At 35.7% G+C, this 57671-nt stretch carries 55 protein-coding genes and 1 riboswitch (1 of these 56 only partly in view); of the genes, 40 read left to right on the top strand and 15 right to left on the bottom strand.

Annotated elements, in window-relative coordinates:
- From glyA to ACN0U3_RS05690, 3 genes are all read right to left on the bottom strand, one after another.
- Positions 1–781, bottom strand: the 5' portion of a protein-coding gene (gene glyA / locus ACN0U3_RS05700) for a serine hydroxymethyltransferase (RefSeq protein ID WP_417265476.1). The gene continues 494 nt to the left of window position 1, outside the view; the window shows 781 of its 1275 coding nt (coding positions 1–781); it begins with the start codon at positions 779–781; the stop codon falls past the left edge of the window.
- A 122-nt stretch (positions 782–903) separates the two neighbouring features.
- A complete protein-coding gene (locus ACN0U3_RS05695; protein ID WP_417265475.1) occupies positions 904–1671 on the bottom strand; it encodes a C40 family peptidase in 768 nt (255 codons plus the stop codon).
- Entirely contained in the window at positions 1668–2258 is a 591-nt protein-coding gene (locus ACN0U3_RS05690) for a DinB family protein (RefSeq protein ID WP_299205690.1), read from the bottom strand. Before ACN0U3_RS05690 ends, ACN0U3_RS05695 begins: the two co-directional genes overlap by 4 nt.
- Positions 2259–2570: 312 nt before the next feature.
- Here ACN0U3_RS05690 and ACN0U3_RS05685 point away from each other — a divergent pair, with 312 nt between their 5' ends.
- On the top strand, positions 2571–2828 hold the full coding sequence (locus tag ACN0U3_RS05685) for a hypothetical protein (RefSeq protein ID WP_299205689.1): 258 nt from the start codon (positions 2571–2573) through the stop codon (positions 2826–2828).
- 786 nt (positions 2829–3614) lie between these two features.
- Here the strand turns inward: ACN0U3_RS05685 and ACN0U3_RS05680 are convergent.
- On the bottom strand, positions 3615–4823 hold the full coding sequence (locus tag ACN0U3_RS05680) for a chloride channel protein (RefSeq protein ID WP_417265474.1): 1209 nt from the start codon (positions 4821–4823) through the stop codon (positions 3615–3617).
- 21 nt (positions 4824–4844) lie between these two features.
- Positions 4845–4908: riboswitch (Fluoride riboswitch) on the bottom strand.
- Positions 4909–5144: 236 nt separating this feature from the next.
- On the bottom strand, positions 5145–7136 hold the full coding sequence (uvrB, locus tag ACN0U3_RS05675) for an excinuclease ABC subunit UvrB (RefSeq protein ID WP_417265473.1): 1992 nt from the start codon (positions 7134–7136) through the stop codon (positions 5145–5147).
- Positions 7137–7644: 508 nt separating this feature from the next.
- On the opposite strand from uvrB, the gene ACN0U3_RS05670 reads away from it, so the two are divergent.
- The 27 genes from ACN0U3_RS05670 (at position 7645) to ACN0U3_RS05540 (ending at position 31519) form a co-directional block, all read left to right on the top strand.
- Positions 7645–8637 (top strand): outer membrane protein assembly factor BamD, encoded by a 993-nt coding sequence (locus tag ACN0U3_RS05670; protein WP_299205679.1) that lies wholly within the window; start codon positions 7645–7647, stop codon positions 8635–8637.
- A 15-nt stretch (positions 8638–8652) separates the two neighbouring features.
- A complete protein-coding gene (locus tag ACN0U3_RS05665; RefSeq protein WP_299205677.1) occupies positions 8653–8970 on the top strand; it encodes a DNA-directed RNA polymerase subunit omega in 318 nt (105 codons plus the stop codon).
- Between the two features lie 4 nt (positions 8971–8974).
- Positions 8975–10180 (top strand): bifunctional phosphopantothenoylcysteine decarboxylase/phosphopantothenate--cysteine ligase CoaBC, encoded by a 1206-nt coding sequence (coaBC, locus tag ACN0U3_RS05660; RefSeq protein ID WP_299205727.1) that lies wholly within the window; start codon positions 8975–8977, stop codon positions 10178–10180.
- Entirely contained in the window at positions 10177–11079 is a 903-nt protein-coding gene (locus ACN0U3_RS05655; protein ID WP_299205675.1) for a DUF4835 family protein, read from the top strand. Before coaBC ends, ACN0U3_RS05655 begins: the two co-directional genes overlap by 4 nt.
- Positions 11079–12719, top strand: coding sequence for a DNA repair protein RecN (gene recN / locus ACN0U3_RS05650; RefSeq protein WP_417265472.1), 1641 nt, complete (start codon positions 11079–11081; stop codon positions 12717–12719). Before ACN0U3_RS05655 ends, recN begins: the two co-directional genes overlap by 1 nt.
- Positions 12712–13110 (top strand): DUF423 domain-containing protein, encoded by a 399-nt coding sequence (locus ACN0U3_RS05645; RefSeq protein WP_417265471.1) that lies wholly within the window; start codon positions 12712–12714, stop codon positions 13108–13110. The genes recN and ACN0U3_RS05645 overlap by 8 nt, the downstream gene beginning before the upstream one ends.
- Before the next feature lie 115 nt (positions 13111–13225).
- Positions 13226–14842 (top strand): phosphoenolpyruvate carboxykinase (ATP), encoded by a 1617-nt coding sequence (gene pckA / locus ACN0U3_RS05640; protein ID WP_417265470.1) that lies wholly within the window; start codon positions 13226–13228, stop codon positions 14840–14842.
- Between the two features lie 103 nt (positions 14843–14945).
- Positions 14946–16406, top strand: a complete 1461-nt coding sequence (locus ACN0U3_RS05635) for a VWD domain-containing protein (protein WP_417265469.1) — start codon at positions 14946–14948, stop codon at positions 16404–16406.
- A 94-nt stretch (positions 16407–16500) separates the two neighbouring features.
- Positions 16501–17046, top strand: a complete 546-nt coding sequence (locus ACN0U3_RS05630) for a hypothetical protein (protein WP_417265468.1) — start codon at positions 16501–16503, stop codon at positions 17044–17046.
- A gap of 93 nt (positions 17047–17139) precedes the next feature.
- On the top strand, positions 17140–18048 hold the full coding sequence (locus ACN0U3_RS05625) for a flavodoxin family protein (protein ID WP_417265467.1): 909 nt from the start codon (positions 17140–17142) through the stop codon (positions 18046–18048).
- Positions 18049–18061: 13 nt separating this feature from the next.
- A complete protein-coding gene (locus ACN0U3_RS05620; protein WP_417265466.1) occupies positions 18062–19201 on the top strand; it encodes a beta-ketoacyl-ACP synthase III in 1140 nt (379 codons plus the stop codon).
- Positions 19202–19214: 13 nt separating this feature from the next.
- The gene (locus ACN0U3_RS05615; RefSeq protein WP_417265465.1) at positions 19215–19655 is read left to right on the top strand and encodes a hypothetical protein; all 441 of its coding nucleotides are present in this window, start codon (positions 19215–19217) and stop codon (positions 19653–19655) included.
- Between the two features lie 44 nt (positions 19656–19699).
- On the top strand, positions 19700–20149 hold the full coding sequence (locus ACN0U3_RS05610; protein WP_299205665.1) for an ABC transporter permease: 450 nt from the start codon (positions 19700–19702) through the stop codon (positions 20147–20149).
- Between the two features lie 70 nt (positions 20150–20219).
- Positions 20220–20621 (top strand): hypothetical protein, encoded by a 402-nt coding sequence (locus ACN0U3_RS05605; protein WP_299205664.1) that lies wholly within the window; start codon positions 20220–20222, stop codon positions 20619–20621.
- Positions 20614–21612, top strand: coding sequence for a BtrH N-terminal domain-containing protein (locus ACN0U3_RS05600; protein ID WP_417265464.1), 999 nt, complete (start codon positions 20614–20616; stop codon positions 21610–21612). Before ACN0U3_RS05605 ends, ACN0U3_RS05600 begins: the two co-directional genes overlap by 8 nt.
- 4 nt (positions 21613–21616) lie before the next feature.
- Positions 21617–22369, top strand: a complete 753-nt coding sequence (locus tag ACN0U3_RS05595) for an ABC transporter ATP-binding protein (RefSeq protein WP_417265463.1) — start codon at positions 21617–21619, stop codon at positions 22367–22369.
- A complete protein-coding gene (locus ACN0U3_RS05590) occupies positions 22362–23639 on the top strand; it encodes an ABC transporter permease (protein ID WP_299205661.1) in 1278 nt (425 codons plus the stop codon). The genes ACN0U3_RS05595 and ACN0U3_RS05590 overlap by 8 nt, the downstream gene beginning before the upstream one ends.
- Positions 23614–24060, top strand: coding sequence for an acyl-CoA thioesterase (locus tag ACN0U3_RS05585; protein ID WP_417265462.1), 447 nt, complete (start codon positions 23614–23616; stop codon positions 24058–24060). The genes ACN0U3_RS05590 and ACN0U3_RS05585 overlap by 26 nt, the downstream gene beginning before the upstream one ends.
- Complete coding sequence (locus ACN0U3_RS05580) at positions 24060–25229, top strand: beta-ketoacyl synthase N-terminal-like domain-containing protein (RefSeq protein WP_417265461.1); 1170 nt, start codon at positions 24060–24062, stop codon at positions 25227–25229. Before ACN0U3_RS05585 ends, ACN0U3_RS05580 begins: the two co-directional genes overlap by 1 nt.
- Entirely contained in the window at positions 25219–25824 is a 606-nt protein-coding gene (locus ACN0U3_RS05575) for a 3-oxoacyl-ACP synthase (RefSeq protein WP_417265460.1), read from the top strand. The genes ACN0U3_RS05580 and ACN0U3_RS05575 overlap by 11 nt, the downstream gene beginning before the upstream one ends.
- Positions 25825–25829: 5 nt before the next feature.
- Positions 25830–26087 carry a phosphopantetheine-binding protein gene (locus ACN0U3_RS05570; protein WP_417265459.1) on the top strand — a complete coding sequence of 86 codons (258 nt, stop codon included), beginning with the start codon at positions 25830–25832 and terminating at the stop codon, positions 26085–26087.
- Between the two features lie 5 nt (positions 26088–26092).
- Positions 26093–27286, top strand: a complete 1194-nt coding sequence (locus ACN0U3_RS05565; RefSeq protein ID WP_299205656.1) for a beta-ketoacyl-[acyl-carrier-protein] synthase family protein — start codon at positions 26093–26095, stop codon at positions 27284–27286.
- A gap of 20 nt (positions 27287–27306) precedes the next feature.
- The gene (locus tag ACN0U3_RS05560; RefSeq protein ID WP_417265458.1) at positions 27307–28374 is read left to right on the top strand and encodes a beta-ketoacyl synthase chain length factor; all 1068 of its coding nucleotides are present in this window, start codon (positions 27307–27309) and stop codon (positions 28372–28374) included.
- On the top strand, positions 28367–29131 hold the full coding sequence (locus tag ACN0U3_RS05555; RefSeq protein WP_417265457.1) for a polysaccharide deacetylase family protein: 765 nt from the start codon (positions 28367–28369) through the stop codon (positions 29129–29131). Before ACN0U3_RS05560 ends, ACN0U3_RS05555 begins: the two co-directional genes overlap by 8 nt.
- Entirely contained in the window at positions 29128–29751 is a 624-nt protein-coding gene (locus ACN0U3_RS05550) for a LolA family protein (protein ID WP_299205653.1), read from the top strand. The genes ACN0U3_RS05555 and ACN0U3_RS05550 overlap by 4 nt, the downstream gene beginning before the upstream one ends.
- Positions 29717–30337 carry a hypothetical protein gene (locus ACN0U3_RS05545; RefSeq protein WP_417265456.1) on the top strand — a complete coding sequence of 207 codons (621 nt, stop codon included), beginning with the start codon at positions 29717–29719 and terminating at the stop codon, positions 30335–30337. The genes ACN0U3_RS05550 and ACN0U3_RS05545 overlap by 35 nt, the downstream gene beginning before the upstream one ends.
- A gap of 99 nt (positions 30338–30436) precedes the next feature.
- Positions 30437–31519, top strand: a complete 1083-nt coding sequence (locus ACN0U3_RS05540; RefSeq protein WP_417265455.1) for a class I SAM-dependent methyltransferase — start codon at positions 30437–30439, stop codon at positions 31517–31519.
- A 46-nt stretch (positions 31520–31565) separates the two neighbouring features.
- Here the strand turns inward: ACN0U3_RS05540 and ACN0U3_RS05535 are convergent, their stop codons facing one another.
- Genes ACN0U3_RS05535 through ACN0U3_RS05500 form a run of 8 tightly spaced genes read right to left on the bottom strand, consistent with a single transcriptional unit; the run spans position 31566 to position 42973 of the window.
- Positions 31566–32855, bottom strand: coding sequence for a phenylacetate--CoA ligase family protein (locus ACN0U3_RS05535; RefSeq protein ID WP_417265454.1), 1290 nt, complete (start codon positions 32853–32855; stop codon positions 31566–31568).
- Positions 32852–34522, bottom strand: coding sequence for a C45 family autoproteolytic acyltransferase/hydolase (locus ACN0U3_RS05530; protein WP_417265453.1), 1671 nt, complete (start codon positions 34520–34522; stop codon positions 32852–32854). Before ACN0U3_RS05530 ends, ACN0U3_RS05535 begins: the two co-directional genes overlap by 4 nt.
- Positions 34503–36035, bottom strand: a complete 1533-nt coding sequence (locus ACN0U3_RS05525; protein ID WP_417265452.1) for a phytoene desaturase family protein — start codon at positions 36033–36035, stop codon at positions 34503–34505. Before ACN0U3_RS05525 ends, ACN0U3_RS05530 begins: the two co-directional genes overlap by 20 nt.
- A 1-nt stretch (position 36036) precedes the next feature.
- Positions 36037–39699: an MMPL family transporter gene (locus tag ACN0U3_RS05520; RefSeq protein WP_417265451.1), complete on the bottom strand. Its 3663-nt coding sequence runs from the start codon at positions 39697–39699 to the stop codon at positions 36037–36039.
- The gene (locus tag ACN0U3_RS05515; protein WP_417265450.1) at positions 39696–40862 is read right to left on the bottom strand and encodes a DUF2062 domain-containing protein; all 1167 of its coding nucleotides are present in this window, start codon (positions 40860–40862) and stop codon (positions 39696–39698) included. Before ACN0U3_RS05515 ends, ACN0U3_RS05520 begins: the two co-directional genes overlap by 4 nt.
- A 6-nt stretch (positions 40863–40868) precedes the next feature.
- A complete protein-coding gene (locus tag ACN0U3_RS05510) occupies positions 40869–41351 on the bottom strand; it encodes a hypothetical protein (RefSeq protein WP_299205644.1) in 483 nt (160 codons plus the stop codon).
- A 3-nt stretch (positions 41352–41354) separates the two neighbouring features.
- Positions 41355–41726 carry a 3-hydroxyacyl-ACP dehydratase gene (locus ACN0U3_RS05505; protein ID WP_299205643.1) on the bottom strand — a complete coding sequence of 124 codons (372 nt, stop codon included), beginning with the start codon at positions 41724–41726 and terminating at the stop codon, positions 41355–41357.
- 2 nt (positions 41727–41728) lie between these two features.
- Positions 41729–42973, bottom strand: coding sequence for an NAD(P)/FAD-dependent oxidoreductase (locus ACN0U3_RS05500; protein ID WP_417265493.1), 1245 nt, complete (start codon positions 42971–42973; stop codon positions 41729–41731).
- Positions 42974–43052: 79 nt separating this feature from the next.
- Here ACN0U3_RS05500 and ACN0U3_RS05495 point away from each other — a divergent pair, with 79 nt between their 5' ends.
- From ACN0U3_RS05495 to ACN0U3_RS05465, 7 genes are read left to right on the top strand one after another with little or no spacing between them, the layout of a single operon-like run.
- Entirely contained in the window at positions 43053–44570 is a 1518-nt protein-coding gene (locus ACN0U3_RS05495; protein WP_417265449.1) for an HAL/PAL/TAL family ammonia-lyase, read from the top strand.
- A 4-nt stretch (positions 44571–44574) separates the two neighbouring features.
- The gene (locus tag ACN0U3_RS05490) at positions 44575–45684 is read left to right on the top strand and encodes a WG repeat-containing protein (RefSeq protein ID WP_417265448.1); all 1110 of its coding nucleotides are present in this window, start codon (positions 44575–44577) and stop codon (positions 45682–45684) included.
- Positions 45685–45693: 9 nt separating this feature from the next.
- The gene (fabG, locus tag ACN0U3_RS05485) at positions 45694–46425 is read left to right on the top strand and encodes a 3-oxoacyl-ACP reductase FabG (RefSeq protein ID WP_299205639.1); all 732 of its coding nucleotides are present in this window, start codon (positions 45694–45696) and stop codon (positions 46423–46425) included.
- A 6-nt stretch (positions 46426–46431) separates the two neighbouring features.
- Positions 46432–47658, top strand: coding sequence for a beta-ketoacyl-[acyl-carrier-protein] synthase family protein (locus ACN0U3_RS05480; RefSeq protein WP_417265447.1), 1227 nt, complete (start codon positions 46432–46434; stop codon positions 47656–47658).
- Positions 47659–47660: 2 nt separating this feature from the next.
- The gene (locus tag ACN0U3_RS05475) at positions 47661–47915 is read left to right on the top strand and encodes an acyl carrier protein (protein ID WP_299205637.1); all 255 of its coding nucleotides are present in this window, start codon (positions 47661–47663) and stop codon (positions 47913–47915) included.
- Positions 47916–48791, top strand: a complete 876-nt coding sequence (locus ACN0U3_RS05470) for a lipid A biosynthesis acyltransferase (RefSeq protein ID WP_299205636.1) — start codon at positions 47916–47918, stop codon at positions 48789–48791.
- Between the two features lie 20 nt (positions 48792–48811).
- The gene (locus ACN0U3_RS05465; protein WP_417265446.1) at positions 48812–50464 is read left to right on the top strand and encodes a phytoene desaturase family protein; all 1653 of its coding nucleotides are present in this window, start codon (positions 48812–48814) and stop codon (positions 50462–50464) included.
- A 33-nt stretch (positions 50465–50497) separates the two neighbouring features.
- Here the strand turns inward: ACN0U3_RS05465 and ACN0U3_RS05460 are convergent, their stop codons facing one another.
- Complete coding sequence (locus tag ACN0U3_RS05460; protein WP_417265445.1) at positions 50498–52165, bottom strand: SpoIIE family protein phosphatase; 1668 nt, start codon at positions 52163–52165, stop codon at positions 50498–50500.
- Positions 52166–52492: 327 nt separating this feature from the next.
- Positions 52493–53473, bottom strand: coding sequence for a DUF4421 family protein (locus ACN0U3_RS05455; RefSeq protein WP_417265444.1), 981 nt, complete (start codon positions 53471–53473; stop codon positions 52493–52495).
- Between the two features lie 103 nt (positions 53474–53576).
- Here ACN0U3_RS05455 and ACN0U3_RS05450 point away from each other — a divergent pair, with 103 nt between their 5' ends.
- The 5 genes from ACN0U3_RS05450 to ACN0U3_RS05430 all read left to right on the top strand — a co-directional run bounded on the left by ACN0U3_RS05450 (position 53577) and on the right by ACN0U3_RS05430 (position 57667).
- On the top strand, positions 53577–54350 hold the full coding sequence (locus ACN0U3_RS05450; protein ID WP_299205632.1) for a class I SAM-dependent methyltransferase: 774 nt from the start codon (positions 53577–53579) through the stop codon (positions 54348–54350).
- Positions 54350–55303, top strand: a complete 954-nt coding sequence (locus ACN0U3_RS05445; protein WP_417265443.1) for a cytochrome-c peroxidase — start codon at positions 54350–54352, stop codon at positions 55301–55303. Before ACN0U3_RS05450 ends, ACN0U3_RS05445 begins: the two co-directional genes overlap by 1 nt.
- 78 nt (positions 55304–55381) lie before the next feature.
- Positions 55382–55807 (top strand): hypothetical protein, encoded by a 426-nt coding sequence (locus tag ACN0U3_RS05440; protein WP_417265442.1) that lies wholly within the window; start codon positions 55382–55384, stop codon positions 55805–55807.
- The gene (locus ACN0U3_RS05435) at positions 55804–56733 is read left to right on the top strand and encodes an ABC transporter ATP-binding protein (protein WP_417265441.1); all 930 of its coding nucleotides are present in this window, start codon (positions 55804–55806) and stop codon (positions 56731–56733) included. The genes ACN0U3_RS05440 and ACN0U3_RS05435 overlap by 4 nt, the downstream gene beginning before the upstream one ends.
- On the top strand, positions 56726–57667 hold the full coding sequence (locus ACN0U3_RS05430; RefSeq protein WP_417265440.1) for a YihY/virulence factor BrkB family protein: 942 nt from the start codon (positions 56726–56728) through the stop codon (positions 57665–57667). Before ACN0U3_RS05435 ends, ACN0U3_RS05430 begins: the two co-directional genes overlap by 8 nt.
- The last annotated feature ends 4 nt before the right edge of the window (positions 57668–57671 follow it).

The following is a 57671-nucleotide window of genomic DNA, read 5'->3' as shown; positions in this document are numbered from 1 at the left end:
CAGCATCTAATAATGAAGCCATTGATCTTAAGTTTCCATTCTTCCAACGGATACCGAAAGGATTGTCAAAGTTCTTTCCTAGCATAATCACTCCTCCACGTGGTCCACGTAAAGTTTTGTGAGTTGTTGAGGTAACGATATGACAGTGCTCCATTGGGTTGTTTAATAACTTTGTCGCAATCATCCCTGCTGGATGAGAAATATCAGCCAAAATTAAAGCGCCCACTTGATCGGCTACTTTTCTAATTCTTGCATAATCCCAATCTCTACTGTATGCAGAAGCACCAACAATGATCATTTTTGGTTTTACCTCTTCGGCTTTCTTTTCTAAAGCTTCGTAATCGATACGACCGGTTTCTTTGTCCACACCGTAAAAGTGAGGATTGTAAAGTTTTCCTGAAAAGTTAACAGAAGATCCGTGTGTCAGGTGGCCTCCATGAGATAAATCAAATCCTAAGATTTTGTCGCCAGGTTGTAGACATGCTAACATTACAGCAGCGTTGGCTTGAGAACCTGAATGGGGTTGTACGTTGGCCCATTCTGCGCCGAATAACTTACACAGTCTATCAATGGCTAGCTGTTCAACTTGGTCAACGATTTCGCATCCACCATAATACCTTTTTCCTGGAAGTCCTTCTGCGTATTTATTCGTTAATACTGACCCCATTGCTTCCATTACTTCTTCACTTACAAAGTTTTCAGAAGCAATCAATTCGATTCCATTGATTTGACGTTCTTTTTCAAGTCCAATTAAATCAAATATTTCCTTATCTCGTTTCATTTTATATAATTTTCAACTTTAAAATAATACACTTTTCCTTTATCGTTTGTTTTCACGGAGCGTCAAGATAAAAACTTTATTTGAAATTAACTTTGAAAGCGCTCTAATTAAACTATTTCTCTTTATATATCGTAACGCCTTATGCTGTGGAATTGATGTGAATAATATGCTTTCTCCTCATTGAAAATTCCTTTTTCATTCAAGGTGTCAATGCGAACTCTTCCATGGGCATGAATGATTTTGTGTTCTGGTAAAATAATTCCAACATGGGTTATGTTGCCCGTTTTTTCAGAGGCGAAAAAGGCCAAATCACCTGATTTTTGCTCATCAAAGTGAATAGGTGACCCTTGTAAAACTTGCTGAGAAGCATCACGATTCAAGCGGTATCCGATTTGATGATAAACCGTTTGACTAAATCCTGAGCAATCTATTCCAAAAGGTGTACGTCCTCCCCAAAGGTAAGGTGCATTCAGGTATGATTTCGCCAGTTCAATGATGTCTTTGCTGTATTGCTTTGGTTCTGAGTCAATCCATTTGAATTGATAACCATCAATTGTGAAATTTTTTGATGGCGATAAAATTGGAGAACCTTTAAGTATTGTTTGAATTCCCCAAGGAGTTTCTAGTTTTAATGCTGCTTCTTGCTGGTATTGTGAGGGTGGATGCAATAGGAAAGAACTATTGTCCGATAGTTCAAGCACTTGTTTATGGTCTATCCAACCCACATATTGATCGTGAGCGATTTCAACTTTAATCCATTGATTTTGAATCTCTAAGTATTCTATTTTTTCCCCAAATAAGAGTTGTGTAACGATTTCGGAAGTGTCATCAGGTTTGGCTCTTACAGGAATAACGGATAGACCGCAAATTGCTATGGCACCAGTTTTCATTTCTTTTTTGGGAAATTTGGATGTTCTAAAATGTTTTTGACTTGTTGTATGTGTCGTTCATTGTGGTATATGACAAACATTAAGGCGTCACCAAGTCTTAATCTCACAATCTTGCTGATTGAAATAGGAACTTTTACCTTTTTTAAATTTACATTTTCAGCCTGCTCAAGAATAGTAATCAATTCTTCTTGGTGTTTTATAAAGTTTATTACAGCTGAATGATCGATTAATTCAGGGCTTAATGTTGGATTTAAGTTTCTTGGGGCTCTAAATTTACGTTTAACGTTGTTTAATCGACCCAGTTGCATTGAACGCCATGCACTTCTACCCAAAGGAGAAGGTACAAAATGTTCTTTTACGTTTTTAAACTTGGTATTTTGAATCTTATCCAGAAAAACCTGATGATAATAAGTAGAATAACTATTGAGGTGAGATAAGACTTCTTGAATATTCCATGCGTCTTTACTTGGTCGCCAAGTGATTTGATTTTCTCCTAAATGGGTACATTTTTTAGAGATCAATGAAATATTAGCATGCGTTATATTCCTTAAGTTTAATAATAATTCATCTGATAAAAATCCCTTCATAGTCATATGCTTAAGCAGGTCAAAAATAACACCATTTCCGGTAGTCTCCAATAAAATACTGGATAAATTATGCTTTTAAAATAAGGATAGGTTTTTAGAATAAAACAACTTTGATAATTAATTGTTTTACAGGTGTTTATGCGGTAATATTTATGACTTTAAATATTCATGAATTTCCTTAGAAAAGGAAGGGAGGTAAATTTCGAATGGTTTATGATATAAAATTTAAAGTTTAGGCTTACCTTTACTACGAAAACAAAAGCAAAATTTGTATTGTTAAAATACAAAATATGCACTTTAATTTTATTTAAAATGGCAAACGTAAGAGATTTAAAAAGAAGCATCAACGGGATGATTTATGATGTAGTAGACGAGTGCTACAGTATTCAATTGTATAATGCTTCAAAAACTGAAGAGTCTGACGCTTTTATCGATGACGCAGCAGATTTCCAAGAGGAAATAATGTCAGAAATTAAGAAAGCAAAAGGAAAAAAAGACTTTAAAGCAATCGTTGAAAAAGTTGAGAAAACACAAGAAGAATGGGTTAAGCGTTTAAACAAAATGCAATAATCCATAGCTTATTTTTAGGTACTGAACCATCATTTCTCTTGAGCAGAGGAGTGGTGGTTTTTTTGTAAAATAAAGTTCAATTCATAGGTAATGCTTATACAATTCAAGGATGGATAAAACCCGTAAAATGGTTAAGAAATAGATGTAGAGGCAACGATGCCCCTGGGTGCCCAAGCATTAGTACTGTTGATAACAGCAAGAAAAAAGGAACAGTAAACGGAGCAGCGGTAGTTGGATTGTAAAATATTTGTACTTTTAGATGTTAGAATTTGATTTTCAGACTACCCCGAGATAAACCATAGAGTATCACCTCTTGTAATAACTAGGTAGCACTGGGAGTACTTCTGGACCGCTTGATAAAACAAAATATTTTTATTATAAATGATGAATAAAAAGTTTAATAAGAGGATTTTTATGTTAATAGGAATCTTTTGTACCGCGTTAGTTCCTATACTTAATATAGAATATCCTTTCGCTCTTTTGATTATAGGTGTTTCTGGTGTGTTGACTTCAATATCATTGATATATGAACTCGGTAATGAATGGGTTAATTTTTTACTAATTGTGTTCTTACCTTTATTTGTTGTTGAATGGATTGGAGGAATTGAGTTGAGTTATCAAAATTTACGACTTTTTTTAGTTGTTTTTGTATACCAGAATATTCTTGTTTATTTTGGATTGGCTATAAAATCCTTATCAGATAGTAGACATTAGTTGTTAGACAAAAAGTCTAATGTCTACTATCTATTTTTTCACACTCTATTCAACCTTTGGCGTGAACCAAATTTATTGAAAAATAGAATATTTCTTTAAAAGCATTTGTTGTGAGCTATAAACGCTTGTTTTTCCCGAAACGAGATAAGCTACGTATGTAGACATTCCGAAGAATAATATTCCGTTAAGACCGAACATTTCAAGACCAATTATTATACTTGCGATAGGGGTGTTTGTCGCTGCTCCGAAGACTGCAATGAATCCCATTCCAGCCAATAAATCTAAGGGCAGTGGGATGAATAAAAACAAAAGATTTCCTAAGGTTGCTCCAATAAAAAATAGGGGAGTTGCTTCTCCACCTTTAAATCCTGCTCCCAAGGTTAATGCCGTGAGCAAAAGTTTAATCATAAATGTTTCGCTGTTCAATGGAGTTGAAAATGCGGATTGAATTACAGGCACTCCAAGTCCTAAATATTGGTTGATGTCAAAGACTAAGAACAGTCCTAGAATGATCATTCCTCCAAGCATCGGACGCAGGTATGGAATTTTGACATGTGAGAAGAGTTTGGTGAAATAATGTTTGGACTGAATAAATAGATAGGACGCAATTCCAAATGCTAATCCTGAGATTACTGTGTAGAACAAGAGTTGGAATGATAAGTCTGGAAAACTTGTTAATGCATATTGCGAATGAGAAACACCCCAAGCTAAACATGAGTAGTGAGCAATAAATGAAGCAACAATTGTCCAAAAGGCATTTTTCCAATGAATTGATTTATCCTTGGCCAATTCAAAAGCAAAAACAGCTCCTGCCAATGGTGTTCCAAAAACTCCTGCAAATCCAGCTGCGACGCCCATTCTAAGTAAGCGCTTTCTGTTGTTTTTTGTCCATTTAAAAAACTGCGTCATGGCATCACCAACCGCGCCACCCATTTGAACGGCTGTTCCTTCTCGTCCAGCTGAACCTCCAAATAGATGCGTGATGAGTGTTCCAAAAAACACCAAAGGAATGATTTTCCAATGGATATGCTTTTTGGGTTTGTGCATTTCTTGAATCAACAGATTGTTGCCACCCTCAACATGCTTTGCACCGAAATAATACATTAATCCAATCGCTAATCCAGCCAGCGGTAAAAAGTAAACGAATAGCACATGTGACGTTCTTTGTTGCGTTACAATGTCCAGGCTAACTAAAAACAAGGCAGAAATACTTCCCGCAAGGAAAGCTACTATTATCGTAACCAAAAGCCACTTAAAAAAGAGTGTATATGTCGACTTCATTTAATCTACAGTTAATGTAATTAATTCACAGAAGTCATCAGTCAAAAATTGACGGTTTAGGGCAGACATCATTACCAATGTTTAGGCAAAAGTAGTTGTTTTATTGAGTTTTTTGAAGATTCTTTAAGTTTTTATATTTTCTCAGAAAACATCGAGATAAAACCTTGAGGTATTATGGAAATCCCTCGGCTCCCACAAGACTTAGCGCAGCTTCACATGGCCTTGGATTTTCATACATAAATTACCCTCGGCTGTCGCGAGATTTAGCGCAGCTTCTCGTGGCTTTAGTTCTCCAAACACAGCCCTCAACCTCAAAAGAACCTACCCTTTCTTCACTTCAACCAATTTCTGCAAGCGATACATTTCATCTCTTAACCGTGCGGCTTCCATAAAATCAAGGTCTTTGGCTGCTTTTTTCATTTGACGTTCAGCGTTTTTTAAACTTTTCTCTAACTCCGTAGCGCTCATGTATTGCTCAACTGGATCTGCTGCAATTGTACGGTTGTCTTCTTCTTCTGTTCGGTAATGGAATGCGTTTTCGTTGGTTTTGTTCAATGCTGTTGGAACGATTCCATGCTCCTCGTTGTAGGCGATTTGAATTGCTCTTCTTCTATAGGTTTCGTCAATCGTGCGCTCCATGGATTTGGTTATTTTATCGGCATACATAATCACCATTCCATTCACATTTCGAGCTGCTCGACCAACCGTTTGAACCAGTGAACGCTCATTTCTCAAGAATCCTTCTTTGTCTGCATCCAAAATAGCGACTAGACTCACTTCTGGTAAATCCAAACCTTCACGAAGTAAATTTACGCCTATTAAAACATCAAAGTCTCCCTGTCGTAATTGTTGGAGAATCTCAACACGCTCTAAAGTATCAACTTCACTGTGAATATAGCGACATAAAATCCCCATACGGTCAAGGTACTTTTGTAATTCCTCTGCCATTCGCTTGGTGAGTGTCGTAACTAGTGTTCTTTCTTTTAATTCTATTCGTTTCTGAATCTCTTCGATTAAATCGTCAATCTGGTTTAAACTTGGACGAACATCAATTTCAGGATCCAATAATCCCGTAGGACGAATGACTTGCTCTACAACAACACCATCCGATTTTTCAATCTCAAAGTCAGCTGGAGTTGCACTCACGTATATCGTTTGATTCACAATCGATTCGAATTCTTCAAATTTCAAAGGTCGATTGTCCATCGCAGCTTGTAAACGGAATCCATATTCAACCAAATTGATCTTTCTCGCTCTATCTCCACCGTACATGGCTCTAATTTGTGGTAAAGTCACGTGACTTTCATCCACCACCATTAAGAAATCGTCAGGAAAATAATCCAACAAACAGAAAGGTCGAGAACCAGGGAGACGCTTATCGAAATAGCGAGAGTAATTTTCAATGCCTTGACAATAACCTAATTCTCGAATCATTTCAAGGTCATATTCCGTCCGTTCGAGTAAGCGTTTTGCTTCAACGTGTTTACCTTCTTCTTTAAACTTCTCCACTTGCAGCACCATATCATCTTGAATGGACTCAATGGCTGCTTTTGTGGTTTCTGGAGAACTTACAAAGATATTCGCAGGATAAATATTGATGGAGGTCAACTCACTTAACTTGTCGTTATTCTCAGGGTCAATGGTGTAAATCCCTTCAATTTCATCACCCCAAAATTCAATACGCAGTGCGTAATCAGCATAGGCAAGGTAAATATCAACAGTATCACCGGTCACCCGAAAAGTTCCTCTTTTAAATTCATCTCCAGCACGAGAGTATAAGTTCTCAACCAACTTAAATAAGAATTTATTTCTGAGAATTTCGTCTCCCACACTTACCGGAATAATGCTCTTTTCAAATTCATTTGGATTTCCGATACCATAAATACACGAAACAGAGGATACTACAATCACATCTCTTCGTCCTGAAAGTAGGGCAGAAGTAGCAGAAAGTCGTAGCTTTTCAATTTCATCATTAATTGCTAAATCTTTTTCAATAAATGTGTCTGTTATGGGTAAATAAGCTTCTGGTTGATAATAATCGTAATATGACACGAAATATTCCACCGCATTTTCAGGGAAAAACTGTTTGAATTCATTGTAGAGTTGCGCAGCCAGGGTTTTGTTGTGGGAAAGTACCAAGGTAGGACGATTCACATTTTTGATGACATTGGCCACTGTGAAGGTCTTACCACTTCCAGTTACACCTAATAAGGTTTGATGTTGGGTATCGTTTTCAACTCCAGCTGTTAATTCTTTAATGGCTTGAGGTTGATCACCCATGGGCTCAAAAGGGGAAACGAGTTTAAATTCCATGTTACAAAGTTAACTATTTTGTAGTTCTTAGAGGGATAGTTCAAGCGCTTTAAAATGAGTGTTTTTATTTTGATAGCGTATGAGGTGATTTCTCGGTACTGCGCTTTTCCGAAATGAAATGGTGAAGGATCAGAAGTTCAGAAAAATACAAAAGTGTAAATGACCGTCTTTATTAACCCCGAATAGCGTTAAATCCATGAATTCTTGTGTGTCTCGGTTGGCTTCTAAAAATCTCAACATCTATTGGTCAACTATTTTGATTATCATTAATATATTTCTCATTCGAACATATGGTGCTTTTAGTTTATAGAGCTCCAGTTTTTGAATAGCTAACTTTCTATTGTAAAGTATTTGTCTTGAAATCGATCACTTATAAGGAGAATGTTTTGTGGTTGAATAAGTACCGTAAAAACATTCAAAAATTGGCTTTTTCACAATATTCCTCAATAATTTCGTTAATCTTCTTTAAAAATTGCTTTCAAGCCATAAAAATTATACTTTTGCACGGATGAAAATTATTACACAAATACTATCCATATCCTTTCTGCTGCTAATGATCACTTCATGTAGCGATTTCCAGAAGGTGGTGAAAGGGGATGATTACGAAGAGAAGTTCTTACAGGCCAATCGCTTTTATGACAATGGGAGTTATACAAAAGCCTTGACTTTGTATGAACAGATTTACCAACGTTTTCCGAATACTGATAAAGGACAAGTATCGTATTACAGAATAGCCAAATCTTATTTCGCAGAAAAAGACTATTACATGGCGGGATATTATTTTAATCAGTTTGCAATACGCTATCCAACAAGTGAAAATGCAGAAGAAGCATTGTTCATGACGGCCATCTGTTCTGTGAAAAATAGTCCAAATGCATCTCTAGATCAAGAGGAAACAGAATTGGCATTGAATGATTTACAGATGTTTGTACAGCGTTATCCTCAAAGTGAGTTAATCGATTCCTGTAACAGAACAATGGACAGGTTACGTTATAAGTTGGAAAAGAAAAGATTCGAAGCGGTTCAATTGTATGATAAAATGGAGCAAAATAGAGCGGCTGTAGCTTCGTCGAAGTCTTTTTTAGATGAATATCCACGTTCTGTGTTTTTAGAAGAAGCAGCTTTGATTCAGTTTCAGAATGCTTACAGCTTGGCCATGAAAAGTGTGTTGAGTAAAAAGAAAGAGCGTATCGAAAACGCAATGGAATTATACGCTAAATACAGTTATCTTTTTGAAGACGAAAGTTACGCCAATAGAACAAGAAGGTATAATGATAACCTAGCCAATGAGCTGATTTTTGTTGCGGAACAATATGAATATAACGATATCGCAGAAGCATATGCTTTATCAAACTCATCTTCAGAACAGAAAAAAGTTTATTATCTCGAGGAAACAATCAAAAGATTTGATAACTTTGCCAAAAAGTATCCAAATTCGACTTTGCTTGAGAAAGCAAGGGTTTTTCACAGAAAAGCAGAAAAGGAATTAACCAATAGTTAATAATAATATATAAATATGAGCTTTAAAAATAGTAGAGCAGAGCGCACAACAATTACACGTGATACTGTTGATTTAGAAAAAGGAACAGGAAATATTTACGAATCTATTGTTATTCTTTCAAAAAGAGCGAATCAAATTAATGTTGATTTGAAAGAAGAATTAACACAAAAGTTACAAGAATTTGCATCTACTACAGATAATCTTGAAGAGATTTTTGAAAATAGAGAGCAAATAGAAATTTCACGTTTTTATGAGCGTTTGCCTAAGCCAACTGCTATGGCAATAGATGAATACGAAAGAGACCAAATTTACCTTCGTCAAATCGAAGAGTAGTAGACTGGTGATGTTAAAAGGAAAACGCATTGTTATCGGTATTACTGGTGGAATTGCAGCATATAAAATTGCTTTCCTTATAAGAATTTTGAAAAGTAAAGGGGCAGAAGTTAAATGTATTTTAACTCCTGCCTCTTCTGATTTTATTACGCCGCTGACCGTCTCTACTTTGTCCCAAAATCCAGCCTACATTAACTTTTGGAATAAAGAAAATGGTGCTTGGACAAATCACGTTGAATTAGGAGCTTGGGGAGACTTGATGCTTATCGCTCCATTGACGGCTAATACTTTGGCTAAAATAGCGAATGGGTTTTGTGATAATTTATTGACCGCTACCTATCTTTCTGCAAAGTGTCCTGTTATGGTTGCTCCTGCAATGGATTTGGATATGTACGACCATTTCACAACCCATGAAAATCTAAAAGCAATTGAAAAACATGGAATCAAGGTTATTCCCGCTGAAGATGGCTTCTTAGCTAGTGGATTAATTGGAAAAGGACGTATGGCCGAACCCGAAACAATTGCTGAGGAAATTGAACGCTTTTTTGTCAATGAACTTTCTATGAAAGGACAAAGAGTGTTGATTACTGCCGGACCTACTTATGAAGCCATAGATCCTGTTCGATTTATTGGGAATCATTCGAGTGGAAAAATGGGCTTCGCATTGGCAGAAAATTGCTTGGAAAGAGGAGCAGAAGTTGTCCTAATTACTGGCCCAACCCAATGTGAACTTAATCACCAAAATTTAACGAGAATAGATATACGAACTGCCGAAGAAATGCTAGCAGCAGCGCAAAAGCATTTTCCTGATTGTTCAGGGGGAATATTTGCAGCAGCAGTTTCAGATTATAGACCTAAAGAAATTGCCGATCAAAAGATTAAAAAATCGGATGATGAAATGCATATTGAAATGGTTAAAAATCCTGATGTTTTGCAAACAATTGGGAAGACAAAAGCTGACCACCAATGGCTGGTAGGATTTGCTTTGGAAACCAATGACGCAATAAAACACGGTGCCGGTAAATTGAAAAAGAAAAACCTTGATTTGATTGTAATTAACACACTAGAAGATGAAGGCGCAGGCTTTGGACATGATACAAATAAAATAACACTGTTGGACTTCAACAATAAAACCACTAAATTTGAGTTATCTTCAAAGAAAGTAGTTGCCAACAACATATTAGATTATCTATTGACATTAAAGAAATGAAAAGTATTCTCTTCATCGTTACCCTATTATTTACGACCTACCTTTCCGCTCAAGAGCTGAATTGTCAAGTCAACGTCCAGTCTAATCCTGCATTAGATATTTCAACCACGGAGAAGGAAATCCTAAGTGAATTAGAACAAGCTGTGTTTGAAATCATGAACAATACTTCGTGGACCAAAGATGAATTTGCAGTCGAAGAGAGAATTAATTGTGTGTTTCAAATATCTATTACAGAGGTTTTAGGAAATGGTTCTTTCAAAGCATCGGTTCAGGTGCAGGCAACACGTCCAGTTTACAATACGACTTACAATACAACTTTACTAAATTTCCTTGACGAAGATGTTCAATTTACATTTAGAAGAGGAGCTAAAATTGTGTATTCAGACAATCAATTTACCGATAACTTATCTTCAGTTATGGCATTTTACGCCTACTATATCATTGGTTTAGATGGTGATTCTTTCGCTATGAAAGGAGGTGATCCCTACCTGAAAAAAGCACAAGATATCGTTTTACTAGCGCAAAGCAGTATGATTCCTGGATGGCGTGCTGATGAACGAGGAAGAAGAAATAGATATTGGTTGATTGAAAATACAATGCAAGAACTGTTCAACCCTTTGAGGGAGTGTTTTTATGACTACCATAGAAAAGGGCTTGATAATATGTATAGTGATCAAAACCTCGCGAGAACAGAAATTCAGTCTGCTTTGCAAAAACTATTGGCTGTGAATAGTTCTCGCCCTGGTTCAGTGACTGTTCTTAATTTTTTAAATGCCAAAAGACAAGAGTTGTCTGGAATCTATAAAGATGCAGACCGTAAGCAACAGGTGGATGTTGTAAATATGCTTAAAAGATTAGATCCGACAAATGCATCTAAGTACCAAGAAATCTTACAATAATGCTTAATCGTTTATCTGTTAATAATTTTGCGTTAATCGAAAACGCAGAGCTTGACCTAAACAATGGTTTTACTGTTATTACAGGAGAAACTGGTTCTGGAAAGTCAATTCTTCTTGGAGCCTTAAAATTGATTTTGGGTGAACGTGCAGATTACGCTGTCATCCGTGACCAAGAAAAGAAAACAATTGTTGAAGCGGCTTTCACGATCTCTGGTGATCATTTCGCTCGTTTTTTTAAAACGCACGACCTCGATTTAGAAAATGAGACCATCATTAGAAGAGAAATTAATTCGAAAGGGAAGTCTCGTGCGTTTATTAATGACACTCCAGTTCAGCTTGCTGTATTGAAAGAATTGTCTGAACGTTTAATTCATATTCATTCTCAACACCATACTTTAGAATTAAAAAACAAAAGTTTTCAGCGCTCTATTCTTGACGTTATCGCAGGAAATGAAAAAGCTTTAGCTAACTTAAAATCTTTATATTCAAAAGCTAAAGAATTAACTAGAGAAATAAAATCACTGGAAGAAAATAAATCTCAGTTGGCCCTTGAGCATGAGTTCAATAGTTTTCAATTAGAAGAGTTGAGTAAACTTCAATTGGAGACCTTGGATTATGAAAATATAGAGAAAGAGGTTGAACGTGGAGAGCAGTTTGAAGAAATTAAGGCAGCGTATCAATTAATTGCTCATGTGATTAATGCCGATGATGGTGTATTAAACTCTTTGAATACTGTGTTGAAAACAGCCAGCGTAAAAGATGAACAAATTCAAGAATTGTTGGAAAGAATTCGTTCTGTTCAAATAGAATTGAAGGATATTGGTGCAATTGCAGAAGATGACCTTTCGGACCTAACACTCGAGCCTGAAGAATTGACCCGTCACATCAACCATTTGGATGCATTTAATTCGGCCTTGCGCAAGCATAACCTTTCTTCTCAAGAAGAATTGAAAGATCTTTTTGATCATTTATCAAAAGAAATCAATGATTCAAGTCAGATTGATGAAAAGATTACGGAAAAGAAATTTGAGTTAGAACAACTTGAAAAGAAAGCCAAAGTGATTGCAGGTGAGCTTTCAGACAAAAGAAAGAAATCTGCAAAAACCATCGAAAAACAAGTTGCTGAATTATTGAATCAATTAAAGTTAGAAGGCGCAAAAATTCAATTTGACTTTCAAGCAATGGAACTGAGTGAACATGGAATTGATGATATTACGCTGTATTTTGCTCCCAATAAAGGAATGTCTCCTCAAGTGATTGAAAAATCGGCATCTGGAGGTGAATTATCACGCCTAATGTTGGTTGTACAATTTCTACTTTCTCAAAAACAACAATTACCTACAGTAATATTTGATGAAATCGACACTGGAGTATCTGGTGTAGTGGCTCAAAAAATTGGAGAACATTTGAAAAAAATGGGAGACACTATGCAATTGATGGCCATTACACACTTGCCTCAAGTTGCGAGTAAAGGAACTCATCATATTTTGGTAAAGAAAGAAAATGATAAAGGATTTACAAAAACATATTTAAAACCACTAAATAATGAAGAGCGAATTGAGGAAATCGCCAAATTGATGAGTGGAAGTATTATAAATGATGCCGCATTGTTAAACGCTAAAAACTTAATGAATGAGTGATAAGAAAATTATATTGATTGGTCTAATTTTTATCCTCCTGGGAATTGTTCTCGGAGCGATGGGAGCTCATTATTTAGAAACCATTGGAATTTCTGAAGAGAAAATCAATAGTTTTAGTGTTGGGAATACTTATTTGTTTTACAATGGATTAGGATTATTAGTGATTGCTTCACTTTCAGAGAAGTTTGATTTTGAATTAATTGCCCCTTTTAGGTCAATCGTTTGGGGAACTATTTTGTTTTCAGGATCAATTTTTAGTTTGGTTTTACTTCCTGTCATAGGTATAGACATTAATAAATTTTTAGGTCCAATAACACCAATAGGTGGTGTTGTGATGATTTTTGGGTGGTTAGTATTGTTAATTAAGCACTTGGCTACCTATAAAACATAATATTTCACGCTATAAATAATTAAATGTGAATAATTAAAGCGAGATATTTATCAATTGCGATATATATCGGTTAAATTTGTAAAAGATAAAGCACTAAGCAAAAAAAATAAAAATCATGAATGAATTTGGTAAAAGAGGTTCGAATACCAATTTAAAAGAGGATATAGGTTTAGGTAACCTAGGAAATGTTTTTTGGAACATGAGTCCGGCTGAGTTAGTAGAAGATACAATTTTGATGGGAGAGGGGGTTTTGACCGATTCTGGAGCAATTGCAGTAAATACTGGCGAGTTTACTGGTAGATCACCAGAAGATCGATTTATAGTATGTGACGACAAAACTGAAAACGCAGTTTGGTGGGGAAACATCAACAAAAAGTTTGAACCAGCAAAATTCGATGCACTGTACAATAGAATGAAGGCCTACTTAACCGGAAAGGATATGTATGTGAAAGATTCGTACGCTTGTGCTGACGATGAATACCGAATGAATATTCGTGTGGTAACCGAACTACCTTGGGGGAATATGTTTGCACACAACATGTTCTTGCGTCCAACCGACGAAGAAATCCAAAACTTTACTCCTGAATGGCACATCGTATGTGCGCCTAACTTCATGGCTGACCCTGAAATCGATGGAACAAGACAATCAAACTTTGCAGTGATTAACTTTACTAAAAAGATGATTATTATCGGTGGAACGGGGTATACTGGTGAAATTAAAAAAGGAATTTTTTCTGTATTGAACTTCGTTCTTCCTCATGAGAAAAATGTTCTTTCTATGCACTGTTCTGCAAACGTAGGTGAAGATGGCGATACTGCTGTGTTCTTTGGTTTGTCAGGTACTGGAAAAACAACTTTGTCTTCTGATCCAAACCGTCGTCTGATTGGAGATGATGAGCATGGATGGGCTGACAATGGAAGTGTGTTTAACTTTGAAGGTGGTTGTTATGCAAAGACAATCGATTTGTCTGCTGAAAAAGAACCTCAAATTTATGGTGCAATCAAGTTTGGAGCGCTTCTAGAAAATATCGGATTTAAAGGAGAGTCTTCTACACCAGATTATGAAGACGATCACATAACACAAAATACTCGTGTTTCTTATCCAATAAATCACATTGATAATATTATGGTGCCTTCTAAAGGGACTGCACCGAAAAATATATTTTTCTTAACGTGTGATGCTTTCGGAGTTTTACCTCCAATTTCAAAACTGACTTCTGGTCAGGCAATGTATCACTTCATTTCTGGTTATACCGCAAAGGTTGCAGGAACAGAGGCAGGTGTAACGGAACCACAAACTGTATTTTCAGCTTGTTTCGGAGCGCCTTTCTTGCCATTGCACCCAACCAAGTATGCTGAAATGTTAGGAAGTAAAATTGAAAAAAACAAGGTTAATGTTTGGCTCATTAACACTGGATGGTCTGGCGGTGGTCATGGTGTGGGTGAACGTATCAAATTGAAATATACACGTTCTCTAATTACTGCTGCTTTAACAGGTCAATTAAATGATGTTGATTACATCAAGGATGAAGTATTTGGTTTAAGCATGCCTGTATCTTGTCCAGATGTGCCTACTGAAATCTTAAACCCAAGAAATACATGGGAAGATAAAGCAGCTTACGATAAAAAAGCAAACGAGTTAGCGCAATCATTTGTGAAAAACTTCGAAACTTTTGAAAGTAATGCATCAGAAGAAATTATGAACGCAGGTCCAAAAGTAATGGTGAAGTAAAACTTGCTTATCATATATTTTATAAAACAGCCAGACGAATCATTGTCTGGCTGTTTTGGTATAGAGTTTGCTCTTATTCAATTAAATTACTAAATTCAAGACTATGAAATATTTTACTCTTTTACTCGTACAACTATTGGCCTTTTCTTTATGGGCTAATATTCAGTCTGAACCTGTGCCGTATGAACGTCAAGATTCTGACCATATCAAAGAAATTATGAAAGCTTGGGATAGTAATAAGGGGGAATACCTTTATGAAAGTATAGCCGCTATCGTAATGAAACAACAACAACCTGAAAGACCACAAGGAGTGAATCAAACTAGTTTTGAGTTACTGCAAATGATGGACGAACAGCGCATTGGACGTTTAGACAGAATCGCAGCTGTTGAATTGGAAAACGAAAGAAATACATCACGTGGTGATCAATTTTACTGGGAAGAATGGAGAGCCTATGTTCAATCAACTAAATGTGATATGAGCAATGGAAAATCACACGGAGATCCACATATGCTTACTTATGATGGGGAAAGCTATGACTTTCAAAATGCAGGAGATTATCTATTGACAGCTTCCGAAGATAATTCTTTCTACGTACAGACACAACAATACCGAATCAGTTCTAGTATTGCATTAAACGGTGGTGTAATGATGAATATTAACGGTGACCTTGTTGAATTTCGTTCTGCGGATAAAAAAGAAGGAGAAAGAATGATTCATATTAATGGTGAAGAAATTCAAAATGAACAATCTGACTTGGTTTTGGCTCAAGGTGGAGTTATTAACTATAAAAAGGGAAGACACATTGTTAAATGGCCAACGGGTGAACAAATGATTATTTCACAAAGAAAATTTAAACAAAATACTTTGTTTGATCTTCAGGTGAATGTCCCAAGCTGTAGAGATGATTACTATGGATTATTAGGAAACAACGATAGACAAAAAAATGACTTGGTGGCGTATGACCTTGAAACTGGTGAAGCAATCGACTATCAAAGAACTGCAAATTCTAACGATGATTTGTTTGGGGCCAATAGAAGAGCACCTGAGGTGTTGTCAAGACTTGAAAGCGAGTTGTTTTTTATCACTAGAAGATTTGGTGCTGTTCACCAATTAGATTCTACAACTTCTTTATTCCCAAACAGAATGACTGACATTCCAGATAGTGTTCGTTATCCTACTGAATTACTAACATTGGCACAACTTGAAGATGACCAAGTTGAAGAAGGTTTAAGAAAAGCCCGTGAAGCTGGAGTTGCTGAAGAAGATTTATATGGTGCGGTTTATGACTATGGTCACCTTGGATTAGAACCAATAGCCTACAATGATGAATATAAAGCGCCAAAAAGATCTACAAAGTATAAAGAACCAGCAATCGAAAAGAAAGAGGTGAATGGAAACAATAATAAAACCCAACCTCAAATTAGAATTAGACCGTCGATTTTTATTGGAACAGGTGTGCGAGTAACACCACCAAGACAACATCGACCATCTACATCTCCACGTCCATCTACGCGTAGTGGTTCTGCACCAAGAACAGCGCCTAGCCCAAGAGGTGGAAGGTAGAATATTGTATAGTTTACTTTAAATAAACCCTGAAGACAGTCTAGCTTTCAGGGTTTATTGTTTTCTTTGCTTTATAGAAAGTTGAAAATCTAACATGGATAAACAGGCGCAAATAAAAACTATTAATGGGGAGATTTACCTATGGTTCGATGAACTGTTCCTAGAACGGCGCAAAAAAGGGCTTTCAAAAGAAAAAATTGAACGAAAAGCCATTAAAGATAAAATTCAACAACTTTTTCCTGGTGCACTATTAAAACATGAAGTGAATGGAGCTCCAATCTTATTGAATGCTACTTATTCTAATCTTTCAATTTCTCATTATCGTGGTGGCTATGCATTGTATTTTTCCAATGAAAATTGTGGTGTAGATATTCAATACTTCAAAAACACCTTGCTTAAAGGAAAGGACTACTTTGTTAATGCAGAAGAGGAAGAATTAGATTTAAATAAAACGAATTTGCATTTAATTTGGAGTGCAAAAGAAGCTTTTTTTAAAAAACAAAAAGGCAATATTTCAGATTTGAAAAAGGAGGTGTCAATAAAGGCAATTTTTGTAGATTCAATTCAGCTCGCTTATAAAGGTCAAATTGAAATGGTGTTTTATCGCGCTTTCCAAGATTTTGTATTGGTGTGGACATAAATCTCGAACATTGAAGAAATAAATTTAGAAAAGTCCAAATAAATTTTATTTTTGTGTTCATCATCTAATAAGGTCATTGCATAAAAAACTAAAGTGAACAAAAGAATACTGGTCATATACTACTCCCAAACCGGTCAATTGAAAGAAATTGCACAAAATATGGTCGAACCATTCGAACAGGATGCGAGTTATGAGGTCGATTATTATAATATTCAACCAATACAAGACTACCCTTTTCCATGGGATAATGCCTCGTTTTTTGGTGTTTTTCCAGATTCTTTTCAGCAAATTCCTACTGCAATTAAACCTCCTCCAGAAAAAGTGCTACAAGGAGATTACGACTTGATTATTTTAGCCTACCAAATTTGGTTTTTAACGCCTGCAATTCCTATTAATTCATTTTTGAAAAGCACTTACGCTGATCAAATAATCAAGGGGAAAAAAGTCGTTTCCGTCATTGGTTGTAGAAATATGTGGGCTAAAGCACAGCACAAAATGAAACAATTGATCCAAAATGTTGGTGGAGAGTTGGTGGGTAATGTTGCGTTTGTTGATCGTCACCTCAACCACATCAGTGTCATCACAATTGTCCATTGGATGATGGGCGGGAAAAAAGACCGAAAGTTCGGGATATTCCCTAAGCCTGGTGTAGCACAAAAAGACATTGACCAAGCTTCTGGTTTTGGAGAATTGGTGAAAAATGCGAGTAAAACAAACGATTTTAGTAACTTACAGAATGAAATTGCCGAAGCAGGAGGAGTAGATATTAAACCATTTATCATTTTTATGGATGAAAAAGCCAACAAAATGTTCAGTATATGGTCACGCTTTATTTTGAAAAACGATAAAAATCGTAAATTGAAACTCAAGTTTTTTAAAGCCTATTTGTTGACTGCAATTTGGGTGATTTCACCAATTGTATATTTGATATTTTTATTAACCTATCCGCTAAGATTAAATCAAATCAAACGTAAAAAGGCGTTTTATAGTGGTGTGAATTAGAACAGAGATTTTTATGGGAAATGTATATATAACCAAAGCCGCTAAGTTTTTACCTAACGACCCGGTGGATTCTGATACAATGGGAGATTTTATCGGATTTGTAAATGGCTCTGAAAGGGTCAAAAGGATTGTGCTCAGAAACAATGGAATTGAAACCCGTTATTACGCTTTAGATAAGGAAGGGAACATTACCCATTCTAATGCTGAATTAACCTATAAAGCTGTTGAAGGTTTATTGGATGAAGGTTTTAAAATTGAAGACATCGAGTTGCTGTCCGTTGGGACCTCTTCTCCTGATCAACTGTTGCCATCTCACGCTGCCATGGTTCATGGACAAATGAAAGGAAGTCAACATGTTGAAATTAACTCCTCTGCTGGAATTTGTACCTCAGGAATGAATGCATTGAAATATGCCTATATGTCTATCTGCTCAGGAATGAAGAAGAATGCCGTTGCAGCAGGTAGTGAAAGAATTTCTCCGTGGATGTTGCAAGACAAGTTTTCCTATGAACTGGATACGGCAAGAAATTTAGAAGAGACACCTGTATTGGCTTTTGAAAAGGAGTTTTTAAGGTGGATGCTCTCAGATGGAGCAGGGGCTTTCTTATTGCAAGACCAACCAAATTCAAAAAACGAAATCAACTTGAGGATTGAATGGATGGATGCAATGTCTTTCGCAAGTGAATTAGAGACTTGTATGTACGCAGGAGCAGAGAAAAACCAAGCAGGCGAGGTCATTTCTTGGACTAATTATTCTTCAAAAGAATGGGCTGAGAAGTCTATGTTTTCAATCAAGCAAGACATTAAATTGTTGGATGAGAATATCATCGCAAAAGGTGTAGAAAGTTTAAGAGAAGTATTGAAAAGAAATAACTTCAAGGCAGAAAAGGTAGATTATTTTTTACCTCATATTTCTTCTTTCTTTTTCAAAGATAAATTGATGGAAGGCCTTCGTGAGGGGGGCGTAAATATAGCAGATGATAAACTTTTTATTAACTTAGATAAAGTTGGAAATGTTGGGGCTGGATCAATTTACCTTATGTTAGAAGATTTATTTAACAATCATAAGTTAAAGCCTGGAGAAACAATACTTTTGTCTGTTCCAGAAAGCGGAAGATTTAATTATGCATATGCATTACTAACGGTAGTGTAAAATAAAATTTAAAATGGAATCATTAATACCTGAAAATCAAATTAGAGAACTGCTGCCGCAGAAATCACCATTTACTATGGTGAGTCATTTGGTAAAATTTGAGGAAGCCGCTATTACCACTGGATTGGCTATAGAAGCGACTAATATCTTTGTGGAAGATGGAAAGTTTAATGAATCTGGAATGGTAGAAAATATAGCGCAGTCGGTTGCACTACATATCAGTTATGGTTATTCTTTAAAAAACATAAAAGCTCCGGTTGGATACATTGGTGCGATTAAAAACATTAAGGTTTTTGGGTTTTCAAAACTCAATGATTTTATCACTACTGAAATTAAGGTGATTACTGAATTTATGGGAGTTACCCTAATAGAAGGTCGTGTGATTTGTGATGGAGAAGTGTTAATGACTGCCCAAATGAAAACCTTTTTGTCTGATCAACCTGCTCAAGCCTAAATTGAATATTTTACACTAATATTGCTAACAATTACTAGAAAGATATGGAGTTACCGATGAGTATTCGAGCCTTCTTACCACATAGGGAACCTATGTTAATGGTAGATGACATCATTAAACTTAAAGGCGATTTTATCGAAACCACATTTGACATAAATGAATCCAATATTTTTATTGAAAATGGTGTATTAAACGAAATCGGAATTATTGAAAATGCCGCACAAACGTCTTCAGGGATTGTATGTGGCCCTCACTTTGAAGCCAATGAATCCAACGAGAATTACCGTGTAATGGGATATATTTCAAAAATTAAACGTGTCGATATTATGAAATTACCGCCTGTAAATTCACAGCTTAATACCAAAGGAGAGCTGATCTCAATGCATCAAGTTGGAGAGATGTACAGTTGTGAAATGAAATGTTTTACTTATTTGAACTCCGAAAGAATTGCAGCGTGTTATTTTAACCTGATTATTCATCCCGATCAGGAATAGAATCCTTTTGGCTCATTATAAATTAATAAAAACACTCTATATTTGCATTTAAACCTCATAGATTTGAGCAATGAAAAAAGATGAAATTCCACAAGATTCCGGTAGGCTAGAGGAAAAAAACATGAAAGAGCTTTGTTATGCTGTTGATGAAAGTGGTAAGTACGCTACTGGATTAAGCACTGGGTGGGAGGCGAAAAATATTGCTTTGGATGTGACCATGGAAAACTTGAATCAACAAATCGAAGAGGCTAAACAAGATGCAATTAAGGGAATCAAAAGTCCGATCTATTACTTTATGCTGCTTAATCGAATGGATTTGAGTGTATTGGCTGGGTATGTAGGAAAACCGAGGTGGATTGTGAAAAGACATTTTAAGCCTAAGGTGTTTAAAAGATTAAAAAATTCAACATTGAATAAGTACGCTGAAATATTTGAGGTGGACGTAAATACCATAAAAAACTTTAATGAATAAAATTGATTTTATCCACCATCAATCTGCGCATTGTGAAAATGGTGTCGCTTCCAATATTTTAAAGTTCAACGGTATTGATATTAATGAACCTATGCTTTTCGGTATTGGCTCTGGCTTGTTTTACATCTGTATTCCTTTTTTGAAAGTAAACCAAGCTCCAGCAATTAGTTATCGTCCGATGCCTGGATTTATTTTTTCAAGGGCCTCAAAACGATTGAATATTAAAATCAAAAGAGAACGTTTTTCTACCATTGATAAGTCTTTTGACGCATTGGATAGAAATATTGATCAAGGAATAGCAACGGGATTACAAGTTGGAGTTTATCACTTGCCTTATTTTCCTGATGAATATCGTTTCCATTTTAATGCACACAACTTGGTGGTTTATGGAAAAGAAGGGAACAATTACTTAATCAGTGATCCGGTGATGGAAACAACATCTGTTTTGACGAGAGAAGAACTGGCCAAAGTCAGATTTGCAAAAGGAGTATTCGCACCGAAAGGACATATGTATTATCCAGTTGAAATTCCAACAGAAATTGACCTCCCCAAAGCAATAATTGGAGGCATTAAAAAAACCACCTCAGAAATGCTGGCTCCTGTTCCTTTTGTCGGTGCCAATGGAATTAAGTTTGTCGCTAAAAAGATTCCTGGGTGGGCTAAAAAAGTAGGTGTGAAGAAAACCAATCACTACTTGGCGCAAATTATAAGAATGCAAGAGGAAATTGGAACTGGTGGTGGTGGTTTTAGATTTATTTATGCTGCCTTTTTACAGCAATCTGGGGAACTGCTAAATAAACCGGAATTCTTAGACTTTTCTCAACAAATGACGGTCATTGGTGACGACTGGAGAGACTTCGCATTGAAAGCATCTAGGATTTGTAAGCACAGAGATAATGACACAAATGCCTACGAAATCCTATCGGAAATGATGCTTAAAATTGCAGCAAAGGAAAAGCAGTTTTTTAAAGACCTAAAAAAATCAATCTAATAGAATGACGAATAGTGTAGAAATAAAAAATTTGTCCTTAAAATATAGTGGTACTGACTTTAAGGCCATAGATAATTTAAACTTAACTATTCAAAAAGGAGAGGTTTTGGGACTACTGGGTCCTAATGGCGCGGGAAAAACATCTCTTATTTCCATTCTCACAGGATTGATTAAACCAAATGAGGGAAAAGTTATTATTGAAGGTTTAGAAACCTCTAAAAATATTGAAGGAATTAGAAAGTTGATTGGCGTAGTTCCTCAAGAATATGCTTTGTATCCTAAATTAACTGCGAAAGAAAATTTGATGTTCTTCGGGAGTATGTATGGTGTGCGAAATCCAGTTTTAAAGCAAAGGGTTGAAGAAGGGATCGAACAAATGGGGTTATCTAAATTTGCCAATAAAAGAATGGATACTTTTTCAGGTGGAATGAAAAGAAGGATTAACCTGCTTGCTGGAGTTTTACATAGACCACAAGTGATTTTTTTAGATGAACCTACGGTAGGAGTAGATGTCCAATCGAAGCGGGTAATTATTGAATACTTGAATCAATTGAATGGTGTAGGAACAACCATTATTTATAGCTCACATCTATTACATGAAGCGCAGACTTTCTGTAGTCGTGTGGCCATTATCGATCATGGCGTAATCCAAATCGAAGGACCGACACAAGAGGTGCTCATCAGCGAAGGAAGGGTGAAGTCTTTAGAAGAAATATTCCTTGAAAATACGGGTAAAAAAGCCAAAGAATATGTATAAAATATTTCATGCTGTACTAAAAGAACTTCGACTTTTACGAAGAGACTTGCTTGGCTTTGCGATCATTTTTTTAATGCCTGTTGTGCTTATTATTACCATTACTTTCATTCAAAATAGTGTGGAAAATAATAGTGCGCGCATACAATTGCCGGTTTTATTGGTCAACCTCGATGAAGGAGATTTATCAAAAAAAGTAATTGAGAATTTAGAGACCAACAACAATATTAAAATCATCTCCGAAATTGATGGAGAAGCCATTACAGAAAACAGCGGACGTGGTTTAATCGCTAAAGGAACACAAAAAGTACTGATTATTATTCCTCCTGAATTTTCTGATTTTATTCAAAATCAAACAGATATCCATGTTAATAGATTGATGAGCACTGTTGTGCCAGACATGGAGGTAGAAGGAGATACTGAAAGTAATACTTTAACTAAAGAAGTTCAAATCCATTTCGATCCTGCGATTAGCAGTTCTATAAAGTCGAATATTAAAGGAGCTATAGAAAGCATGATTTCCGAGTTGGAGTCCAAAGCGATTTATGAAACTTTTGAGCGTGAATTGGATGCTGATTTAAGCTTTTTAACCGAACAAAAACTGGTTGTTTTTAAAGAATATTCTGTATCTGTAAATGAAATTGATATTGCCCCAACAGCAGTTCAACATAATTTACCTGCATGGACATTATTTGCTATTTTCTTTATTGTAATTCCTTTGTCCATTAATATTGTGAAAGAAAAAAATCAAGGAACTTATGTTCGGCTAAAAACCCTTCCCGTTTCTTCATTTCATTTAATGTTGAGTAAAATTATCGTTTATCTTTTGGTCTGTATGATCCAATTCTATTTAATGTTGATGGTTAGTGTCTTCCTTTTTCCAATCATCGGACTACCGGCATTAGATGTTGAAGGGAAGTTAATAGGGTTGACCGTTGTAGCGTTGTTCTCTGGATTAGCAGCAATAGGTTTTGGTGTTTTGATCGGAACTTTTGCTAAGACACATGAGCAAGCAGCTCCTTTTGGAGCAACGTCTGTGGTGATTTTAGCGGCCATTGGAGGCTTGTGGTTTCCTGTTTTTGCAATGCCTGAAACAATGCAGATGATTGCGAAGGTATCTCCCATGAATTGGGCCTTGGAAGGTTTCTATGATGTGTTGTTGAGAAGCGCTGGATTAATTTCATTGGCGCCTAACTTATTGTTATTGTTGACTTTCTTTATAATAAACATTACTATTGCAGTAGCGTATGAAAAAAAGATCAACCAATTATAAAATAATAGAGCATCTAACAACTACTTTTTCTTCAAGAGTTAAGTTTAATGAAGCCGATCCTTTGGGGATTGTTTGGCACGGAAACTATATCGCTTACTTTGAAGAGGGAAGAGAAGCTTTTGGAAGAACACATGGCTTGAGTTATTTGGATATTTACAAAAATAACTTTACTACACCGATTGTGAATGTGGTGTGTGATTACAAATTCCCATTGAAATACGGAGATATTTATACCATAAAAACAGCAATTTTAAATAACCCAACTGCGAAAATCATCCATAAGTATGAAATTTTTAATCAAGAAGAGGTCTTGGTGTGTGAAGGTGAAACTACACAAGCATTTGTTGACCTGAATGGCGAATTGGCATTGTACGCCCCAGCGTTTTATGATGAATGGAAAAAGAAAGTTAATTTTAAATAGTGAATTTACCTCAAAATAATATACCTGTTTATGTAGCCAATGGAAATTGTGTTACGCCTATGGGATTGAATCTTCTGGATAATGTTCAGGGAATTCTGGATGGACGTACAGCAATTGAACAAGTAAAAGATGAACATCTTCAAAAAGAGCCCTTCTACGGTGCTGTGATAAATAAAGATTGGCTTGAAAAAGCCTACTCAAAACTTGAGTATAGTGGAGATTTCTCAACTTTAGAGAAAATGATGCTCCTCGCATTGGATGATATCGTAAAAACTTATTCCGATCATTTAGACGATAAATGCGGAATTATCTTCTCGAGTACAAAAGGGAATATTGAGGCATTAACCCAAGACAATAAGGAAGCCTACTTTTTGCACTATTTGGCCAAAAAAATCAGCAAAGCAATAGGTATTCCTTCAGAACCTATTGTGCTTTCTAATGCCTGTGTTTCTGGTATTATGGCCATTTCAGTCGCGAAAAGACTGATTCAAACGGGGATTTACAATCATATGATTGTTGTTGGTGGAGATCTCTTTTCAAAATTTGTTTTCTCAGGATTCCAATCCTTTCAGGCGATTAGTAGTCAGCCCTGTAAACCCTATGACAAAGCAAGAGATGGAATTACCTTGGGGGAAGCTGCTGCCTCAATTTTTGTAACACAAAATAGGGACCTCATTTCTTCTGAATCTTATTACGAAGTAATAGGTGACAGCTCCATCAACGATGCGAATCACATTTCAGGTCCATCAAGAACAGGAGAGGGTTTATTTCAAAGTATCCGCAATGCAATGCAAGAAGCAAAGGTTAAAAGTCCTGAAATAGATTGTATTTCTTCACACGGAACAGCGACCAACTTTAATGATGAAATGGAAGCACAAGCTTTTAATCGTGTAGCTATAGAAACCATTCCTGTTTTTAGTCTAAAAGCAATTTATGGACATACTCTTGGTGCTGCAGGTTTATTGGAAACAGTGATTTCATTAAATTTTGCAGATAAAAACCTAATTCCTCCTTCTTTGGGTTATAAAGATCATGGTTTGACTTTACCTTTAAACATCAATAATGAAATTCAAAAGAAGGAAATCAATACCGTGTTAAAAACCGCTTCTGGTTTTGGTGGCAGCAATACTGCAGTACTCTTTAAAAAATGCAAGTCCGATGGAAAATAATATTATTCATTACTGCAATATTAAAAACAATGAAGTTTTCCTTGATGGTAAAAAACTTTATTCTGGTCAGGATGGAGATCAATTTTTAGACTTTATCAAAGGAATATATAAAAACTTTGAATTGAATTACCCAAAGTTTTATAAAATGGACCCGCTTTGCAAACTGGCAATCACTGCAAGTAGCATTCTTTTAGATGGAATAGACCAAGATATAGATCCTGATATGGGACTTCTCCTGTCTAATAAATCATCGTGTTATGATGTAGATGTTAAACATCAAGACTCGATTTCACAAGGGGAGGAGAGTTATGCCAGTCCAGCAAACTTTGTCTATACTTTACCAAATATTGCACTTGGGGAAATAAGCATCAAATATAAATTGAGAAGTGAGAATTCTTTTTTTATCTTTGAAGGCTTCAATCCTGAGTTCCTGATTGATTATGCTAACAGTATGACCAAACTACGCAAATCAAGTTCAGTGCTTTGCGGTTGGATTGAAGTGAAAGAAAATGTATACAATGCCTTTATGTTTCTTGTTAAACCAGAAGCAGGCTTGGCATTCACAAAGGAAAATTTATTAAACCTCATAGAATAGAGAAAATGGAAGAATTAAAGACAGAACTCAAAGAAAAAATTATCGAAGCTTTGAACCTTGAAGATATGTCAGCTGAAGATATTAATGATACAGACATGCTTTTTGAAGAAGGCTTAGGTCTTGATTCAATTGATGCTTTGGAATTGATTATTATTTTAGATAAAGATTACGGAATTAAACTCACCGACTCAAAAGACGGTAAGAAGATTTTCCAATCAATTGAAACGATGGCTCAGTACATTACTGAACACAGAACGAAATAAAGGCAATGAAAGAGAAGGTGGCTATAACTGGAATGGGGATCGTTTCTGCAATCGGAATGAACGCAGAGGAAAACTTTTTGTCTTTGAAGGACAATAAGCACGGAATTTCCAAAATAGCACACATCGAAACGACTTTGAAGGATAAAATCTTGGTGGGTGAAATAAAAAAATCAAACCAAGAACTTGAAAGTTTACTCAACCTTCCATCAAAGAATAATTTTTCTCGTTCCTCGATGTTGGGTGCCATAGCAGCAAAAGAAGCTGTTCAGAGCGCTGGAATTTCAACTGATGGAAATACCTCTATAGGATTCATTAATTCAACAACTGTTGGAGGAATGGACATGATAGAAAAGTATTATAGAGATTTTTTGGATCAAGAAGAACTACAACATTATATTGAAGTTCACGATGCTGGTAGTAACACTGATTTAATTGCTGAACATCTCGGTATTCAAGGATTTGTAACCACCATTAGTACGGCTTGTTCTTCTGCTGCTAATGCCATAATGCTTGGAGCCAAAATGATTCAAAGTGGTCGCTTAGATCAAGTAATTGTTGGTGGAATGGACGGACTGTGTAAGTTTACCATCAATGGATTTAACACTTTAATGATCCTTTCGGATACCTATAACCAACCTTTTGATGACCAACGAAAAGGACTAAATTTGGGAGAAGGAGCAGCATACTTGGTGTTGGAGTCTGAAGCGTCATACCAAAAGAGGAACAAAAAACCTTTGGCTTATTTGAAAGGCTATGCGAATGCAAATGATGCATTTCATCAAACGGCTTCTTCTGAACAAGGGGATGGCGCATATTTAGCCATGAAAAGTGCTTTCGAAGTTGCAGGAATGAAACCTGAAGCAATTGACTATGTCAACGTTCACGGTACTGCAACACCCAATAATGACTTGTCTGAAGGAAGAGCAATGATTAAACTCTTTGACCAAAAAGTCCCTGATTTTAGTTCAACAAAACCTTTTACAGGACATACATTAGCTGCTGCAGCATCTGTTGAAGCGGTGTACAGTATTTTTGCGTTGAGAGAAAACTTGATTTTCCCGAGTCTTAATTTTCAGAATAAGATGGAAGAATTTGATTTGACTCCGCAACAGGAATTAAAAGAAAAAGAAATCAGCGCTGTACTCTCCAATTCATTTGGATTTGGTGGTAATTGTTCAAGCCTTATTTTTGTAAAATAAACGATTAACGAATTAGATTCATGGAAAGATGCTATATAAATGGGATGGGATGTATTTCTGTGCAAAATACATTTGAGGGAGACTTTTTAGAACATCCTATTGTATATTCTGATACCAATATAATCTATGCAGTAAAGCCAAATTACAAAGCCTTTATTCCGCCTGCTGCAATTAGAAGAATGAGCTCTGGAGTGAAAAACAGTATCGTTGCTTCGGCATTGGCTATTGAACAAGCACAGGTTAATGAATTGGATGGAATAATTACTGGAACCGGTATGGGCTGTATTCAAGATTCTGAAAAGTTCCTCGAAAAAATGATTGACTTCAATGAGGAGTATTTGACCCCTACTTCTTTTATTCAATCTACTCATAATACGGTAAGTGGGCAGATTGCATTAAAGTTAAAATGTAATGCTTACAACTTTACTTATGTCAATACAGGCGGTTCTTTTCCTTCCGCTTTGTTGGATGGATTAATGCAAATAAAAGATGAAGGAAAAAACAATATTCTTATTGGAGGTATTGATGAAATAGCAGATTATACTTTTAAATTATATCAGACCATTGGACACATTAAAAAGGACAATGAAGAATCATATCACATTCTTGAAAGTCGCTCTGAAGGTTGTGTTGGAGGGGAAGGTTCTACTTTCTTTGTATTAAGCAATGAAAAACAAGACCAAACTTATGCAGAAGTGCTAGATGCACATCTTGTGAATAAATTAAAAAAAGAGCAACTCGAAGGGTTCATTAATAATTTCCTTCAACGCAACAATATGAATATTAGTGATGTTGATGCGGTTGTATTGGGAAATAATGGAGACGTTAATTTTGACACCTATTATGATGAAGCGGAACGATTGTTTAAGTCCAATTCAGATTTACTCTATTACAAACATTTGTTTGGGGAATTCATGACGGCTCCTTCTATTGCTGTTTGGATTGCTTCTAATGTACTCAAAGAAGGCAAAGCCCCAAGTGTTTTATACAAGAACAACGAAAAAGGCTCTGTCTCAATTAAAACAGTACTTATTTACAACCAATACAGAGGGAAAGACCATAGTTTAACGCTCTTGAAAAATGTCTAAACATCAAATAGGATATACTGTTTTTGGTGCTTTTACACTTCTTTATGTTTATGGATATATTGTAAATGGTTGGTCTTTACTTTATTACATTAGTTTTTTTGTTTTATGGTTTCTCTTGGTTGTATATGGTTCTTTTTTTATTCGTTCTAACTATCATCTAAAAGCGATTTCAAAGGTTAAAACGCAAGACAATTTTGTGGCGATTACTTTTGATGATGGTCCAACAGAATACACCGAAAAAGTATTAGATTTACTTAAAAAAGAGCATCATAAGGCAACTTTCTTTTGTGTAGGAAGTAGAATAGAAAACAATCCTGAATTAACACAACGCATTATTTCAGAGCATCATTTGATAGGTAATCATACCTACTCCCATTCAAAACAAATGGGGTTTAAAAGTACAAAAGGTGTTATTGAAGAATTATCGCAAACCGACCAAATAATAAAATCTTTCACAGGTGCTTTTCCTAAGTATTTTCGTCCTCCTTTTGGGGTAACGAATCCCAATATTATGCGTGCAATTCGAAAGACAAAACACAAGGTTATTGGGTGGAATATCAGGTCTTTAGACACTGTAATCGAAGATGAAGAGAAAATATTCTTAAGAATTAAAAGACAATTAAAACCAGGAAGTATTATTTTACTCCATGATACTTCAGATAAATCGATTCGCGTTTTGGAGCGTTTATTGCTTTATCTCAACGAAATTAATTACCGCAGCATTACTGTTGAAGATTTAATTAAATTAGAATCATGATGAAATATATTGTATTGTTTTGTACTTTGTTTACCTTCAGTCTATTGGCTCAAGAAACAAAGTTAACCGCACAAGAGTTAAGTGCATTTAAACAAAGGGTTGAACAGGAGACCAAATCTCTGAAGTCAATTCGTACAGATTTTGAACAAAGTAAGCATATGGCTTTTTTGTCGAATGACATCCAATCGAAAGGAAAAATGTACTTGAGATCAGACGGATCTTTAAAATGGGAATATACTTCTCCCAATGTGTATAGCGTTATTTTTAAAAACAATTCTATTCTTATAAATGACAATGGAAAGAAGAGCACCGTTAGTGGTGAGCAGGACATGTTTAAAAAAATCAATCACTTAATTTCGGGAAGTGTAAGTGGAAAACTTTTTGACGACAAGGAATTTAACATTAGCTATTATAAAAGTGGTAAAAATATTTTGGTTAAATTAATTCCTAACAATAAAACCCTAAAGAAATACATCAGTGAAGTTAACTTGTATTTTCCGCAACAAGACGCCACAGTTTCTAAAGTGAAGTTAATCGAACCTTCTGGAGATTTTACACTGATTACTTTTATAAATAAAGAATTGAATGTTCAAATTGATCCGAGTATTTTTAATCACTAGTGTTTTTATTTTATTTACTACTGCTTGTAAACACTATAAAGTAGAGGGAACGAAAATTGAATCGTCAAAAGAACGAACTGTAGTTCCGTATTTCAACACGGCTGGAAAGGAATACCTCTACAACGCAAAAATCGACGTTTTTAATAATGAACTGAGCGGAATTTTAGTGGTGAAAAAACTAGATGATAAGAGAAAAAGATTAGCCCTTTTATCTGAATTTGGGAACACGCTCTTAGATTTTGAGATGATCAACAATGAGGTTAATGTGATCTACATTATGGAGGATCTTAATAAGAAATTAATTGTGGCTAAACTCAAAAAGTATTTTCAACTTTTAGTTCATTCTAATTATGAAATAAAGCAAACTTATAGTTCTGAAAACGGCAGCAATATAGTATCAAAACTCCAAGGAAAAAGAATTATCTTGAGAAACAACAATAATGCACAACTGATTTCCTTGCAACAAGTTTCTGTTTGGAGAGAAAAAGTTAAAATTGATTTCTATGGAGAAGGGAAGCACGCCGACTCAATACATTTTAAATCATTAGAGCTGCCGGTAAAAATCAAATTGAGAATGCGTAAATAAGTAACTCGATACTTAGAATATATTATTATATTTGAATAAATTGCTACAGCTTGATCATTAACATTATGCATTAAGACGCTAAAAGAAACCTCTACATAAATGAATTTAGTTAAGACAAAACCACCGCTATTCAGCACAGACAATTTAAAAGCTTTAGACGCCCTAAACTTGGCTCATTTTATTTCATTTGCCCCCTACGTTTGGGAAGCTTCAAGTTTGTTGAAAGAAAAACAAATTTTAGATATTATTGAAAATTCAGATGGAGCTACTATTGAAGAAATAGTGTCTTTAGTAGATATTTCTCATTATGGTGTACGAATTCTTTTAGAAGCGGGACTTGGAATTGGTCTGATTTATATGAAAGAGGAGAAGTATTGCCTTACAAAAGCAGGGTATTTCTTTTTGAATGATAAAACCGTAGTGACCAACTTTAACTTTATGAAGGATGTCTGCTATGAAGGAGCTAGTTCTCTTAAAGAAAGTATCGAAAAATCTGAACCCGTAGGATTAAAATGCTTAGGAACTTGGGACCATATTTATGAAGGGCTTCCGTACTTAGAAGAGAAAGCAAAGAAAAGTTGGTTTGATTTTGATCACTATTATTCAGATATCACTTTTGACGACCTACTGCCTATAGTCTTTAAACATCAACCTCAAAAGGTGATGGATATTGGTGCAAACACCGGTAAATGGTCTTTAAAATGCATGGAATACGATAAAGAGGTGGAACTTGGTTTGGTGGATTTAGGAGTTCAATTGAATGTTGCGAAACAAAACATTAAAGAGGCTAATTTTGGAGATAGAGCTACTTACCACGAAATGGACATTCGTGACCCCAAAAATACATTGCCTAAAGGCTACGATATCATTTGGATGAGTCAGTTCTTAGATTGCTTTTCTGATGAACAAATAGTAGACATTCTAAAAAAGTGTCATGCGGCAGCAGGGGAGAACACCATGGTTTTTATCAATGAAACATTTTGGGATTTACAAGATTTCGAAATTTCAGCATTTGCGCTTCAAATGACTTCGCTGTATTTTACAACAATGGCCAATGGATGCAGTCAAATGTATGATAGCAAGGTCTTTTTCAAACTCATTGATCAAGCAGGATTCAAGATTGTAGAACAACACAATATGCAAGGGATTGCACATACTTTATTAGGACTCAAGAAGAAATAATTTTAAACGCTAACCAGAAAGTACAAACTTTAAAACCATTCATTAATCACCCTCTCAAATCAATTACCCACTTTGGCTTTCTACCATTCGATGATAAAACCAATTTGTTTAATTCTTCAGGGCTGATAAATTCCATTTGTGGTACAACCCTAAGCCTTGCTTGAAATTGCTCTTTTAGCTTGTCGACGAATGCTTCAGAGGTGTCCTTACTCGCCATTTTAACAATGACCTCATCTGTACCGATATTCGTTGTTTGCAGCATAATCAGGTGTTCGGAAACTTCGTTAAAACCGTTTAAAACATTGTGAATTGCCGGAGGATAAAGTGTAGTCCCTTTGTATTTAATCATTTGTTGTGCTCTTCCCAAAACTGGCCCCACGCGATAAGTATTTCTTCCGCATTCACAAGGGGAGTAATCTATTTTAACTAAATCCCCTGTTTTAAATCGCACGAGAGGTAATGCCTCAATCCCTAATGTTGTAATGGTTAATTCTCCCACTTCACCCTTTTTTACGGGGTTGTTTTCTGCATCTAAAACCTCTGTGATGATCAACTCCGGATGAGCATGTCCACCACGCTGATATTCACATTCTGTAAAGGCTGTGCTCATTTCTGTTGAAGCATAGGTTGAATACAATTTGATGTTCCACTTGGCATTGATTCTTTTGGCCAGCTCAGATGGACTCAGGTCTTGATTTCTTAAGGGTTCACCTATGCAAATGGCTGCCTTTACACTGGAAGCATTAAGGTCAATGTTGTTCTTTTCTGCATAATCAATCATTTTCAAAAGGAAGGAGGGGACAGCAATTAAATAAGTAGGCTTATTGTTTAAAATAGATTCCCATTGCAAGGCAGGAATACCAGCACCTGTTCTGATAATTGCAGCTCCGAGTTTTCTAATTCCTAAAAAGTAAGCCAAACCTGCCATAAAACGACGGTCCATTGTGGTCATCAATTGAACAATGTCATTTTTTTGAATTCCGGCACAACTGAAAGATTGTGCTTCGTTAAAGGCCAACCGATCTAAATCTTTATCTGTCATCCCAAAGTTTACAGGTGTTCCCGTTGTTCCAGATGTACTTGCGTAATCAATGATGTCAATTGGATCTACACAAAAAAAGTCATTATTGTTTTGTTGTAAATCTCTTTTCGTTGTTACAGGAAGTTGAACCAAATCTTCCAATTTTTGAATCGAGTCAAGAGCAATTCCTGCTTCCTTAAACCGTTTTTTATAAAATGGAGAATGTTGCGCTACATAGCTCAGTTGAGCTCGGAGCTTTTCTTCTTGAATGGCCTTTATCTTTAATGGATCGTATGTTTCAACTTGAGGTGTCATTTTAACTTCTTATTGGTTTTTCGCAACATTTTTTCAATGTACTTTGCATCTGGCAATGTAGTAATTTCTTTTTGTAATGCGAGTTCAAATGATGACTTTGCTTCTTCATACATTTCTGCATTATAGTAAATTTGACCTGCTTTGTAATGAACAATCCATAATTCCGGATTAAGGGCTCTATATTTGGGCAATAAGTTCAAGTCAAAAGCTGCTTGCTCATCTACCATGGCCTTGTCAATGATTCTGTCTAACTTTCTATAGGCTTCATAGTCAGCAAATGCTTGACTGTATTGAAACTCGTCTTCTGGAACAGTTAGTGAATCTATGTATTGTGGAATATATTGCGTGGTTCTGTTATCATCAAAGATCTCGTTTAAATCATACGCTGTGAATGCGCCTAACTGATAGGGATGTGAAGAAATCCATATTTGACCTTTGGCAGGTTTGAAAATAACGGCATGATGTCCAAGAAGTTGGTTCAATGCTTTTTCATTGCCATACCCCAGTTCAATGTCGTTTAATCCTTCTTTGTCCCTTAAAATTTCTGCCATTTCTAGGTAGTCTACCTTTGGAGTTTCGTCCAGAAGTTCAGTCATGCGTTGATAACGATACAGCGAATGACTTTCTTCAATGGCTTTATTGTTTCTTTTGTCTTTTTGATAGGGCTCACTTTGAAAATGATTGGAGCAAACCAAACGAGAATTGTTGACTTCGTACACGCCAAAATTATCAGGAGACATTTCTATAAGCACCGCTTTGTTGTCTTTTGCGCTTCCAACCATTAAGGCTTCAGAAACAAATACTTCACTTTCTGCAGCAATGGCAATGGCTTCATCAATGGTTGATGCGTATTGTAATATTTCACGAGCTAAAATAGAAATTGGTTTTTTAGCAGATAAAGGGATTTTTGATTTTCCTGCGTTCATGGTGATGGTCAACCCTTCTTTATTCATTCCTGAAATTACACCCAACATTCCCGGCCATCCAACCGAAACAAAAGGAATGCCTTCATCAGGATGGATAAACAAAATGACTTTTTCTTCGGCAAATTCATCTCCAGCATAGAAGTCCAGATTTCGTCCGATGATTAACTCTCCATCTGGTGTTTGGTCTCCCCATAATGCCGTTGAAGTACAACCAATCATCGCCAAGTCAACTAAAGCGTGACCTATATCGTGAGCGCCGTGTAAATAAAGACTCCTGATGTATGGAGGGGCGATATAGTTATAAGTTTCCGGAACATATCTTGAAAGTCCATAGATTTCCGCCTTGTACTCTTTTGGGACGTGTTTATATAACTTTCTATTGTACCACTGTAAGAACTTCCTTAATCTTTTTTGTTTTCTTTCCGAAGGAACAAAATCTTTGATTTTATCGAAAAAAACATGCTCTTGTTTGTAGAGTAGAGAGTCCATTAGAGCACCAGCAAGTAAACCTCTTTCTAAAGGGTCTCCTTGAATGTAGAGTTCCCACTGTTGGTATTTATTTTTCGTAAGGTAATTGACTCCAGAAGAAAATAAACTATCGTTATGGCTTTCAACTCTTGGGCGAGCAGCATTGAAGTTTGTTAAATCGGGACGATGACTGACCGACTTTCGCATTCCACACGACCCAAAGACAAATATGAGCGTAGAAAAAACAAGAACTTTAAGGTTTAACCGTTTCATTTACTTTATCTTTGATTTTGTTAATGAGATATTCCTTTCCAAGTATTTCAGAACAAGTTACAAAACCACCAATTGTAACTCCTAGCATTCCGTGCATATTTACACTTTGCCCAGTTAAAAACAAGTTAGGAATCTTAGTCCTTGCAGAAATAAAAGTTTTCATTGGATTTTCTGCATCTTTTTCAAAACCATACATATTCCCTTTCTGACCACCAATATAGTCTCTATATGAAAGTGGAGTAGAGGCATACACCGACAAGATGCTCTCGCGTATATTTGGGAATTTTTTTTCTAATTCCGTTAACAGTAATTCAATGTGTTTTTGTTTAAAGGCTTCGTATTCTGGACCTCTATCATCTTTATGTGCCACAGTGTTTTTGGTATCTGCCCATTGTTCTACTTCGCTAAAATGCATATAGGTCATTACGGACATACTTTCTGCATATTTTTGATTATCGGCATGTACTCCCATTGAGGCCATGTATCCTTCCGGCCATTTTGCAGGATCATAGTTTGTTCCTTGCCAAACCATTTCCTTGTTTTTAAAGTGGTAGTAATTGTGATTCAAATAAGGAAAGCTCTTGGGCTTAAAAGCAATGTAAATGCTAAATGATGAAGGGGTAACTTCTAATCTTTCAATTCTTTTTCTGAAGGACTTTCTAAAACGATCTTCACCAACCATCTTTATCGTTGCATTGAGGTCTATATTAGAAATGAATTGCTTCCCGTAGTAAACTTTATCTTTCTTTGTTTTAACTCCGATAAGTTGGTCTTCATTATAGATGAACTCATTGACTTCTTGGTGTTTAAAAATTTCGCCACCAAATTTTCTAAGTTGTCGTACCAATAACTTCGAGATTTGACTCCCGCCATTAATGCACCTCCAAGAACTTTGGATGTATGAATTTACCGATAAGGCATGAACATAAAGCGGTGTTTTTTCTCCATTTCCACCATAAAGTGAATTCGAGCCTGCCAAAACAAGTTTTAAATCTTCATTGTCTGTTAAACCATCCAAGTAGTCTTTGGCCTTTATAGATAGAACCGATTGATCGTATGGCGCACCTTCCTCAACGTTATACATGGGAAAGGAATCACAAACCCTTCTGATTTTATCACAATATTTTTGAATGGTTGCTCTTTCTTCAGGAAAGAAAACACAAAGCTGATCAACAAAGTTGTCATATCCTTGGGCATGTGGATATTTGTTTGGATCTCCATCAAAGGTAATATAATCATAGGCGTCTTCATCCATTCTCTTCAGTCGAAGACCGTCTATTATTCCTAAGTACTTAAAATATTGATATAGATTTTGACCTTTTTCTAATCCTCCGATATAATGAACTCCTGTATCGAAAATTACTTTATCACGTACGAAAGTTTGAAGGTTACCTCCGTATTGATTGTTTTTTTCTAAAACACAAACTTTAAGTCCTTCTTTTGCTAGAATAATTGAGGAGACTAATCCTCCCATTCCACTGCCAATGATAATTATGTCGTATTGATTTTCCAATTTAAGTGCGCTTTAGGATATAATAGTTTTTTGTATTGTGTTGTAAAATATATCCAAATTTAAGGAAAACTGAATGTTTATCAATTTCAGAAACCACAATTATTTGCTTAAAGTGATTTTGCTGTAATAAATGATTTAAAAAGTCAGTACTTATTTCCGTTGTAAGTAGCAGAACTTCAGTGTTTGTTAAAGAGATTTCTTCAATGTATTGAATTCTTCTTTTTTGCAATAAATAACTTTGTTTTGCAATGTTTCGTAATGCATCATTTTCAATGTATGTTGTAACTCTTCTCTTAGCTTGTTGAAGTGTTAACATTAAATCCCATATTCCTAAATCTTCTCCTATTCTTAATATTCTGACATTTGCAGCAAGCATAGGATTGATTTCATAATAAAGGCGCTTATTCATTTCAAATTCTTCCTTGGCTTGTCGAACTACATCATTGCTTTTGTAAAGAAAATTAAGTTTAATTTTTTGTTTGAAATAGTTTTCATCTTCTAACTCATAACGCAAGGATTGAAACCTGGATTTAAACTTTGCACTTATTGATTTTGTGATATCCCGCAGGCTTGCTTCAGGATCTGTTGTTTCGAATGAAATTCTTTCTCCAATTTCTATAGTATGTTTTCCATCATAAATAATGAAATCTCCTTTCGGTAGGAGGTTTGAATTTCCATGAATGTACAAGGGGACAATATCGATGTTATACTTTTGAGCCAAATGGAAAGCACCTTTGTGGAAACGTCCAATATCACTGGTCAATGAACGGGTTCCTTCAGGGAATATAATGAGTGAATTTCCTTTTTTGATCATTGCTATGAGTTGCTCTTCTCCTTCTTCAAGTCCATTCGATACAGGATAATAACCAGCTAACTGAACTGCTTTTCCGAAAATTGGAGAGTTATAAACCCAATCATTAACAAGGAATATAAATGAAGTGGGTAAGAATCCTATAGACAAGGTGTCTAAAAAAGAGGAGTGATTCGGAATGATGATCGCTGGTCGGTCAAATTTTTCCTTGTGTGGATTGCTGACTTTGTTGATTACACCATAATTGGAATACATTACTGATTTGATGAACAAAGCAATAACTTTTCTATACCAAATTTGCTTTTTTTCCTTTTTCATGGGAAATAGCAACATAAAAACAATACCTAAAAGTGAATAGATAACACCTCCAGCTCCGTAATAAAAGAAAGAGAAAATAGCGGTGATGAACAATCTAAAACTGATGGGAGACTTTCCTTTTTTAGGCCTATTTTCGATAAAGGTTTTGAAGAGTAAAGGGTAGAGGGAGAAGGTAATCAACATCGCTGCAGTGATTCCAATCAATGAAATTAATGATATGGATTTTAAAGCAGGATGTTTTGCAAATATCAATACTCCAATGGAAAGAATAGTGGTCAAGACGGCCAAAAGAATTGAAGTCCTGTACACTTTTAAATGGTGCTCTCCGGTGGTGTACTTTTGCTGAAGTCCGCTGGTCATGAAAATACTAAAATCTATTCCCAACCCTAAAACTAAAGTGGTCACAATGGTGCTGAATATGTTTAGTTCTAAGTCTAATATGTAGATAAATCCTGTGGTAACCAATCCTGTTAAAACAATTGGTACAATACTCAATAGTGCCAATTCGATCCTTCTAAAGAAAAACAAAAGAATAATAAACACAGCAATAAATGAATAATTCATTAAACTTTTAAAATCCTCTTTGATTTGCCCTAAAAACTGTTCGTTGAGGTGTTTACGATCAATGAGAATTAAATTGTTTTGGGCCAAAGCTTCAATGGCTTTTTCACGATTTATACTGTCTGTTTTGACAATTGTTGAGAGGGTTTGAAATCCATCTTTGTTGGCGTAAAATTCATCTAGAAACAAGGTATTCATCGTTTCATAGTCTTCAATACTCAAAATATCGTATTCTTTATTCAATAAAGTTTCTAAGGATTGGAAAGCACTTTCGTTAAATCCGAGTTTTATAGCTGCTTGATTGACCCTTTGGACAATACTGTCTACTCCTTGCTCGGCCCAAAAGGCATTCCACTGGTCTAGTTTTCTATGTTGATTTTCTTTAGAAAGTAGAACGGCACCCACCGAAGTGAAATCTTCTACAATTCCTTCTGTTTGAAGTTGCTTCAATTGGCGTTCAATACTATTGTTTAGATGCAATAGTGACTCTGTGGTGTCTGAATAAACAGATAAATAAATGCTTTTGGCCCCTATACTTCCTAAACTTTCTAATTGTTGTTCAGAAGCTTTCATGGCTTCGGGAACATAGTTTAAATCGGCAATATTGTTATTGAAACGAACTTTCGAAAAGGTAAATGCTCCAAAAACAACTGCGATTACTGTTACAATGATCAGTACTTTATTCTTTTCGAATGAATGTCCTGCAAAACGATCAAGGATAGTTTCTTTGATGTTGGAGTGCGGTTTGTACAAATGGGGGACAATCAATAAAGCAAAGAAAGCAGACGAAATAACACTAATCGAAGCAAATATTCCCAAATCTTGCAATACTTTCGAGTTGACAAATAAGAGGCATAGAAAAGCTACCGCTGTGGTAATACTGCTGGTAAGAATCGGCTTGGTCACACTTTTATAAAGCGCTTTGATATCGGTATGTTCACGATAATGCGTAATGATATGCAAGGAATAATCGACCGTAATTCCCAGTAAAATTGCGCCAATGCTAATTGAGATTGCTGAAATTGAATCATTGATAAAGTAAACAATAGCCAATGCTAATGAAGCACCGCAAATTGCGGGGATAAATAATATGATTGGAATGAAAATCTTTTTGTAAAACAAGATCAGAATCAACATTAAAATGGCAATGGAGAAAACAACCGTGCTTTGAATGTCAGTTTTGATTTGTCGGGCATTGGCCAAAGCAATAAATGGTGAACCGAAATAGGAGAGTTCCGCAACTTCTGAATATTGATTGTTGATGGTATTTTGATAGGCATATAGACGGTCTACAAAGCCTTCATTCATTTTGGTGTCGGTTCCTGGATAAGTTGGAGTGACAAAAAGCAGGAGTGTTGAGCTGTCTGCAGTACTGATAAATCCATTGTTGATAATGAAATCTTTGGAAACCCCTAATTCTTTTAATTTATTAAGTCCGATGAATGAAATCCCTAGTGGATCTTTTAAGATAAATTCTCGGGCCACAATTCCTGTGGGAGAAATTAAAGTGTTGTAATTACTTTGGATTTTATGATCTATACTGTCTTTACTCAGCTTTTTTGCTATTTTTTTGTAGTCATTTGTATCCAAAAAATAGGGAAGATGGTCATAGACCAATGAAAATGTTTCGTCAATTTGGTCTGCGTTTACTTTTCCTTGTACGTCCGTATAAAAAAGCGAATCTTGCGCTAAAGAGTCAAGAAAATGCTGAGCAACATCTGCAATTTGATTAAAGCCTTGGCTGTTTTTGGCCTTGACCATAACTGTGATTTTATCAGAGAAGTTGAGTTGTTGTAAAACTTTAGCGGTAATGTCGTTTTCTTCTCCTTGAGGAAGAATATTCGTGATGTCTTCATCAAAGTTGATACGTGTAGCAAAATAAATACAACTGGATAGGGCCACCAGGACAAGAAAGAAAAAGGCCATTCTTTTCTTTTGTATTTTGAAATAGGTGTTCGTAAAAAAGTGAATCATAGTGTTTCTTTATTCTTATCGAATTTTTTGAGTAAAAAGTAACTAACAAATCCTACAAGTAATGCTGCAAAGCTCGCTAAGATAATACTCCCTATCAAGTATTCAACAATATGATTTTTAAAATCGACAATCTTTGATACTTCTTCATCGTCAATATTACTGTTCAAAACCAAGCTTCCTATTTTCAATGCGGCAATTACAATGAATGGAATCATTGGGGGAATACTGATGTTTGATGCTGCAAAAGCCAAGAGTTTATTTAATCTAAAGCTAACAGCAAGAAAAAGCACAGCGATGGTTTGAAATCCCCAAATTGGAATAATTCCTATAAAGACCCCTAAAGCTAATGATGCAGATTTAATTTTCGGACTATCATTGCTGCCCAAGACATCCTCTTTTATGAATTCACGAAGGCTTTTTTTTTTAAATAATCTAAAAAATGATCGTGGAATAATGTAAAGAATGGTGATTGCCACAAGAACAGTGTTGAGTATACTGATTCTTGTGAAATCTTTGAAGGGTCTAAAGTGACTAACCCTTTCTGACTCATCGTATTTGATTTGAATGGGGATGTTGACTACCGAAATTCCTTTCCAAGCTGATCGAACAATGCATTCAATCTCAAATTCAAATTTTTTGGTCAACCATTTTTTAGGCATGATAGAAATAGGGTAAAGCCTAAACCCTGACTGTGTGTCATCAAGCTTCCTACCTGTTTCAAACCAAAACCAAAAGTTAGAAAATTTATTTCCAAAACTGCTTTTTGCAGGAACACCTTCTTGTTGCATGTTGCGTGAACCAATTAACAAAGTCTCTGGTGCCTGTTTTGATGCTGACATCAAAAGAGGAATGTCATCAGGGAAATGTTGCCCGTCAGAATCTATGGTAATGGCATGCGTAAAGCCCATTTCCAAAGCCTTTTTAAATCCTTTTCGCAACCCTAATCCTTTCCCTTGATTTTTGGGGAAATGAATTTGAGTAATTTCAGGATAGGCTTTTAAAATTTCCGGAGTACGGTCTGTAGAACCATCATTAACGATGATGATTTCCTGTGGAATAATATATTCTAAAACACCGTCAATAACGCGTTTTAAAGTGTTCTCATTATTATAAGTGGGAATAATAACACAGTAAGCATATTCTTTTTCCAATTCGCTTGTCATTATCAGTTACTTGATTTTTGTTAATTCTTCCTGCGTGAAAACACCTGTGCTTTTGGCCGTTTTTTGAATAAACTTCTTGACCTCTGCATTTGCTGAACTAAAATGCTGTATTATAAACGCTTTATCCGTTTCAATTTCTTTGTTGTACTTTAAAATTGGAGGGGCGTTGTGTTGAATAATTAAACGAATCATCCTGATTTCAATGTTTTGGGGTTGATTTTCTACAGCTTTTTCAAGATGTGCTTTACCTGATTTGAAAAGTTTTAACTTTTCTCCAGGTGAACTACCAAATTTCGAAAGTAATGCTTCTGATGCACCAAGATAAGCAGAATATAGGTCTTCATTAAGTAATTTAATCTGTGCAACTGTTGAATTGAATTCTACTGCAGATTCTTTGCTATGATGTGCTTTGTGGAAGGCGCTTCGTATTTCCTCTATGCTTTGCGAAGTAATGAAAAATAGAGTGGTTAAGAATAAAAATGTTTTCATGGATCATTTGATTGAATATTTTACGCCCATTTTTAGAGCTACCGTATCATCAAAGTAACATACGTTTTTTACATGAACTTCACCCTCTGCATCTGTCTTAATTACAATGTTTAACCTTAAGTCAGGTGTTTTTTCTGGATTAATGAGCGCCATAAACTTTATGTTACTAGAGCTTTTCATTACCAACTTTTGTTCCACAATCTGAGCGGTTATTTCTTTTAATATCTGAAGCATACAAACACCAGGAGTAACAGGGTTGCCTGGGAAATGACCTTTAAAAATGTCATGGTCTTTATTCAGATGAATAAAAGCTTCAAACTCTTGATCCTTAAGTTGCTCTATCTTGTTTAAGGTATAAAATCCTTCTAATAACATATTTATTCTTTATTTGCGAGTAAATCAATGGTATAGGCCATCCCTTTTATTGCTCTGTGGTGTTTTTTTACAAATGGATTGTCTTCATTCCAAACATATCCTGCTAAAACAGCACATATTTTACGTTTAACTTCGGCATCTGCAGGTTGGTGAAAAAATATCTTCTGTAAGTTTCCTGTATACCATTCGCTAACATAGGTAGAAAATACATCAACTCCTTTTTTAATGTATTCGGCATATTCTTTTTCCCAGTCTACTTCTTCACCATTTAACTGACGGGTAATTAGTTTTGCAGACAATATTCCAGATTCAGTAGCGAATGCAACTCCAGATGAAAAAACAGGGTCTAAAAATCCTGAACTATTTCCTGTTAAGGCATATCCTTTTCCATAAAGTTGACGAACAGAACAAGAGTAGTTTTTAAGCAGTACTGGTTTAAAAAGAAATTTATTGTCGATGAATCTTTCTTTGTAATGTTTGGAAGACGCAATGACTTTTCGAATTGCAGCTTCAGAGTCACCTTCTTTTGAAAGGCTTTCGATGTATTCGGTAGGGCCAACAACCCCTAAACTAGAAACCCCATTGGAGAAAGGAATCACCCAAAACCAAACTTTGGTTTCGATAATATCAAATGTAATCATTGTTCCCTCTTCACCTTCGGGTCTGTTAATGTCTAAAGTGTGTGTGAAAATTGAGGAATTTCCAGTAATTGTTGAAGGAGCGTCTAAATTCATAAGGTTAGGAAGCACTCTTCCATACCCACTAGAGTCAATAATAAACTTAGCTTTAATTTGTTTTTGTTGCCCTTCTTTATCCTGTATCGTGGTTATCGAATCACTTCCTTCAAATTGGACATCAACGACTTCAGATTCGAATTCAATATCAACCCCTTGACGTTGGACCTCGTTGGCAATGACCAGATCAAAATCTGCTCTAGGAACTTGCCATGTCCAATCCCATCCTTCACCAAACTTGTCGCTAAAATCAAAAACACAAGTTTCTTCATTGCGAATAAATCGAGCACCCCATTTTTTTTCAAATCCGGCAGCTTTTATCGCAGGGATGAGACCTACTTCTTCAAAATGATCCATCACTCTAGGTATAAGACTTTCACCGATTACAGGCCTAGGGAACTTTGCTTTCTCAACAACTTTGACTTTTACATTTTGACTATTGAGATAGGCAGATGAAACACTTCCCGAAGGTCCGGCTCCAATAACAAGAACATCAACTTCTTCTATTTTCATTTCATCACAAAAAAAACATTTATATATTTGCATGCTTTACAATTGAGCACACTTATTTATGTCAAACAAAATTATCTAAATGATCGTCTTAAACAAATTTTTGAATACTAAAGATTTTATAAGTCTCGTAGAGAAAACTAAATCTTTAACAATTCATGAGAACCTCCTTGAAAGTATTGATAAAAACTACACGTTTTTGAAAAGTTTTTCTGCGGACAAAGTGATATATGGAGTCAATACAGGATTTGGACCTATGGCGCAATACCGTGTTTCAGACGAAGATAGGATTCAATTGCAATATAATTTAATAAGAAGTCACGCTTCTGGTGCAGGAAAACCTATGCCAGATGACTTCGTTCGCGCAACAATGATTGCACGATTAAATTCGCTCAGTAAAGCAAAATCAGGAGTTCATCCAAGTGTAATTGAGGTGTTGACAACTTTGATCAATAAAGAGATTTACCCAGTAATATTAGAGCACGGTGGTGTAGGAGCAAGTGGAGACTTGGTTCAATTGGCACATTTGGCCTTGGTTCTAATAGGTGAAGGTGAAGTGATTTTCAAAAATAAAAGACAAGCTACTGCAGAGGTATTTAAGAAGGAGGGAATTGAACCCATTCAAGTAACATTACGAGAAGGACTAGCGCTGATGAATGGAACTTCAGCGATGACTGGAATTGGGTTGATCAATTATCACAATGCCACTAAGTTGTTGCAATGGTCTATGAATTGTTCTGCATTGATTAATGAAATCGTAGAGGCTTACGATGATCATTTTTCTGTTGAGTTGAATTCAGCTAAATTACATGTTGGACAGTCAATTATTGCAGAAGAAATGCGCAACCACCTTAAAGATAGTCAGCTGACGAAAAAAAGGGAACAGCATTTATATACAGGAGAGAATAACGAAGTTATTTTTAAGGAAAAAGTTCAAGAATACTATTCTATACGTTGTATTCCACAGATTTTAGGACCTGTATATGACACCATAGAGAATGTAGGTAAAGTTTTGGAAGGAGAACTTAATTCTGCAAATGATAATCCGATTATTGATAGTGATGTAGAGCAAGTTTTTCATGGAGGGAATTTCCATGGTGATTATGTTTCCTTAGAAATGGACAAATTGAAATTGGTAGTGACCCGCATGACTATGTTGGCCGATCGTCAATTGAATTATTTGTTGAATGCTAAAATAAATGAAATTCTCCCACCATTTGTCAATAGAGGTGTGCTTGGGTTAAACTATGGTGTGCAAGGAGCTCAGTTTACATCAACTTCTACAACTGCTGAAAATCAGGCCTTATCAACTTCAATGTACATCCATTCGATTCCTTGTAACAATGACAATCAAGACATTGTAAGTATGGGGACTAATGCAGCACAAATGGCGAGCCGTACCATTGAAAATGCATTCCAAGTGATGAGTGTTGAGTTAGTTGCTATATATCAGGCAGTTAAATATTTAGGTGTTTTTGATCGTTTATCAAGTAAAAGTCAAAAAATTATCACTAATTTAGAAGGAATAATACCAGACATCATAGAGGATAAGCCTCTATATCCTATGATAGAAAAAACGAAAAATTTCATTAAAAACTAAAGTGATGAAAACCTTTTTAACCTTACTACTGATAACACTTTCATATGTGACTTTTTCACAAGAGTTGGCACGCGTTGTTATCGAAAAGAAATATGGATATATTGACCGTGAAGGAACACTTGTTATTCCAGACACTTTTGTTAAAGCCCTAGATTTTAGCGAAGATTTGGCGGGGGTTATGATCAATGATAAATGGGGATACATTAACCGTAAAGGAGAATTAACCATTCAACCACAATTCAATAAAGTAAAACACTTTAACAGTGGGATTGCTATGGTTCATGTAGATGATCAATGGCAATACATCAATCAAAAAGGAGAGCTATTAACTGATTTTCCAAAAGCCGAAAAGCGATATGATTTCTCTGAAGGAAGAGCGATCCTAAAAATAGGAGAAGGTTTCGGGATGATCAATACAAAAGGTGAGCTTGTTGTTCAAACAATTTATCAAGCCATAAAGCCACTACGTGATGGTTTTTCAAAAGTTAAAAAGGATGGAAAGTGGGGATATATTAATGCCTCAGGAAAAGTGGTGATTGATATTGAATACAGAGATCTTGGAACAATACATAACAATTCAACATGGGCTTTAAAGGGAGAACAATTTGGATTAATTAAAAACAACGAGTTTAATCCTTTAGAGGGAGTACAAAAAGTTTGGGACTTCAATGAAAACGGTATTGCCTATGCCAAAAAGAACGAAAGGATAGGATTTATAAATACTAAAGGAGAATGGATCATTAATCCCCAGTATGACAAAGCACGTGCTTTTCAAAATGGATATGCTCCAGTTTGTGTTGGAAAAAAATGGGGTTTTATTGACCTCAAAGGAAATTGGATGCTTGAACCTAAGTATAAAGACGCAGAGGTTTTTAGTGATGATGGATTAGCACCAGTAAAAGTAAAAAATTGGGGCTTTGTAAATTCTAAAGGAGAACTAGTGATTCCTACCGATTTTGCAATTACTGCAGGATTTGGATTTGGAGGATATAACTCAAAAGGATTTCATCAAGGATTAGCCCGTGTTAAGTCTAAAAAGGGCTGGGCTTACATCAATACCAAGGGAGAAGCTTTAGGAGGAAAGTGGTACAGAAATTTAGAACTTTTTAATTAGAATATTATAATGAAATACGCATTGATAACCGGAGGTTCACGAGGAATTGGAAGAGCAATTTGTGAAGCTTTGGCAGAGCATACAGACTATGGAATCTTAATCAACTATAATTCAAACAAGGAGGCCGCAGAAGACACCAAAAAGAGAGTAGAATCATACGGAAATAAAGCAGAGATTCTTGCTTTTGATGTGGCAGATAAAAATGCTGTTGATACAGTTTTGAATGAGTGGCAAGAGCGCAATCCTGAAGCTTGGATTGAAGTCCTTGTCAATAACGCAGGAATTACAAAAGATGGTCTTTTTATGTGGATGAAAGAAGAAGATTGGTCGAGCGTAATCAACACAAGTTTAAATGGCTTTTTTAACCTGACGCAATTCGTAATTCAAAAAATGTTACGTAAAAGATATGGACGTATTGTAAATATGGTTTCAGTATCTGGCGTTAAAGGAACACCTGGACAAACGAATTACTCTGCTGCAAAAGGAGCCGTTGTGGCAGCAACAAAAGCATTGGCTCAAGAGGTTGCCAAAAGAAACATTACTGTTAACGCTGTTGCTCCAGGATTTATCAAAACAGATATGACAGGTGAATTAAACGAAAAAGAATTGGTGAAATTGGTTCCTGCGAATCGTTTTGGAGAAGCCAAAGAGGTTGCTGATTTAGTTCAGTTTTTAACTTCGGACAAAGCTTCCTATATTACAGGAGAAGTAATCAATATTAATGGTGGAATTTATTCTTAAATAATCATGGATAATCGCGTTGTAATCACAGGTATGGGAATTCATTCCTGTATTGGGAATAACTTAGAGGAAGTGACTCAATCTCTATTTGAAGGGAAATCAGGGATTGTTTTTGATCAAGAAAGAAAAGAATTTGGTTTTCAGTCTGCATTGACAGGGAAAATCGATAGGCCTGAACTAAAGAAACTATTGAAGCGCAGACAGCGCATTAGCATGGGGGAAGAAAGTGAGTATGCCTATATGGCGACCATTGAAGCTTTAGAGAATGCAAAAATTGATCTCGACTTTTTTGACCATAACGAAGTGGGGTTAATATATGGAAATGACAGTGTCTCAAAATCCATCATTGAAGCAACGGATATCATGAGAGAAAAAAGAGATACCGCCTTAATTGGTTCAGGTGCAATCTTTAAATCTATGAACTCAACAGTAACCATGAACCTTTCAACGATATTCAAAATGAGAGGGGTAAACATGACCATTAGTGCTGCTTGTGCAAGTGGTTCTCATTCTATTGGTTTAGCTTATTTGATGATTAAGAATGGACTTCAAGATATGGTTATCGCTGGTGGAGCTCAGGAAGTTAATAAATACGCAATGAGTAGCTTTGATGCTTTGGGTGTTTTTTCTCCTGATGAAGAAAACCCAACTGCAGCGTGTAGACCTTTTGATTCAACAAGAAATGGACTCATTCCAAGTGGAGGTGGAGCAACTTTAATTATTGAAAGTTATGCATCTGCTAAGAAAAGAGGAGCACCAATTATTGCAGAAATTTTGGGCTATGGCTTTTCGTCTAATGGCGGACATATTTCAACACCTAATGTTGTAGGACCTGCTACTGCTATGCGAAAAGCACTTAAGCAAGCCAATTTAGAGCCTAAAGATATTGAATATATTAATGCGCATGCTACTTCAACTCCGATTGGTGATGCCAACGAAGCCCAAGCTATTTTAGATGTTTTTGGAGAAAATGGTCCTTTTGTAAGTTCAACTAAGTCAATGACAGGGCATGAATGTTGGATGGCAGGAGCGAGTGAAGTCATTTATTCTACCTTGATGATGCAGAATAATTTTATAGCACCAAATATTAACTTTAAAGAAGGAGATGAAAACACCAATAAAGTTAATATCGTAAATAAGACAATTAAGAAAGATTTTGATATATATTTGTCTAACTCTTTCGGGTTTGGAGGTACAAACTCCGCACTAGTATTAAGAAAATTAATTGAATAACTATGGAGATGAATAAAATTATCGAACAAGTAAATGAAGTACTTGTAGATGAGTTTGAGGTAGAGGCAGATACGATTGTTCCTGATGCGAATTTAAGAGAAACGCTAGATTTAGACAGTCTAGATTATGTTGACCTTGTTGTGGCTATTGAATCAATCAGTGGAGTAAAATTAGGGGAGGAAGATTTCAAAGGAATTGAAACATTCCAAGACTTTTACAATGTGCTTCAATCCAAAATTACGGAAAAAGTGAGTTAAATGTCAGAGTGGAAAGGAGCTTCAAAGGGCAGTGTTACGGGATATAAAATATTTGTGTTTTTTATTCATAACATTGGCTTAAGGTTTGCTTATTTTATTCTCATTTTTGTCGCTTTGTACTACTTTCTATTCTCATGGAGCAGTAGCAAAAGCATATACTATTACTTAAGAAAAAGACAAGGATTTTCTGTTCTGAAATCTTTTTTTGGAATCTATCGAAGCTATTATGTGTTTGGACAAACACTTATTGATCGTATCATGATTTCATCAGGTAAAAAAGAGCGATTTACGTATGAGTTTGATGGAATAGAAAAGATAAAAGAGGTGATCCAACAAGGAAATGGAGCTGTTTTGATCAGTGCACATGTCGGTAACTTCGAAATATCAGAGTATTTTTTGGAAGATTTAGACGAAAGTTTAATTACCAATATTGTAACCACTGACCTAGAACGAAAAAACATTAAGGAATACCTAGAGAATTTATCGTTAAAATCAAGAATGAAGTACATCATCATTCAGGAAGATATGTCACACATTTATGAGTTTAACGAAGCTTTGAGCAAAAATGAGTTCATTTGTATCACAGGAGATCGCTATATGCCTGGAAGTAAATTTTTGGAGACAGACTTTATGGGAGAAGCAGCTCGATTTCCAGCAGGACCGTTTAAAATAGGTTCAAGACTTAGGGTGCCCGTTCTTTTCGTATATGTTATGAAAGAAAGTGCGACGCATTATCATTTGTATGCTAGGGTGGCTGATGTAAAACACAGAAAAGAACAAGTATTATTAGAAAGTTATGTGAATAGCATTTCAACAATTGTAGATAAATATCCCTACCAATGGTTTAATTATTTCCATTTTTGGAATAAACCATAATTTAACCTAAATAGAGATTAATGATTGAAGAGCAGTATGATGCGATAGTAATAGGTTCTGGAGTCGGTGGTTTAGCCACTGCAATAGCGCTAGGTGAAAATGGATTTAAGGTACTTGTTGTTGAACAACATGAAGTGCCTGGAGGTTGGAGCCATAGTTTTACGTTAGAAGGCCAAAGATTTAGTCCAGGAGTACATTATGTTGGACAATTAGGAGAAGGTCAAACAGCCAATGAAATGTACTCTAAACTGGGAATTGCGAATGACATTGTCTTTTTTAGAATGAATCCTAATGGATTTGAACATTGTCATGTCGGCAATGAAAAATTTGATATCCCAGAAGGACTTGAAAATATGATTGCTGCTTTTCAAAAGCGTTTTCCTGAAGAGAAGAAGAATATTGATAAGTACTTAAGGTTGGTCAACACTGTGAGTTATCAACTTCAATTGATGACCACCTTCAAAACTTTTTTCGAAAAAATTACCGCTCCTTTTAAAACGAAATATGTCGGTAAATTCGGCCTGTTTAGCTTGAAAAGAGTCATCGGTTGGCACGTAAAAGATCCTTACCTTAAAGCATTTTTGAACATTCAATGTGGTGATCATGGTTTACCACCGAGTAGGGCCGCTTTTCCTGTGCATAGTGCTGTTATGGGACACTACATGAATGGTGGTTATTATCCACATGGAGGTGGTGGTGGAATCGTGAAAGGAATGACCAATGCCGTAAAAAGACACGGTGGTAAAATTCTGCTCAATACGTCGGTCAACAAAATTGTGATGAATGATCGAAATGAGGCGGTCGGTGTTCAAATTGATGGAGGGAAAGTGATTAAAGCCAATTGTATTGTCTCCAATACCGATCCGCATAAAACCTATAAAGAGCTAGTGGGTGAAAAATACTTAAGCAAAAAACTACTCAAAAAACTTGGCAATACAAAGTACTCGGTGACTTCGTTTATATTGTTTTTAACACTAAAAATAGATTTGACAGATAAAAACATTGATTCTGGAAACTATTGGATGATGAAAAATGAAGATATTGACCAGCATTATTCTGAGTTGATAAAGGAAGATGTAACAAAAGGAGAATCATTTCCTGGAGTTTTCTTGAGTTGTACAACTTTAAAAGATCCCGCTAGTTATAATGGTGTTCATCACAATTTTGAAGTCGTTACCTATGTTGATTATAACTGTGTGAAGGATTTTTCACATCTAAAGGACTATAAAACAGAAGCGTATTTGGCCTTTAAAGAAAAAGTAAAAAATAAGTTGTTGAACAATGTGGAGGAGTTGATTCCCGGAGCTAAAGACTGTATAGAAATCGCAGAATTAGGTACTCCTTTGACCAACGAATATTATATTAATAGCACGGATGGAAACGTATATGGGACGGAGAAAACATTGCGAAATGTCGGGCCGCTTTCTTTTAAGAACAAATCTGAAATAAAAAACCTCTACCTAGCAGGTGCAAGTACTTTATCTCACGGTGTTTCTGGAGCTACTTCTTCAGGTATTAATGCTGCCGCCAACATCTTAAATGTTCATGCTTCTGATGTGTTGAGTACTAAAAATGACCAGGTTCTGCGGGTGTATGACGCTGAAGACAGCAGTACTTGGCCTGAATGGGTACATACAAAAAGAGCAACAAAAGCTAAAAGAGCAGAGGCATAGTAGGCTTTTTGTAAATTCACTCAGCTTATTGTCTTAAACCCTTACACCAACGATACAAACATCATCAAGTTGTTCATAGTTTCCTTTCCAGGTGTTTAGCTCGTTCTTGAATGAATTGGTTTGTTCTGTAAAAGATTTAGCGCTGACATCTATCATGAATCGTTTCATTCTTTTAGTGGTGTACTTTTTGTTTTTTGTTCCACCAAATTGATCTTGGAAACCATCGGATAATGCATAGATAATATCTCCTTTCTGCAATTGGAAAGTAATGGTGTCAAAAGGATGACTAAAATAGGGGTAGTAACCAATGGGTGAACGGTTTGCCCTAATTTCTAATAAATCGTTTTCAAAGGATTTATATTTGTTTTCAGGCAATGGAATAACAGATGAGTTAATGCCTTCTCTTAAAATATAAATACTGTTGTTGGCTCCTGCATATTTTAACTCATTTGTAATGGGGTCCCAGATGCAGAGCGTCATATCCATTCCGTCTTGTGTTACAGTCGTCTGGTTTTCTTCTTGATTAAGAGAGTGGATAATTCCTCTTTTCATCTCATCAAGTACTTTTCCTGGGTCTGTAATTTTTCTTTCAACAATGATTTCATTTAACAGTCGAACACCAATAATACTCATGAAGGCTCCCGGCACACCGTGTCCTGTACAGTCAACTACAGCCCATGCTATTTTATTGTCGTGGGTTTTACTGGACCAAAAGAAGTCACCGCTCACAATGTCTTTTGGTTGATTAAATATAAAGTACTCTGGAAAAATCGATTTGTGGGACTTACTGCCTAAAAATATCGCTTCTTGAATCCTTTGCGCATAGTTTAAGCTGTCCGTCATTTCTTTGTTTTTTTGCTTAATGATTAAGCTTTGTTCAGAAAGCAAAAGATTTAACTTTTTTAGCTTTTTATAGTTGAAAAAGATAATGAATACAATCAAAAACAATAGGAGGGAAGTAATGATGAAAAATAAAATGATGTTATTTTGTCGTTTTGCATCAACTTCTTTTTTTTCAATCTCTAAATTTTTTAATGCAATTTCTGCATTGTGCTTTTCTATTTCAGCAGCTTTCGCTTTGTTGTACTGGTCGAGTAGCTGAATTTTTAGCTCTTTCTTCTCCAATTCATTTTCTACAAAACGCAGTTTTATTTGCTGTAATTGATTCTCCCGACTTAGTTTATTGATTTCTAAAAAGAACTTTTCTGCTTCTAAATCTTCTTTTTGGTTTCTTTCTTCAATTCGCGCAATTGCTTCATCGTCCTTGAGTGATTTTAGTTCGTCTAACTCTTGTTTGGCTTTTATGATTTGTGCTTTACGGGCCTCAAATTGTTCAATCTCCTGACTTAGGTTTTTAACGTAGTTTTTTAATTTGTATTCCTTGGCCAAACTAAGGGCATCCTGATAATGAGTAGAGGCGTCCTCTAGTTTATTCTGAAGTACATAACTGCGGGCATATTGTCTGTGGTATAAAATGGTTAAATCTACAAACTCATCGTCTTTGTTCTTGCGATTTGAACGTCTGTAGAATCGTTGCCCTTTGTTTATATTGTCTTCCTCCTTAATGAAATAATCTCCCATTAAAATATAGGTTTCTACTTCAAGCTTGGAATTGTTGTCGGACTTTGCAGTTTTCAATTGTGCTTCTAATTCATCGATACTTTTCTGACCAATAACATTGAGACTCAGGATGAGAGTCATCGCAATAGTGAATATTAAAAGTATTCTATTTTGAAACATTGAATAATTATACTAGATTATTTACTTCAAATCGTACGAGCTAAAGTACAAAAAATTAATTCTATTTGAACGTTGAAAACCTCTATTGATAAAGTAATCGCCCTAGAAGTTATGTCATGTTCTGAAAATGTGATTGTTACTTGTTGAACTATGTTTTATATTTTAACCAAGGCATAGATTTATCTCTGTTTTTTTACAAACTTTGGTTCCCGATGAATAGGGTGGGTAAAAGTTAGTTGAAGAAAGTAGTAGAAGAACGATTTACTTGAAGAAAGTAAAAGAAAGTGCTTAAGATTTATTTATGTTAAATCGGTAACCGTAAGTAAGACGCAGATAATAATAGAGTTGATTGTATCTAAATTCTTTAAATCGAATGTTTTTTTGGTCGAAAGAGGAAGTGAGCATTAAAAACCAATCTGTAACATTATATCCAGCTTGCAGTTTTAAATCTACACGTGGCGCCATTCCTAAAAAGCCTCTTTGGGTGTCGGCATAATTATACACTTTAGTTTGAACTACCGCACCTATGCCAGCAAAAGCACCAAATTGCCAACCATTGATATTGTTTAAGTAGGCATAACCAGGAATTCCTCCCACATCGAATGCAGAAATTGATTTGGCCGTATGAATGGAAGGAGTAGAAGTGAAATATTCATGAGGAATTAAACTGTTACTGGCTGTAACTCCATGAATGTTTGAGGTCATACGCAAATAAAATCCATGTACGGGTTTTTTATACCTTCCAACTATTCCTAAAGCAGCTTTCATGTTTAGTTCATGATTAAAAAAATGATAAGCGTTGACTCCAAAAGAGGCAGATTGAATTTTATCGTTTATGTAATACCCTGAAGTGGTAGTTGGGATAGTGTCTGAAATGTAATTGGCTTTCTTTATTCCATACCCTATGTAATCATGGAAGTCTACCCTGAAATACCAGTTTTTAAGACTGAATTGCAGCCCCAAATCAAAGTATTTTGTTTGACCATATTTCTCTGTGTTTCGAATATATCCAGGGAGTTTATAGTTGATGTTAATGGCAAACCATTTATAGGCTACACCAATTCCATGTATAACGTTGAGGTTGGCGCGGTAGGTTAGTTTATCGAACTCACCAAAATTATCTTTAAAACTAAAAGGTGCATCGCGAATCGATAAAGAGGTGTGCACTACCAGTCTGTTTTTATGCATAGCATAAGCCAGGCTATCATTTTGTGCGGAAGTGTAACCTGATAAAAGAAAAAGTATGAGTATGAATTGTACAACTTTCATCGTGTGCAAATTTAGTTATTCAAATTAAATTGCGACTATGTGCGTCAACTTTATATTTTTGTAGTCTTAAAACACAGATATAGATTAATTTTGTTTCTCGATTATGAAGAAAATATATAAATTCCTCCTCAATACACTTCCGCGACCTTTATTGATTCGCTTGAGTTTTGTTTTTAAAAGAATCGCTCCATTTCTTTATAAAGGGAATAAGGTCGCGTGTCCTGTTTGTGAACGCTCTTTTAGTAAGTTCTTATCTTATGGTTCTGAAGTGGCGCACAGAGAAAATGTATTGTGTCCTTATGACTTGACTTTGGAACGTCACCGTTTAATGTGGTTGTATCTTCAACAAGAGACTGATTTCTTTACCAACAAGCAAGAAGTCTTGCATATTGCACCTGAACAATGTTTTCATGGGAAATTTAAAGCGCAAAAGAACCTGAAATATTTAACGGGTGATTTGGTTTCTCCTTTAGCGGAGTTGCATTTTGACTTGCACGAAATTCCGTTGGAAGATGATCGTTTTGATGTAATATTTTGTAATCACGTTTTGGAACATGTGGACGATGCCTTACAATGCATGAGAGAACTGCACAGGGTGATGAAGCCAGGTGGTTGGGGAATCTTTCAAGTACCTCAAGACTTGACCAGAGAAATTACTTACGAAGACCCAACGATTACCTCTCCGGAGGAACGCGAAAAGCACTTTTGGCAAAAAGACCATGTCCGACTTTTTGGATTGGATTATCCTGAATGGTTAAAACGAGCTGGATTTGAAGTAGAAGAGTTTCATACTTCGGATGAATTTCCACCTGAAGATATTGAACGCTACCGTTTAATGTCAAAAGAAATTCTATATATTGCTAGAAAAAAAGCATAATGAATTTTAAATTTTGGATGACAATAGCGTTAATTCCTGTTTTAATTCAATGTACGAATAACAATACTAAGGTAGAACAGAAGTTTGAACCCTTAGACTCAATTGCTTTCAATCAGACCTTAATTGATTTGGGAGAAAAGCTATTTTTTGATCCTCGATTGTCAATCAATAACACGGTTTCCTGTGCTTCCTGTCATCATCCTGACAAAGCTTTTACAGATGGAAAAAAACGAAGTATTGGCATTCATCAAAGGGTAGGGAAAAGAAATGCTCCTTCGCTGTGGAATGTGAAAAATCAAGACCTTATGATGTGGGATGGAGGCGTAAGGTCGCTAGAGCATCAGGCAATCGTTCCACTTCAGGATACCAATGAAATGGGCGTGTCAATTAATGATCTCTTTCCAAAACTAGCAGAAATTCAATATTATGATAGTTTGGCGAAATTGCTTTATGATCGATCTTTTGATCCTTTTGTATTGACCAGAGCATTAAGTGCTTTTCAAAGGAATATTTACCAAGAAAACAGCGAATATGATGAGTGGAAAAATAAAGGCGTTCTAAAAGATTCTGCTTTGCTTAGAGGTTATTCACTTTTTAATGAGAAACTGAATTGTGCGCAGTGTCATAGTGGCAGTAATTTCACCAATAATTCAATGCAAAACAAAGGTCTTTATGTTGAATATGAAGATTTAGGTAGGTTCAATATAACGCTCGATTCAGCTGATATTGGTAAATTTAAAGTCCCTACATTGAGAAATGTTGGGATAACTGCACCCTATATGCACGATGGTTCTTTTGAAAGTTTATACGAGGTGATTATGCATTATGAAAAAGGAGGAAAGTCAAACCCGAATAAAAGTGAACTAATTCAACCATTTGTTTTGACCAATCAAGAACGTGAGGACTTATTGTATTTCCTAAACGCATTGACAGATCAGCGTTATGTCAATTAGTTGCTAATTTAGATTGAAAAACACAATAATTGGCGTACTTTTGTTTGTCGTTATATTAGTTTACTATATCCAATGTTTATGAAGTGTACAGCTCGATTTTATAAGATGAATTATGATTTTTCTCCTGAATTTGCAGAAGCGCATCACGAGGGGAAAGAGTCTGAAAACAATCGTTTACATGATTGGGAGGATGAATTGGCCATTACGACTGATGTTGTTGACATTGAAGTCCTAGAGAACTCCACTTATACCATTCAAGGTGAAAAGGGTGGGGAAGCTTTTTCTGAAGTTGTTTCCAATATGTTGGTGTTTAATTTGATTGGAGCAGAAGGAGAAATTACTCAAATGGCCTGTTCTCATGTTTTGGTTCAAAATTATGAAATTGAAAAAGGTGATGATTTTATTCATCTTAATGTATATTTAGAAGAAAGAGAGCCTTTAACCAACCCAATTCCTGGTATTTATATCGCCATCCAAGATTTTCCTAAATCATTGATCGGTTGATTTTAGAAGCTAAAAATATCAGCTTTTCCTACGCTTCTTCTCTTCCTGTTTTTAAGGAGATTAGCTTTGATTTACTGTCTGGTGAGGTAATCAGTATTGTTGGACCAAGTGGGACAGGTAAATCTACTTTGTTGAAATGTTTGGCTGGTTTGGAAGATTTAAATCAAGGCACTGTCCTGCTAGAAGGTGAGGAGGTGTTTGGTCCTAAAAATCTGCTTATTGCAGGGCATCCTGAAATTGCATTGGTCAACCAATTGTTCGAGTTGGATGATTATTTTACAGTAAAAGAAAATATCTCAAATCAGCTCCATCATTTGTCTCTGAAAGACAGAACCAGCTTTGTGGATGAATTGCTCAATATTTTTGAGTTGGAAAAACTGGCTGGAGTTCAGTCTAAAGATATTTCTGGAGGTGAACAGCAAAGACTTTCTATGGCTTGTGCATTAGCCAAGGAACCACGCTGTTTGTTACTTGATGAGCCTTTTGTTCACTTAGATGTTCATTTGAATAAGAAAATAGGAGAATACATCAGGAAGTTAGCACAGGTTAGAAATATGGGGGTTGTTTTAGTTACTCATGACGGTAGTGAAGCTTTGTCTTGGTCTGATCGAATTTTAATGATGAGAAATCAAGGAATCACTTCAGAATACACCCCAATTCAAGCTTATTTTAAACCTAAAACTTTGTTCGAAGGAAGGTTTTTTGGTGAACTGAACAGTGTTTATGTCCATGGAAAACAAAAATTGTTTAGACCGACGGAATATTCTTTGAAGAATACTAAAAGCAAAGTTAAAATTGATGTAAATTGGTTGAAAAGTCACTTTAAGGGTCCTTTTTACGCCAATTATTTTGAATTAAATAACGGAAAAGAAATAGTGCTGTACGCAGCTGAAGAGTTAAAAACAACTAAAGAAATATATGTCTGACTCAACAGGATCTAAAAAAGAAGACCAAAACAATATCCGAGTGGTCAAAGAAGAGAACAAAGGAAGGAGTTTAACTTGGTCTGAAATGTGGCAACTCACAAAAATCAGCTTTAAGGAATTCTTAAGTGGTGATAGTTTTATGCATGGAGCTGCCTTGGCTTACTATGCCATTTTCGCATTGGTGCCTATTATTTACTTATCGATTACCTCTTTTGGATTAATCGTTGGTCAAGATAAAGTCATCGAGATTGTAGGTGATTTAATGGAGTCAAATATGGGGATAACGGACGTTTCTTCTTTCACAGACTTGATGTATAAATGGGAAATAGGAAAGGGAGGAACTACTTTATTGCAAATTCTGGGAATAACAGCTTTGATATTTACATCAACGGCAATGTTTAATTCATTAAGTAAAAGTCTGAATACTTTTTTTGGAATTATTCCTATTCGTCACTACAATGCATTGCTAGAAACTTTGGTGAAACGCATAATCTCATTTGGATTAATGGCGGTGTTTGCCGCAATTGTGCTGGTCATCTATTTTGCTCAATCGGTATTGATTGCTGTAGGGACAAGGGTACTGTCTAATGGTAGTTTCTTCCAAGAAGTGATGTTCTCAATTTTGGAACATGTTTCGATTTTAACCATCAACTTCTTGGTCTTTACATTCGTGTTTAAATATCTTCATGATGGTGTTGTTCGATGGAAACTTGCAATGTCTGGGGCTTTGTTCACAGCTGTTTTACTCTACGGTGGACAGTTAGTGATCAATTATTATTTGGCCAATTATTTCTTTGCAGCAAACAGTGGGGTGGCAGGAACCTTATTGGCTGTTTTAACATGGATTTTTTATACTTCACAAATTATATTTTTAGGAGCAAAGTACACTTCTGTTTATGCCAGAATGGTAGGTACACCAATTAGAGCTAAATAATATT

The organism is Brumimicrobium sp. (genome assembly GCF_048268645.1).
In the GTDB taxonomy this organism is placed as follows: Bacteria; Bacteroidota; Bacteroidia; order Flavobacteriales_D; family Crocinitomicaceae; genus Brumimicrobium; species Brumimicrobium ulvae.
Note: the sequence above shows the minus strand (reverse complement) of the source record. Positions and strands in the feature narration are given on the sequence as shown.

What these genes read in the sequence shown, in the direction of transcription:
- ACN0U3_RS05520 (WP_417265451.1), bottom strand. Translation starts at nt 39,699, where the DNA reads ATGATTCACTTTTTTACGAACACCTATTTCAAAATACAAAAGAAAAGA.
- ACN0U3_RS05555 (WP_417265457.1), top strand. Translation starts at nt 28,367, where the DNA reads ATGTCTAAACATCAAATAGGATATACTGTTTTTGGTGCTTTTACACTT.
- pckA (WP_417265470.1), top strand. Translation starts at nt 13,226, where the DNA reads ATGAATGAATTTGGTAAAAGAGGTTCGAATACCAATTTAAAAGAGGAT.
- ACN0U3_RS05445 (WP_417265443.1), top strand. Translation starts at nt 54,350, where the DNA reads ATGAATTTTAAATTTTGGATGACAATAGCGTTAATTCCTGTTTTAATT.
- ACN0U3_RS05595 (WP_417265463.1), top strand. Translation starts at nt 21,617, where the DNA reads ATGACGAATAGTGTAGAAATAAAAAATTTGTCCTTAAAATATAGTGGT.
- fabG (WP_299205639.1), top strand. Translation starts at nt 45,694, where the DNA reads ATGAAATACGCATTGATAACCGGAGGTTCACGAGGAATTGGAAGAGCA.
- ACN0U3_RS05610 (WP_299205665.1), top strand. Translation starts at nt 19,700, where the DNA reads ATGGAGTTACCGATGAGTATTCGAGCCTTCTTACCACATAGGGAACCT.
- ACN0U3_RS05470 (WP_299205636.1), top strand. Translation starts at nt 47,916, where the DNA reads ATGTCAGAGTGGAAAGGAGCTTCAAAGGGCAGTGTTACGGGATATAAA.
- ACN0U3_RS05620 (WP_417265466.1), top strand. Translation starts at nt 18,062, where the DNA reads ATGGGAAATGTATATATAACCAAAGCCGCTAAGTTTTTACCTAACGAC.
- ACN0U3_RS05505 (WP_299205643.1), bottom strand. Translation starts at nt 41,726, where the DNA reads ATGTTATTAGAAGGATTTTATACCTTAAACAAGATAGAGCAACTTAAG.
- ACN0U3_RS05635 (WP_417265469.1), top strand. Translation starts at nt 14,946, where the DNA reads ATGAAATATTTTACTCTTTTACTCGTACAACTATTGGCCTTTTCTTTA.
- ACN0U3_RS05440 (WP_417265442.1), top strand. Translation starts at nt 55,382, where the DNA reads ATGAAGTGTACAGCTCGATTTTATAAGATGAATTATGATTTTTCTCCT.
- ACN0U3_RS05455 (WP_417265444.1), bottom strand. Translation starts at nt 53,473, where the DNA reads ATGAAAGTTGTACAATTCATACTCATACTTTTTCTTTTATCAGGTTAC.
- ACN0U3_RS05530 (WP_417265453.1), bottom strand. Translation starts at nt 34,522, where the DNA reads ATGAAACGGTTAAACCTTAAAGTTCTTGTTTTTTCTACGCTCATATTT.
- ACN0U3_RS05590 (WP_299205661.1), top strand. Translation starts at nt 22,362, where the DNA reads ATGTATAAAATATTTCATGCTGTACTAAAAGAACTTCGACTTTTACGA.
- uvrB (WP_417265473.1), bottom strand. Translation starts at nt 7,136, where the DNA reads ATGGAATTTAAACTCGTTTCCCCTTTTGAGCCCATGGGTGATCAACCT.
- ACN0U3_RS05655 (WP_299205675.1), top strand. Translation starts at nt 10,177, where the DNA reads ATGAAAAGTATTCTCTTCATCGTTACCCTATTATTTACGACCTACCTT.
- ACN0U3_RS05565 (WP_299205656.1), top strand. Translation starts at nt 26,093, where the DNA reads ATGAAAGAGAAGGTGGCTATAACTGGAATGGGGATCGTTTCTGCAATC.
- ACN0U3_RS05695 (WP_417265475.1), bottom strand. Translation starts at nt 1,671, where the DNA reads ATGAAAACTGGTGCCATAGCAATTTGCGGTCTATCCGTTATTCCTGTA.
- ACN0U3_RS05480 (WP_417265447.1), top strand. Translation starts at nt 46,432, where the DNA reads ATGGATAATCGCGTTGTAATCACAGGTATGGGAATTCATTCCTGTATT.
- ACN0U3_RS05560 (WP_417265458.1), top strand. Translation starts at nt 27,307, where the DNA reads ATGGAAAGATGCTATATAAATGGGATGGGATGTATTTCTGTGCAAAAT.
- ACN0U3_RS05545 (WP_417265456.1), top strand. Translation starts at nt 29,717, where the DNA reads ATGTTCAAATTGATCCGAGTATTTTTAATCACTAGTGTTTTTATTTTA.
- ACN0U3_RS05665 (WP_299205677.1), top strand. Translation starts at nt 8,653, where the DNA reads ATGAGCTTTAAAAATAGTAGAGCAGAGCGCACAACAATTACACGTGAT.
- ACN0U3_RS05670 (WP_299205679.1), top strand. Translation starts at nt 7,645, where the DNA reads ATGAAAATTATTACACAAATACTATCCATATCCTTTCTGCTGCTAATG.
- ACN0U3_RS05600 (WP_417265464.1), top strand. Translation starts at nt 20,614, where the DNA reads ATGAATAAAATTGATTTTATCCACCATCAATCTGCGCATTGTGAAAAT.
- ACN0U3_RS05645 (WP_417265471.1), top strand. Translation starts at nt 12,712, where the DNA reads ATGAGTGATAAGAAAATTATATTGATTGGTCTAATTTTTATCCTCCTG.
- recN (WP_417265472.1), top strand. Translation starts at nt 11,079, where the DNA reads ATGCTTAATCGTTTATCTGTTAATAATTTTGCGTTAATCGAAAACGCA.
- ACN0U3_RS05430 (WP_417265440.1), top strand. Translation starts at nt 56,726, where the DNA reads ATGTCTGACTCAACAGGATCTAAAAAAGAAGACCAAAACAATATCCGA.
- ACN0U3_RS05605 (WP_299205664.1), top strand. Translation starts at nt 20,220, where the DNA reads ATGAAAAAAGATGAAATTCCACAAGATTCCGGTAGGCTAGAGGAAAAA.
- ACN0U3_RS05690 (WP_299205690.1), bottom strand. Translation starts at nt 2,258, where the DNA reads ATGAAGGGATTTTTATCAGATGAATTATTATTAAACTTAAGGAATATA.
- ACN0U3_RS05540 (WP_417265455.1), top strand. Translation starts at nt 30,437, where the DNA reads ATGAATTTAGTTAAGACAAAACCACCGCTATTCAGCACAGACAATTTA.
- ACN0U3_RS05515 (WP_417265450.1), bottom strand. Translation starts at nt 40,862, where the DNA reads ATGACAAGCGAATTGGAAAAAGAATATGCTTACTGTGTTATTATTCCC.
- ACN0U3_RS05585 (WP_417265462.1), top strand. Translation starts at nt 23,614, where the DNA reads ATGAAAAAAAGATCAACCAATTATAAAATAATAGAGCATCTAACAACT.
- ACN0U3_RS05685 (WP_299205689.1), top strand. Translation starts at nt 2,571, where the DNA reads ATGGCAAACGTAAGAGATTTAAAAAGAAGCATCAACGGGATGATTTAT.
- ACN0U3_RS05535 (WP_417265454.1), bottom strand. Translation starts at nt 32,855, where the DNA reads ATGACACCTCAAGTTGAAACATACGATCCATTAAAGATAAAGGCCATT.
- ACN0U3_RS05500 (WP_417265493.1), bottom strand. Translation starts at nt 42,973, where the DNA reads ATGAAAATAGAAGAAGTTGATGTTCTTGTTATTGGAGCCGGACCTTCG.
- ACN0U3_RS05475 (WP_299205637.1), top strand. Translation starts at nt 47,661, where the DNA reads ATGGAGATGAATAAAATTATCGAACAAGTAAATGAAGTACTTGTAGAT.
- ACN0U3_RS05450 (WP_299205632.1), top strand. Translation starts at nt 53,577, where the DNA reads ATGAAGAAAATATATAAATTCCTCCTCAATACACTTCCGCGACCTTTA.
- ACN0U3_RS05460 (WP_417265445.1), bottom strand. Translation starts at nt 52,165, where the DNA reads ATGACTCTCATCCTGAGTCTCAATGTTATTGGTCAGAAAAGTATCGAT.
- ACN0U3_RS05465 (WP_417265446.1), top strand. Translation starts at nt 48,812, where the DNA reads ATGATTGAAGAGCAGTATGATGCGATAGTAATAGGTTCTGGAGTCGGT.
- ACN0U3_RS05490 (WP_417265448.1), top strand. Translation starts at nt 44,575, where the DNA reads ATGAAAACCTTTTTAACCTTACTACTGATAACACTTTCATATGTGACT.
- ACN0U3_RS05550 (WP_299205653.1), top strand. Translation starts at nt 29,128, where the DNA reads ATGATGAAATATATTGTATTGTTTTGTACTTTGTTTACCTTCAGTCTA.
- ACN0U3_RS05575 (WP_417265460.1), top strand. Translation starts at nt 25,219, where the DNA reads ATGGAAAATAATATTATTCATTACTGCAATATTAAAAACAATGAAGTT.
- ACN0U3_RS05680 (WP_417265474.1), bottom strand. Translation starts at nt 4,823, where the DNA reads ATGAAGTCGACATATACACTCTTTTTTAAGTGGCTTTTGGTTACGATA.
- ACN0U3_RS05630 (WP_417265468.1), top strand. Translation starts at nt 16,501, where the DNA reads ATGGATAAACAGGCGCAAATAAAAACTATTAATGGGGAGATTTACCTA.
- ACN0U3_RS05495 (WP_417265449.1), top strand. Translation starts at nt 43,053, where the DNA reads ATGATCGTCTTAAACAAATTTTTGAATACTAAAGATTTTATAAGTCTC.
- ACN0U3_RS05510 (WP_299205644.1), bottom strand. Translation starts at nt 41,351, where the DNA reads ATGAAAACATTTTTATTCTTAACCACTCTATTTTTCATTACTTCGCAA.
- ACN0U3_RS05615 (WP_417265465.1), top strand. Translation starts at nt 19,215, where the DNA reads ATGGAATCATTAATACCTGAAAATCAAATTAGAGAACTGCTGCCGCAG.
- ACN0U3_RS05570 (WP_417265459.1), top strand. Translation starts at nt 25,830, where the DNA reads ATGGAAGAATTAAAGACAGAACTCAAAGAAAAAATTATCGAAGCTTTG.